Origin of the sequence: Flavobacterium ajazii, from assembly GCF_010614725.1 — a bacterium.
In the GTDB taxonomy this organism is placed as follows: Bacteria; Bacteroidota; Bacteroidia; order Flavobacteriales; family Flavobacteriaceae; genus Flavobacterium; species Flavobacterium ajazii.
This window is the reverse complement of sequence record NZ_JAAEHL010000001.1, coordinates 1-57,671: the sequence shown is the minus strand read 5'-3', so window position 1 is coordinate 57,671 and position 57,671 is coordinate 1. Positions and strand designations below refer to the sequence as shown.

At 35.9% G+C, this 57,671-nt stretch carries 33 protein-coding genes (1 of these 33 running past the window's edge); 13 read left to right on the top strand and 20 right to left on the bottom strand.

Annotation, left to right across the window (positions count from 1 at the left end):
* The 11 genes from GWR14_RS00165 to GWR14_RS00115 all read right to left on the bottom strand — a co-directional run.
* Positions 1-193: the 5' portion of an alpha-L-arabinofuranosidase C-terminal domain-containing protein gene (locus GWR14_RS00165; RefSeq protein WP_163406925.1), read on the bottom strand. 2,381 nt of this gene lie to the left of the window's left edge; the window shows 193 of its 2,574 coding nt (coding positions 1-193); its start codon is at positions 191-193; its stop codon lies off the left edge, out of view.
* 2 nt (positions 194-195) lie between these two features.
* A complete protein-coding gene (locus GWR14_RS00160; RefSeq protein WP_163406924.1) occupies positions 196-1,563 on the bottom strand; it encodes a glycoside hydrolase family 27 protein in 1,368 nt (455 codons plus the stop codon).
* 128 nt (positions 1,564-1,691) lie between these two features.
* A complete protein-coding gene (locus tag GWR14_RS00155) occupies positions 1,692-4,112 on the bottom strand; it encodes a sugar-binding domain-containing protein (protein ID WP_163406923.1) in 2,421 nt (806 codons plus the stop codon).
* Positions 4,113-4,195: 83 nt separating this feature from the next.
* Positions 4,196-5,782, bottom strand: a complete 1,587-nt coding sequence (locus GWR14_RS00150) for a glycoside hydrolase (protein WP_163406922.1) — start codon at positions 5,780-5,782, stop codon at positions 4,196-4,198.
* Between the two features lie 153 nt (positions 5,783-5,935).
* Positions 5,936-7,573 (bottom strand): glycoside hydrolase, encoded by a 1,638-nt coding sequence (locus GWR14_RS00145; RefSeq protein ID WP_163406921.1) that lies wholly within the window; start codon positions 7,571-7,573, stop codon positions 5,936-5,938.
* Between the two features lies 1 nt (position 7,574).
* Entirely contained in the window at positions 7,575-9,176 is a 1,602-nt protein-coding gene (locus tag GWR14_RS00140; protein ID WP_163406920.1) for a RagB/SusD family nutrient uptake outer membrane protein, read from the bottom strand.
* A gap of 12 nt (positions 9,177-9,188) precedes the next feature.
* On the bottom strand, positions 9,189-12,221 hold the full coding sequence (locus tag GWR14_RS00135) for a SusC/RagA family TonB-linked outer membrane protein (protein WP_163406919.1): 3,033 nt from the start codon (positions 12,219-12,221) through the stop codon (positions 9,189-9,191).
* A gap of 34 nt (positions 12,222-12,255) precedes the next feature.
* On the bottom strand, positions 12,256-13,653 hold the full coding sequence (locus GWR14_RS00130) for a hypothetical protein (protein ID WP_163406918.1): 1,398 nt from the start codon (positions 13,651-13,653) through the stop codon (positions 12,256-12,258).
* Positions 13,654-14,245: 592 nt separating this feature from the next.
* A complete protein-coding gene (locus GWR14_RS00125) occupies positions 14,246-17,038 on the bottom strand; it encodes a sugar-binding domain-containing protein (RefSeq protein WP_246236248.1) in 2,793 nt (930 codons plus the stop codon).
* A 207-nt stretch (positions 17,039-17,245) separates the two neighbouring features.
* Positions 17,246-20,629: a tetratricopeptide repeat protein gene (locus GWR14_RS00120; protein WP_163406917.1), complete on the bottom strand. Its 3,384-nt coding sequence runs from the start codon at positions 20,627-20,629 to the stop codon at positions 17,246-17,248.
* Positions 20,630-20,643: 14 nt separating this feature from the next.
* A complete protein-coding gene (locus GWR14_RS00115) occupies positions 20,644-22,020 on the bottom strand; it encodes a sugar porter family MFS transporter (RefSeq protein ID WP_163406916.1) in 1,377 nt (458 codons plus the stop codon).
* Positions 22,021-22,466: 446 nt separating this feature from the next.
* Here GWR14_RS00115 and GWR14_RS00110 point away from each other — a divergent pair, with 446 nt between their 5' ends.
* Positions 22,467-23,351, top strand: a complete 885-nt coding sequence (locus GWR14_RS00110) for an AraC family transcriptional regulator (RefSeq protein WP_163406915.1) — start codon at positions 22,467-22,469, stop codon at positions 23,349-23,351.
* Between the two features lie 11 nt (positions 23,352-23,362).
* Here the strand turns inward: GWR14_RS00110 and GWR14_RS00105 are convergent, their stop codons facing one another.
* Positions 23,363-27,367: a hybrid sensor histidine kinase/response regulator transcription factor gene (locus GWR14_RS00105; protein WP_246236247.1), complete on the bottom strand. Its 4,005-nt coding sequence runs from the start codon at positions 27,365-27,367 to the stop codon at positions 23,363-23,365.
* A 240-nt stretch (positions 27,368-27,607) separates the two neighbouring features.
* On the opposite strand from GWR14_RS00105, the gene GWR14_RS00100 reads away from it, so the two are divergent.
* Positions 27,608-28,525 (top strand): phytanoyl-CoA dioxygenase family protein, encoded by a 918-nt coding sequence (locus tag GWR14_RS00100; RefSeq protein WP_163406913.1) that lies wholly within the window; start codon positions 27,608-27,610, stop codon positions 28,523-28,525.
* A gap of 58 nt (positions 28,526-28,583) precedes the next feature.
* Positions 28,584-28,940: a hypothetical protein gene (locus GWR14_RS00095; protein WP_163406912.1), complete on the top strand. Its 357-nt coding sequence runs from the start codon at positions 28,584-28,586 to the stop codon at positions 28,938-28,940.
* 56 nt (positions 28,941-28,996) lie between these two features.
* On the opposite strand, the gene GWR14_RS00090 is transcribed toward GWR14_RS00095, so the two are convergent.
* From GWR14_RS00090 to GWR14_RS00070, 5 genes are all read right to left on the bottom strand, one after another.
* A complete protein-coding gene (locus GWR14_RS00090) occupies positions 28,997-30,415 on the bottom strand; it encodes a TolC family protein (RefSeq protein ID WP_163406911.1) in 1,419 nt (472 codons plus the stop codon).
* Positions 30,396-31,751, bottom strand: a complete 1,356-nt coding sequence (locus tag GWR14_RS00085) for an HlyD family secretion protein (RefSeq protein WP_163406910.1) — start codon at positions 31,749-31,751, stop codon at positions 30,396-30,398. Before GWR14_RS00085 ends, GWR14_RS00090 begins: the two co-directional genes overlap by 20 nt.
* Before the next feature lie 2 nt (positions 31,752-31,753).
* Positions 31,754-33,409, bottom strand: coding sequence for a peptidase domain-containing ABC transporter (locus tag GWR14_RS00080; protein WP_163406909.1), 1,656 nt, complete (start codon positions 33,407-33,409; stop codon positions 31,754-31,756).
* A 104-nt stretch (positions 33,410-33,513) separates the two neighbouring features.
* A complete protein-coding gene (locus tag GWR14_RS00075; protein WP_246236246.1) occupies positions 33,514-33,969 on the bottom strand; it encodes a hypothetical protein in 456 nt (151 codons plus the stop codon).
* 106 nt (positions 33,970-34,075) lie between these two features.
* Positions 34,076-34,477 carry a DoxX family protein gene (locus GWR14_RS00070; RefSeq protein WP_163406908.1) on the bottom strand — a complete coding sequence of 134 codons (402 nt, stop codon included), beginning with the start codon at positions 34,475-34,477 and terminating at the stop codon, positions 34,076-34,078.
* 445 nt (positions 34,478-34,922) lie between these two features.
* Here GWR14_RS00070 and GWR14_RS00065 point away from each other — a divergent pair, with 445 nt between their 5' ends.
* The 6 genes from GWR14_RS00065 (at position 34,923) to GWR14_RS00040 (ending at position 47,942) form a co-directional block, all read left to right on the top strand.
* Positions 34,923-35,939 (top strand): GntR family transcriptional regulator, encoded by a 1,017-nt coding sequence (locus tag GWR14_RS00065; protein ID WP_246236245.1) that lies wholly within the window; start codon positions 34,923-34,925, stop codon positions 35,937-35,939.
* A gap of 203 nt (positions 35,940-36,142) precedes the next feature.
* Positions 36,143-37,390 (top strand): hypothetical protein, encoded by a 1,248-nt coding sequence (locus tag GWR14_RS00060; RefSeq protein ID WP_163406906.1) that lies wholly within the window; start codon positions 36,143-36,145, stop codon positions 37,388-37,390.
* A gap of 304 nt (positions 37,391-37,694) precedes the next feature.
* Positions 37,695-40,700 (top strand): glycoside hydrolase family 2 TIM barrel-domain containing protein, encoded by a 3,006-nt coding sequence (locus GWR14_RS00055; RefSeq protein ID WP_163406905.1) that lies wholly within the window; start codon positions 37,695-37,697, stop codon positions 40,698-40,700.
* 220 nt (positions 40,701-40,920) lie between these two features.
* Positions 40,921-43,521 (top strand): glycosyl hydrolase 115 family protein, encoded by a 2,601-nt coding sequence (locus tag GWR14_RS00050; protein ID WP_163406904.1) that lies wholly within the window; start codon positions 40,921-40,923, stop codon positions 43,519-43,521.
* Positions 43,522-43,630: 109 nt separating this feature from the next.
* A complete protein-coding gene (locus GWR14_RS00045; RefSeq protein ID WP_223150945.1) occupies positions 43,631-45,061 on the top strand; it encodes a glycoside hydrolase family 28 protein in 1,431 nt (476 codons plus the stop codon).
* Positions 45,062-45,089: 28 nt separating this feature from the next.
* A complete protein-coding gene (locus GWR14_RS00040) occupies positions 45,090-47,942 on the top strand; it encodes a glycoside hydrolase family 2 protein (RefSeq protein ID WP_163406903.1) in 2,853 nt (950 codons plus the stop codon).
* A gap of 419 nt (positions 47,943-48,361) precedes the next feature.
* Here GWR14_RS00040 and GWR14_RS00035 read toward each other — a convergent pair whose 3' ends face one another.
* On the bottom strand, positions 48,362-49,591 hold the full coding sequence (locus tag GWR14_RS00035; protein WP_163406902.1) for a PQQ-dependent sugar dehydrogenase: 1,230 nt from the start codon (positions 49,589-49,591) through the stop codon (positions 48,362-48,364).
* Positions 49,592-49,845: 254 nt separating this feature from the next.
* Between GWR14_RS00035 and GWR14_RS00030 the strand changes: the two genes are divergently transcribed.
* On the top strand, positions 49,846-50,199 hold the full coding sequence (locus GWR14_RS00030) for a hypothetical protein (protein WP_163406901.1): 354 nt from the start codon (positions 49,846-49,848) through the stop codon (positions 50,197-50,199).
* A 27-nt stretch (positions 50,200-50,226) separates the two neighbouring features.
* Positions 50,227-50,697, top strand: a complete 471-nt coding sequence (locus GWR14_RS00025) for a hypothetical protein (protein ID WP_163406900.1) — start codon at positions 50,227-50,229, stop codon at positions 50,695-50,697.
* A 145-nt stretch (positions 50,698-50,842) separates the two neighbouring features.
* Here the strand turns inward: GWR14_RS00025 and GWR14_RS00020 are convergent, their stop codons facing one another.
* Positions 50,843-51,415 carry a pentapeptide repeat-containing protein gene (locus GWR14_RS00020; protein WP_163406899.1) on the bottom strand — a complete coding sequence of 191 codons (573 nt, stop codon included), beginning with the start codon at positions 51,413-51,415 and terminating at the stop codon, positions 50,843-50,845.
* Positions 51,416-51,717: 302 nt separating this feature from the next.
* A complete protein-coding gene (locus GWR14_RS00015) occupies positions 51,718-52,644 on the bottom strand; it encodes a helix-turn-helix domain-containing protein (protein ID WP_163406898.1) in 927 nt (308 codons plus the stop codon).
* Between the two features lie 334 nt (positions 52,645-52,978).
* Between GWR14_RS00015 and GWR14_RS00010 the strand changes: the two genes are divergently transcribed.
* Together GWR14_RS00010 and GWR14_RS00005 are read left to right on the top strand one after the other, a co-directional pair.
* Complete coding sequence (locus GWR14_RS00010) at positions 52,979-56,362, top strand: RHS repeat protein (protein WP_163406897.1); 3,384 nt, start codon at positions 52,979-52,981, stop codon at positions 56,360-56,362.
* A gap of 11 nt (positions 56,363-56,373) precedes the next feature.
* Positions 56,374-57,671 (top strand): DUF6443 domain-containing protein (locus GWR14_RS00005; protein WP_223150944.1); only part of this gene is annotated, 1,298 nt, incomplete at its 3' end.

Here is a 57,671-nt window from a genome sequence, read left to right as displayed (position 1 = left end):
ACCAGTTTTTCCGATCTGCGCTCCAGGCAAAATGAAGTCCGTTTCTTCCGTTGCTTTTTAATGTTGAATACGCAAAAAGATAGACCTTATCCGGTTTTTCATCTTTAATCTTTAAAGTAAAAGCAGATGAAAACAAAACAATAACTAAAAGCGACAGCTGAACCAGAAGGTTTTTCGGTAGAAAGTGCTTCATTATTATTTGGTTTTTAATTTATAAAGCACAGAACTGTGAGGTTTTAATGTTGCAGAAATTTCTTTAGACGAAATTTTCAGATTTTCACCCGTCCACATATTTATAGCTCCTTTAAAACCGGGAATATTAAGGTCTGAAAGATTTACCGATACCTTTTCTTCTGCCGAATCTGAAATATTGAATAAAGCCAGATATACGCTACCATCTTTAGGATTTTCTGAAGTCACTGCAATTTTTCCGTCTTTATGAAAAAGCTGTTTTACATTAGTACTTTCATTATGCATTTTTACCACTTCTTTATTCGTCAATAATGACAAGGTAAAAGCATCGTTGCTTGGTAAATCTCCTCCAAAGAATAAAGGGGATTTAAAAATATTGAAAAAAGTAATTAAGGTATATTGTTCGTCTTTTGTCAAACGGGTCATTCTGTCTTTACCACGTTCCCCACGAATAGAAATACGGCCAAGCGGAATCATATCGCAATCGGGCCATGTGCCCGGAGCGATGTACGGATACCATTTTTGAGCAACATCCATCAGGTGTGTAATGTGCGGCCAGGTATCCCAAACGTCATCCACCATACGCCACATATTGGCATGTGTACTTACGTGTGCAGCAGCTGAAATTGGTGTTTCTCCAGGTGAAGTACTCAATACAATTTTGCGTCCGCATTTATCGATCGCATTTCTGATTAGGTTGATTTCACCTTCGTGATACGGTCTTGACAAATCATCAATTTTAATGAAGTCTACTCCCCATTGTGCATATAATTCAAAAATAGAATCATAATATTCCTGTGCTCCCGGTTTATCGGCGACAATGGTATAATTGTCTTTTAGCCATTCGCACTGCAAGGCTGTAGTGTAAATCTGATCGGCTGTAACACCGTTTGCACCTTTAATCGGCATTTTATCTTCAACCGCTTTTTTAGGAATTCCACGCATGATATGAATTCCAAATTTCAATCCTTTTTTATGAATGTAATCTGCCAAAGGTTTAAAACCCTGTCCGTCTTTTGCAGAAGGAAAACGATTTACTGCCGACAGATATCTTCCGTACTTATCTATTACATAACGTGGGTCTGTCTGGTTATATCCTCCCGCCTTATCATTTTCTACAAACCATCTGATGTCTACTACCACATATTCCCAACCATATTTTTTTAGCTCTTTTGCCATATAATCGGCATTGGCTTTTACCTCGTGTTCTTCTACTGTCGGACCATAACAATCCCAGCTGTTCCAGCCCATTGGAGGAGTTTTTGCCCATTGCTTAAATTCATCTTTCTTAAAAACTGCTTTTTGAGCATTTGAAAAAAATGTAACTAAAAAAAAACTTAAACCAAATATAAATATGCTTTTTATTTTCATATTACTAAAATAAGTGTTAATACTACACTTCAAATATAATAAACTTTTCGTCATTACAACAATTAACCTGCTTACTTAACAAAAAAGCAAACAGGTTAATCAAAAAGTTTTAGAAAAAACTTACTAAACTATTTTACATTCACAATAACCTCTACCGGTTTTAACCACTGACTTGTAAAAGTGACTTTTATTGGCTGTGCATCACCAGTTGCCTGAATGTAAGCGGCGATATGACCGTGAAAAACTCGCTGAACATTATCTGTATAATCTGTCATGTCGCTGTTGTTTCCGGCTTCAAGGCCTAATAAAACTCCGGGACCGCTAATAGTACAAGTCACTTCATTATCTGAAAGCATTACCGGAAGTCCGTTTTGATCTTTAACCTGAACCATGATTTTGGCAACTCCTTTATCTTTGCTGATTGTGATGTTCTTCTCTGCAATCGTCAATTCAACTGGCTGTTGTGTCGAATTGATTGCATAACGGCTGACTTCTTTATCACTCTTATCTAGACCAATGGCTTCTAATTTCCCTGAAGCAAACGGAATATCCCAGTAAATAATTCCAGTTTTTTCGTCGTATAATTTAGTTTCACCTACTATTTTTCCGTTTAATTCCAAACGTGCTTTCGCAGCATTCGTATAACAAACCACACGAATTTTTTGACCCGCTTCGTAATTCCAGATAGCCCATGCATCTTTAGAAACGTCTTTATCATTTGTCAACGGATAAGTTCCTAAATATGCCATTGGTTTGTCTGACCATAATGACTGGCGGAAATACCCTCTTGGTTTGATTACTCCGGCAAAATCAACCAGTCCTGAGTAAAATCCTCTTGAAGGCCATCTTCCTGATTCACCTAAATAATCAATTCCTGTCCATAAAAACTGGCCGAAGATGTGTTTGTTGTTTTTTACAGCCAGCCAGGGTTCCATATCATGCACATTTTCGCTTCCGAAAATCACTCTTTTTGGATATTTTTCGTGATCCGACTGGTATTTGCTTTCTGTATAATTGTATCCTGTAATATCCAAAGCCCCAGGATATTCTGTTTCGTTAGACATCGCTACACCTGCTAAACCTGCTGTTGTCGGACGGGATTTGTCGTATTTTTTAACTGCTGCAACCAGACGTTTTGCAATTGCCCCAAGACGCATAGCATCAGGAGCGTCTTTTTTGTAACCTCCGTAAGCTGCTTGTCCAAATCCATTTTTTCCCTGATCTAAAACAGGATGCGAATACGGATCGTTTGGATAATCTACTTCATTACCTATACTCCACGCAAATACAGAAAGATGATTTCTATCACGACGTACAAAATCTTCAAGGTCTTTTTCGGCATAATCGGCAAAAATATCAAACGAACCTTCAAAGCCCGGAGTCCCATAATTCCAGCCTTCTAACCATTTACGTTTTGGGAATTCCCATTCGTCATAAGCTTCATTTAAAACTAACAATCCTAATTCGTCACAAAGCTCATAAAAATCCGGTGCCTGCGGATTATGACTTGTTCTGATAGCGTTTACACCAATATCCTTCAATGTTTGTAATCTTGTTTTCCAAACTTCTCTTGGAACTGCTGAACCTAAAACTCCTGCATCGTGATGTAAACAAACACCTTTCACTTTCATCCATTTTCCGTTAAGGGCAAAACCATTGTTTGGATCAAATGTAAAGTTTCTGAAACCTGTTTGTGTTACCGTTTTATCAATTTGTTTTCCGTCTTGTAAAACAGTAGTTTTCAGCTCATATAAATTTGGATTATCTAAGTCCCATAACTGTGGATTTTTGACATTTAATTTAATTGAAATCTTTCCATTATGGTTCGCTGCCACTTCTACTTTAGAAGAAGATTTAGCAACCGATTTTCCGTCTTTTGAAATCAATTCATTAATTACCGTAAGAGATGATTTTGATGCGGAACCATTTTCAACCTCAACCTCAACATTCAAAGTCCCTGCTCCTTTTTTTAACTCAGGATACGCATAAACACCCCATTGTGCAATATGAACCGGATTTGCATATACCACCCATACGTCTCTGTAAATCCCTGAACCTGTGTACCATCTTGAATCGGCACTTTGACTGTGATCCACACGAACTGAAATCGTATTTTCTCCTCCGTATTTTACGAATGGTGTCGCATCATAAGCAAAAGAAATATAACCGTTTGGACGTTTCCCTAAAGAATGTCCGTTGATAAAAACTTCACTTCTGTTGTAAACTCCTTCAAAATATAAGTATACTTTTTCACCACTTTTGCTTTGGGGAATATTGATTGATTTTCTGTACCAAGCAATGCCTCCCGGTAAATATCCGGTACAGCTTGCCAGTGTTGGGCTCAATTGTCCTTTTACGCTCCAGTCGTGAGGCACATTTATTTTTTGCCATTTACTATCGTCAAAAGCTGTGTTTTTTGCCTCCGGGGTTTCCTGAAGATTGAATTTCCAGTTGTCATTAATTTTTTTAGAATCTCCAAACGAAATCTGACTGCTCGCTGACAGACACGAAAAGAGCAATACGGGTAATAAGATCTTTTTTGTAAACATGTTTTTTTAGTTGAATTTTGTTTCAGGTTTCAGGTTTCAAGTTTCAGGTTTTGGCTCAAACGTGAAACCTGAAACTTATTTTTTTAATATTGTAATTCTCCCACAAACGTCACTACAGATCTTGCCGGAATTTCCAGATTATCTGTTTTCTGAACTGTTCCTCTTTTTAAATTAGAAGTTTCAGAAGTTGTGTAAGGTGTAAATTCATTGTTTTTTACAGTTCCTTTTGACAAATCGAACTTGTATTGCTGAGCTGATTTTCCGCAATTTACTGCTACTACAATCAGTTTTTTATTTTGAACATCTTTGTAAGCTGTCAGCATCACATCATTTGCAGCATCCAGTTCATTTTGATTCGGAACATCAATTCGAAGCATTCCCGGACGCACAAAAAGCGAATAATTTCCTAAAGCCCAAAGCAGTTTTGAATCATGAAACTCTCCGTCATTTCGAACATAATCCGGTGCTGTTCCTCCGTTGCTTTTTCCGTCATCCAGATAGATTAACCCATCTTTGTAATCTACACGGGTAATGGAAGTCCACCACTGCCATGAAGCTGCATTTGCAACAGCGATATCATTATGAATCAGACGCGCTACAAATAAAGCTGTCTGCATTCCTAAATCTCTTCCTCCTCCTGAACCTCCCGGAATTTCAGCTTCTCCCGGATTTTCTAAAATACAATATTCAGACTGCCAATATTTTAAGCCCGGTTTTTGCTTTACTTCTGCAGCAATTAATTTTCGGCTTAAAACCTGTCTTTCAACAGGCCAGGTTGTAAAATAACTGTGTCCTAAAATCACATTTTTGACATTTGGAAGCTTTGAAACATTTGTTTTTGTTTTTCCAAAAAAATAATCAATCTGCTTGTCACGATTTTCGGCATTTACATTATCGTATAAATAATCGATTTGTGCAGCTTCGGCAATTACAATTTCTGTACTCATTTTGTTTGCTTTGAGTTTTTCAGAAAGTGCTTTGGTTACCTCGTATATCTCCTGATTTGTTGCCGGAGTACCTTCCTGGCTATTTCTGTCACCATTATTAGCCATCCATTCCCATTGTGGTTCATTTAACGGACTTACATAATCGAATTTTATTCCTTCTTTTTTTTCCAGTCCCTGAATACTTTGAACTAAAAAATCGGCAAATTTTGGAATTGCGCCATCTTTTAGATTCAGTTTATTCTTTTGAGAAGAAAAAGACAATCCGTTGTTTGTCATATGAACCGGCGGACTGTTGGTGAAAATCAGGAATTTTTCGACTCCTCTTTTTTTGGCAGCCTGTAAAAACCATCTCTGACCTTCCTGTTTAGAAAAATCGTAGGTTCCATCAGCATTTAGGAAACATTCGCTTCTTCTCCATTCGTCAGAAACTTTACTGTTTTCGCCTTGTTCTGTGCTTCCTGCCCCTAAATTAAAACGCCAGATCGAAAGCCCAATTCCTTTTGGATTTCCCTGTGCATCAATTTCTTTGCTGAACAACAGATCTGCAATGGCATTTTTTTTCTGTTCAGGCCAGTTTTTACCAACGAACTGTGTCCTCCATGCATCCGAACCTCCAAAACCATCCATGGTTTGTACAACATTATCTGTGCTGATGATAACAGTTCGCTGTGCAAATGACAGCGAACTTGTTATCAATAAAAGCGAGATATATATTTTTCTCATTAAATTTCATTTTGTTAAACACATAGTTACATAGATTTACATCATCTAAAAGACATTTCATTTTTCATAAAGAAACATAGCTATGTGTCAAATTATAATTTGCTATTAACTTCTTTTTGAACCTTTGACTTCTATGTCTCTATGTGTTTAATTTTACTTATACGTCCCTACATACGTTACAACTGATCTTGCAGGAATTTCTAAATTCGTAGCGTCAACAGCTGTTCCTTTTTTCAGACTCAGCGTTTCAGAAGTGGTGTAAGGTGTTAATTTATTATCTGTTAAAGCACCTCCGGTAAGGCTAAATTTGTATGTTTTTGCCACTTTACTGATGTTAACTGCAACAATTATAAGTTTTTTGGCTGCAACATCTTTGTAAGCTGTCACCATAACATCGTTTACTGCTTTTGCACTATCAACACTTGGAACCTGAACCCGTACCATTCCCGGTTTTACAAAGAAAGAAAAGTTTCCTAAAGCCCAAAGTGTTTTTGAGTCTCTGATGAATCCATCGTTTTTACAATAGTTCGCATCACCAGCACCATTACTTGAACCGTTGTCTACGTGAATTAATCCGTCTTTGTAATCGCCTCGGCTAATTGCTGTCCACCATTGCCATGAAGTTACACCTCCAACAGCAATATCTGTGCTGATGATACGGGCTGTCCAAAGTGCCAAAGACATTCCTAAATCTCTTCCCGCACCGGCACCGCCCGGAAGTTCAGCTGTTCCGGGGCTTTCTAAAACACAATATTCCGTAGACCAAAGACTTAATCCTCCAATAGATTGTGCTCTTACAGCAGCTAATTCTCTTGAATTTACAAGTTCTCTTAAAGGCCACGCCTGCCAGTAACTGTGTGCTGAAATGGTTTTCTTAACGTTGCTTAAACCTGCAATATTTTTAGATGAATTGGAAGCAAAAAAATAATCGATTTGGTTTGATCTGCTTTCTTTTCCAGAGATGGTTTTATACAAAGGTTCATAAGATCCTCCTTCTCCCACTACAATCTGAGAACTCAATCCTTTTGATTGTAATTTTGGAGATAAAACATTCACAAAACTGTAAATATTTCCATTTGTAGCCGGAGAACCTTCCTGACCAGAACCATCCCACTCGTATTGCGGTTCGTTGAAAGGACTCACATAATCAATTGTCAATCCGTGTTCTGATTTTAATTTATCTAATGAAGTTACCCAGAAATCAGCCAGTTCAGGCATTTTTCCATCTTTCAGATTGTAATATTCTTTTATACTAGCATGGGCTTTTCCGTTTTGAGTCAAATAAACCGGTGCACTGTTTGCAAACGCTAATAATTTATCAACACCACGTTCTCTTGCCGCTTTCATGAACCAAACCTGACCTGCTTGTTTGGTCATATCATAATTAATTCCGTCTGTCGTAAAACATTCAGAACGTCTCCATTCATCAGTAATATCGCTGGCATCACCCTGCTCTGCGCTACCTGCACCCAGATTAAAACGCCATAATGACAAACCGATACCTTTTGGATTTCCTTCAGTATCAAATTCTTTACTGAAAAGCAAATCAGCCATTTTATTTCTTTTATCCAAAGGCCAGTTTTTTCCAATAAAATTACACTGCCAGGCATCTGATGCTCCGAAACTTTCCATAGTCTGAAGGTTTGCATCCAGATTCACTTTCAATTCTGCGACAGCATTATCAGAATCAGAATTATCGTTTTTATCAGAATCACAGCTTATGAATAATGAACTTGTGAAAAGCAAGCCTGCACACAGCAGACTTACTTTATTTTTATTATTGAATCTCATCTTAATAATTAGGGTTTTGAGTAATTATACCTCCACTTAAATCTCTCTCAATTTGCGGTATTGGCCAAAGCAAGTGTTTTGAAGGATCAAAATTAATCCCCTTGTCCTGAGATTCTCTTGTATTTGTTGTTTCGTAAGGATCAGTTGAGCTCAAATTGTACTTTACAAAAGTTCCGTTTGGTCCCATCAAAGTTTCAATTACCCTTTTTCCGGTAGTCGGATCTTTTTCACGACGAATATCGAATAAACGCAATCCTTCAAAAGCTAATTCCAAACGACGCTCTTTGTAAATTTGATTTAAAAGCGTTGGTCCTGAGATTCCTGTTTTAGGCAGTAAATCTACACGGTCTCTGATGATGTTGATATCAGCCAAAGCATCTCCGCTTGTATGGTAACTTGCTTCTGCCCTTGTCAGGTACATTTCAGCGAGACGAATCAACGGAACATTTAATGGTAAATGACCATCTTTTTTATCCAATGTACGGCGTGTAGCGATTGGAATGTAATATTTACGGCAGATACGTCCTGATTTATTATCATTTAAACTGAATTTGTGAGTTGGGTTTAAAACCTCATCTCCGTAAGCCGCCTCTCCCCATTTGGTAATGGTACTTTTGCGACGGATTTCGTCATTTTCAGAAAGATAAGCATTCTCTAAGTCACTGGTTGGCATACACCATCCCCATCCGTCAATAACATCTTTCGCATCATTACTAGGGAAGTTTTTCTTGTCTTCACCTCTTGCTCCTGAAAAAGTTGGCAGCATAGAACCTAAATTTTCGTTTTGTACAGAGGATGACTGAGCTTCCAAAATAGATTCTTTACCATTATGATTGTCTACATTCCAGATGTTCAGGAAATTTTCTTCCAATGAATATGGTCCTTCTGTGATTACTTTGTTAGAATATGTTTTTGCTTCAGCCCATTTTTCCTGAAATAAAGAAACACGAGCTAATAAAGCATAAGCAGCCCATTTGTTTATTCTACCGTTTCTTGCTACCGGAATTCCTTCCAGCTTTGCAGCAGATTCTTTTAAGTCGGCTTCAATTTGTGCATAAACCTCTGTTGCCGGACTGCGCTCTAGTTTTAAATCACCAGTCCCCAAAGATTTTGTATACAAAGGTACTGCTCCGAAAAAGTTTACCAATTCATAATAGCAATAGGCACGAACAAACAGAGATTCTCCCATATATTGGTTTTTCTGAGTATCCGTAATTGGCGAAACAGCCATTTTTTCCAAACCAATATTTGCCGATTGAATGGTGTAATAGTGAGCGGTATAAAGACTGTTTAAAGCCCCCATATTATCCGGTGTAATAACATACTGAGCCCCAGGTCTAAATGCACTGTTGTCCTGCCCTGTGTTTCCCATCCAGGCATCATCAGTGGCTGTTTCATTGACTAATCTTGGAGCAAGCAATGTGTACCAGTCTTTAGAAAGCAATAATCGCTGCGTTAATTCATTAGTATAGTTTTCACATTCCTGCGCCGTCTGAAAGTAGTTATCCAGCGTCTGTGTTCCTCTTTGTTCTTTTTCAATAAAATCCTCACATGAAACTGCAAACATTGAAAAAGCTAGTATAGATAAAATTATTTTTTTCATGTCTTTCTATTATTAAAATGCTACATTAAGACCCATCAAAATGGTTGGCTGAACCGGATAGTTCCATCCTCCAAAACCTGATCCTTTAACTCTGTCATCTTTATCCGGGTCTCCTCCTGCAACTTCAGGATCAACACCCGTATATTTTGTCCATGTCCATATATTCTGACCTGACAAAGACAATCTCAATTTATCTAAACCAAATTTATTCTCGAAAGTATACCCTATCTGAAGGTTTTTCAGACGTACAAATGATCCGTCTTCTACATAAAAAGAAGAGAATTTGGTAAAGTTTTCGTTATTATCATCTTTAGACAAACGAGGAACATAATTAGAAGTTCCTTCTCCATGCCACGCCATCTGCTCTAATCCGCTTACTTTGTTTGTTAAACTTGCACCATTATATAAATCTGAAATATTCTGGTTTACGATATCATTTCCAATACTTGAATAGAAATTAGCCACCAGATCAAACTGTTTGTAAGCGAAGTTTAAATTTAAACCCACATTGTAATCAGCCCAAGGTGAACCGATTTTTGTTCTGTCCTTATCATCAAGTTTTCCGTCTCCATTAATGTCTTTGAAACGAATATCACCCGCTTTTGCGTAAGGCTGTAATTTAGTTCCGTGTTCGTCAGTATGAGCATTCAGTTCGGTTTGATTCTGAAATAATCCATCTGCTACATAACCGTAGAAATATCCAGGTTCTTCACCTTTAGCAGTTAAAGTTCTGTTACCTGCTCCGTAAAGTCTTTCTCCTTCAGCTGATAAAGAAAGCATCTCTACATTTACTGTTGTAAAAGTCAAATCTACACCGTATGAGAAATCCCCTTTTTTATCTTTATATGAAAGCAATAAATCAATTCCGCTTGACTGCATAGCACCTACGTTTGTCCAGATTGTTGAATACCCAGGAAAACCACTGTAAGTTGGAAATTGTTTCTTGAATAACATATCATTTGTTTTCTTTTGATAGTATTCTAATGATCCCGAAAGTTTATTTTTCCATAATCCGAAGTCAAGTCCAAAACTCATATCTTCAACAGTTTCCCATTTGATATCTTTGTTAGCCATAGATGAAGGATAAGAAGTATCTACCATTTCACCTCCGATTACGTAGTAACCTTGTCCAATATTTGATTGATAAACGGAATCCGGCAAGCCCTGATTACCAACTTTACCCCAACCAGCTCTTAATCTAAGGTCATTTATAACTTCTTTAGTACTCTCCATAAAACCTTCATTCGAAATTCTCCATGAAGCAGAAGCAGAAGGGAAATTGGCCCATTTATTATTTGCCATGAATTTTGACGAACCATCACGTCTAAAAGTTCCCGTGATATAATATTTACTGTCGTAGTTATAAGAAAAACGAGAAAGATAAGACATTACTGAACTTGACCAGCTATTTCCTCCGCTATCACGATTTTTAGTAGCTGCATTTACCTCTCTCATCGATTCTGAATTGTTAGGTACACCTTCTCCATAGGCCCATGTATCATTACCGTTATATTCTTCCATAGTACTACCAATCATCAACGAAGCATTATGTTTCTCTGCAAATGTTCTGGAATAAGTTGCCGTAGTTTGCCATGTCCAGTCATGATTTGTAGTCGCTTTTCGCTCAACGCTGTTAATTTCTGCCTTTTCATGAGCAGCGTCAATAACAAAATCTGGTCTGAAAATACTTTGTACTTTATTTCCCACTTCAATAGAAGCCTGAGTACGAATCACAAGTCCTTTTATAGGTGTATATTGGAGGTATCCATTTGTATTTAAGTTATACTGGTCTGTATAGTCATCATATCTTTTTACAGCAGCAACCGGATTCCACACATACGAAGGAGAACGCGCGTAAATGCTGTATTCATTTTCTAAACCTGTCAACTGGTCTGCGGGTTTGTAAATTGGTGTAATAGGATCGATTTTAACAAAATCAGCCCAGTTTCCGGGACCTCCCCAGCTTTCATAACGAGGGTTTAAAGTAATCCCTGCAGAGAATTTATCTGAGAATTTAAAATCATTATTAATTCTCATGGTGATTCTTTCCCATCCTCCTATTTCATACATCGATTCTGAATCGTAATAGTTTAAACTAGCAGCATAAGTGTATTTGTCTGAACCTCCCGAAACTCCTAAAGAAGCATTTGTTACAGGAGACGCTTTTCTGATTCCCGCACCCCACCAGTCGGTAGTTTTTCCTCTGTACTGAGAAGCATTTGGCAAATAATCTGAATAACCCGAATTATTATAAGCTGTATTTAAAATATTAGCATAGCCTTCAGCACTTGCCATATCGTATGGATTTTCCATCATCTGCATACCTGAACTCAGATCAAAAGTAAATCTTGTTTTTCCAACTTTTCCTTTTTTGGTTGTAATAAGAATCACCCCGTTTGAAGCTCTCGAACCATAAATGGCACTTGCAGAAGCATCTTTTAAAACCTCCATAGACTCAATTTCGTTATTACTTAAGAAATTGATGCTCGTTCCCATCGGAATACCATCCACTACATAAAGCGGATCTGTACTAAGATTTATTGTAGAAATACCACGAATCAAAACCCTTGGCTGAGCTCCGGGACCACCTTGTCCCGTAACCTGAACCCCGGAAACTTTTCCCTGCAGAGATTCTGTTACGTTACCCACAGTCATAGTCTGAAGCTCTTTTCCTTTTACAGAAGAAATAGAACTCGTTACATCACTCTTTTTAACTGCTGCATAACCAACTACTACAATCTCATCCAAAACCTGACTAGACTCTTCCAAAATCACATCAATAGTTGTTTTATCTCCTGCGTCTACCACTTTAGTTGTAAACCCTATGAAAGAAAATTCGATCTGAGTATTTTTATTAGGAACAGAAATCGAAAAATTTCCATCAAAATCAGTTGCTGTTGAATTAGAAGTTCCTTTAGCAATTACATTAACACCAGGAATCGGCACATTGGCTTTATCCTTTACAGTTCCTTTGATTGTTATTTGCGCAAATGATGCAGTACTGCATAATAAGGCAATAAAAAACCATATATATTTAAATTTCATATTTAGCTGTTTTATTTATTAATGTTATAACAAACTATTTTTTTGTTATGAATACCCTTTCTAACTCAGTATCAAGAACTACTTTGTAAACTCCGGCAGCTGCTGGATATTTGGCATTTCCGTTTTCCCCAGGTGACATGGTTGCAATACCGTTTTTAATCAGTCGCCATGATGGATCCCACCATTGTCCTGTAAAAGTAGCTTCCATTGTTCCTGTCAATGTATATTCTCCTACTAACTGATAAGGGTTATTTGGATTATTGGCCAAATGCAGTCCGGTTTGAGTCCAGGCTGTCCAGGTGTCCCAGTTAGCCCCCTGTATTCCTCCTCCGCAAACACTTACGAAAGGTCTTCTCTGGGCTGCATCATCATGCCATAAACCGTTGGCAACATCTGCCCACACTTTACTTGTCGGAGTATATTTTTCTGCAGTATATTTTAATGTATTTGGATTAACTTTTATTACGTAATATCCTTTTGTCGGTAAAATAATTGGAGATGAAGTCACATCATCTGCTAATTCCCCTGAAGTATTTAATCCGAAACAGTGTGGGGCAAAATCAGATTCCTGACCTAAGAAAAATACTTCCTTATTGTCTTTATCTGCATAATATTTGAATTCGAAATCCTGTCCGGTTTTATTGTGGAAATACATCGGAACACCAACAGCATCAGTCGTAAGGTTTGTTCCTTTTGGCTGATCAACCAGATAAATAGCAGGATACTCATTGGTAGCTACAATATTTACATTTAAAGATCCTGTATTTGGAATAGCAAATTTATCTTTTGCCGTAATGGTTAAAACATAATCAGCTGCAGTTACCGGCAAAGTATAGGTTTTATTGAAAGTATAAGACTGAGGCGAACCTGTCAGCTGAATCATTTCATTAATTCCTAAAGCCTCACACTTTACCTGAACATAATCGATTCCTGAGTCATCATTTACCACAAAATTTACCGGCATTATATTACTTGTTGATAGTAAAATAACCGCTCCTTCTTTTGGGGTAACCATACTTATTGACGGGGCAGCAAATTCACCGTCTAAACGTAAATTAATATCCTGATTAACAACATTACCGGAAACATCTGTTATAGTCAGTTTTATTTTAAAAGTTTCTGAGGTTCCTCTATCCGCAGGTACTTCGAAAAAATAACTTAAGTTGTAAGTTTCAAGCAAGGGATCCGTTGCAAACGTAATCATTTTATCAAGGGATAATTCAGGAATCTGAATTTGAACACTCTTTAATCCTAAATCATCTGCCAGAGCGGCCTTGATTTCAAATTTTCTGGTAGGTGCACCGTAAATTTCATTTGTAGCGACTACAATTGTAGGATCGTCTGAGCTCGGAAAACCCGATTCGTTATTTTGGCATCCGGTAAAAAGGACGGCAAAAAGGGCAAGAAAAAATAAAAATACATTTTTTTTCATTTCTTTAATTTTAAAGTTAGGTTAGTTAGTTTTTTTTATTTCAAATAGTGATTTTATTATGTGTAGGTTACTTTACCACTATTTTTTGAGGCATACAGAATAAAGAGTTTTAAAAGGTTGTTTTCATATAATATCTATAGTATTTAGGATTAATTATTTTTATTTTTTTTGAATTCATTTTTAATTAAACCCGCAGCTTTTAAACTGCGGGCCGGATAAGTAATATGACAAACCAACTCATACTATCTGTTTATAAAAAATGCTCAGTTCTTTAAACAGATCAAAAACTTATCGTAAAACAAACACTTATAACATACCGGTAACATAACTAACAATCATTACCTATAGGTGCAAAGTAATGCGTAGTTTGAAATTTCAATGAGGGGTAAAATGGAAAAAAAAGGAGGGTAAATTCGCAATCAGCTATTATTTTGTACTAAAAATTATTGACTACAAAAAAATAACTACACATTTTTAAACAATACATAATTAATAATCTAAATAAAAACTCATCTCACAATATCCTGAACTTCAAAAAAATTGGCAGCTTTCAACCTGATTACTATTTTTAATTTTAACAAATGGTTAAATTCTAATAAATACTTGTCGCTCCTTCTTTAACTTTCTCTTTTTGAACTTCAAGAATAGATTTCAGGATTTCAGGATTTTCAATCGCCTTTGGATTGAATGACGAACTGTTCATGTATTTTAAGATCGAAACAAGCATCTGTTTTGCAACTGGGCGTTTATCTAAATCGGTTGCTAAATCAAAGGATGCAATAACTAATTTTCCTGATTTTACGCTTCCTTCAAAAAGAGAAGCCAATCGACGGTTGTTTGCAAAATTGTCAACCATTTCTACAATCGGATTTCCGCCTTCTATTCCGTCCATGATAAGCGTTGTAGAGTTTACATTCAAATCCCACCATTGCCAGTCGGTATTCATGTCTGTTGGAAAATCAGCCAAAGCTTTATGGGCAGGATTACAAAGTACTCCCATCGTACCAGCCTGCTTAGGAAAATGAACCGGACTCCAGAATACCGGTACAAATTTCCCTTCGATACCTTTAATCTTTTTCCATTCCGGATTTAATAATACATTTTTGCCTGCATTTAGCAATTTATAAGCTTCATCCAGATTTCGCGTATAGACAACCTGTCCGTAATCAATAGTTTGTTTTTCTGGATAAACCCAAATATTCCAATGGTTTTTATAATTTGTTCCTTTCAGGTTTACAGTAGCTGTTAATTTGGTTGCTTTCGTTATTTTCGAAAGACTTTCGTTTATATCCAAAATCTTATGATTGTATCCAATAGACACTTCTGTCTTCATGCTTCCCGAAGCAACTACCCTATTTCCATCATTAATACTCCATTCAATTTCCTGATCTTTCAAAGCCACATCTGAAAAATTACTGATATCCAATGAAGCTGTAAAAGATTCGTTGTTTGTGTAAGTCGCTTTAGGAAAACGCAAAAGCGGTACAACCGGAGCTGAAAACTGTCTGAATTCTTCTGCTGAAATCAAACCTTTGCTATCCCAAAAAGCATCTAAAAGTCCAACTAAAGCCGTTCCCTGCCCCGGAAAATCATGCAAATCCAATAATTGAAAACCACTGATTCCTGCTGTTTTTAACGCTCTTTCGATTTCTTCTTTATACAAAATAGCGGCTAATTTCCCTGAAGCTTTTGTATAATCAACAGCTTTGTTTATTAATCCCTTACGTTCCAGATCTTCTTTAACCGATTTAAAATTGATGGGTTCCAAAACTCCGGTATATTTCGAAATTTCATCAATTTTTGGATAAAGGGCATATTGCCCGATTTCACGCGTAACCAAAGGCACCGTCATTCCTTCAACTGAAGCAGCGTAATCTTTGTTGAAAGTTGGAGATTCACTGTTAAAAACACCTTGTCCGCGAACCCAGCCTTTTTTTGTCCATTGTGTAATAAAGAAATCATCTTCCGGTTCCGGCCAGTCGCCATGTCCTTTTTCGAAAGTAAATGAAGTTGTAGTATAAAGATGTCTACTATCTTTAGTTTTTAAACTGTTCATCAATTTTGTCAAAACAGTCATATCGCCTTGTAACTCATTCCCCATCGACCACATACAAAAAGACGGATGATTTCCATATTCATCAATCATACGCTGTGCTTCGGCATATAAAAAATCCGTTGTTTTTTGATCCTGACCGATTTTTAAAACCCAGACCGGCAATTCTACCTGCAGGTAAAAACCCATTTCATCAGCCACTTCAAACGCTGCCTTAGGCGGACACCAGGAGTGAAAACGCAGGTGGTTCAATCCCCAGTCCTTAGCTGTTGCGAAAACTTTTCTCCATCCTTCCTTATCCATTGGCGGATGCCCGGTAAGCGGAAAAATATTGCATTCTAAAGTTCCTCTTAAAAAAACGGGCTGTTCATTAATTGTCAATACAGAGCCTTTTCTGGAAAAACTTCTCATTCCAAAATCAACAGAAGCATTCGAATAGTTTTTACCGGCTTTTAATTCGGCTTTCAATTCGTATAACTCAGGCGAAAATTCACTCCAAAGCTTTACGTCTTTTCCCAGATTATAATTTGCCTCAACGATTGATTCTCCCGTTTTTATCTGGATTTCCTTTTGAAGCGTTGCTGCTGAAATCTTAGTTTTTTTATTGACTGCCGTAATGCTTAAAATTCCTTTTGTGTTTTTTGTACTGTTTTTAAGGGTTACTTTTACTTTTGCAATTCCGGTATTTATCTCCGGTTTCACCTGAAGATTTGCAATTCGGACAGCATCAACTGCTTCAATTTCCATTTTGCCAATAATACCATTCCAGATAATCTGTGTTTGATTCGTATAAGCATGAGCCATATTATCGACACTGATATCAAACAGTTTACGATTGTCTACACGAATAGTTATACGATGTATTTTTCCGGCAATAAGATATTTTGAAAGGTCAAAATAATGCGGGGCAATCAGACTGTTTTGTTCTCCAAGAACTTCTTTTCCGTCAATCCATACATTGGTTTTCCAGATTACACGTTCCAGTTTCAGTATAAATTCTTTCTTCTTCCAGTTTTTTGGAATTGTAATCTCACGTGTATACCAGGCTGCCCCCAAATAACTGTTTTTACGGGTTAAATGACTCATCTGGAGTTTTTCTAAAGCTGGTTTTAGTTTATTCGGAACTCCCAGACGAGCATCATCGGTTGTTCCGGGAAGTTTTATTAATTGCTTAAAACTCATGTTCTGCCAACCGTTTTTCAGTCCTATATCGCTGCTGTCGAGCTGTACAGTCCAATCACCGGCAATATTCATAATCAGCTTCTCTTCTGAATCCCATGAAGATAGAAACAGTAATAGCAGAACTGATATTATGATATGTTTGATTTGCATTCTTTTTAAATTTTACTAATTAAATAATTTGTTGATTTTTAACACATAGAATCATAGATTTTGAAAACTTAAAAAAGACGTTTCACTTATCCAAAAAACACATAGCAGTGTGTTGATAAATGAGTTTCTCTTTTATATACTTTTTCAAAAGACAGAAATCTATGTTTTCTATGTGTTAAATCATTATAAACTCCCTAAGGAAATTCTCTATTTACGAAAGGTCTGTTTGTTGATATCTAATTCTTTCACTTTCTGATAATACTTCTCAGACTCATTTTCATTTCCTAATCCGCTGTGGCCTAATGCCATTACATAATAGCAGTGTACCTGATTTCTAACATTCAGATCATCATCCCAAATCGCAAGATCCGGAAGCGAAACCGCAAAGTAATCGATTCTTGATTTTTCGAACAGATATTTCTCTCCGTGCGCCAGCAGTTTATTGAAACGGCTGCGGGCTTTGTCCCCATCGCCAAGTTCCCGCCAGGCAAGTCCCTGATAGAAAATCTTATCCGGCTGCTGATCGTTGTAGAAAAAGGCCTGAACCGGTTCTGATGATCCAAGTGTTGCCTCTACAAAATTTGCTGTTGCATTTTCTAAATCTCCCAAGCCTTTATACGCTAATCCTTTATAATAAAAAACTTCATTTTCTTCAGCATTTTTCAGTTTTCCTTCGCCTAAATCATACGGATAAACTTCTGTTTCTTTCAGTAATTGTATCGCATCTGCAAACCGGTTTTCTGCAATTGCAATTTTGGCCAATTCTACTCTGCATAACGTATACTGCCCAGTTACCTTTCCCTCTCCGCCTTCCCAGGGATGGAATTTTCGCTGTGCAATCAATTCTTTTGCAACAGTATATTTTCCTGTCTGATTATAAAGTGTAATTCGTTCAATACACAAATCATCACGCTCTTCAACCAAATTTGGATATTGATTTAAAACTTCTAACCTATATTCCGGTGATTTTCCAATTTTCTTATGCAGCTGATCCAGTTCCATAAAAATCCTTGAATCTGTTGTATCTAATGCAAATGCTTTTTCCAGCATTTCCTGAGCCTTAACTTTATTATTTGTTTTATTGAAATAAGCCAGAGCAAGATTTCGTAATAAAGTCGGAAACTTATCATCTATGCTATATGACAGTTCCCAGCATTTTACAGCCTCATCATACTGGCGGAAAGCATACCAAAAGTTTCCTAAATAATAAGGCGCTTTTGCATCTTCAGGAGTTAATTTAATAGCATCCTGCAAAATATTTACTTCTTCAATTCGGTTAGGAAAACATTTTTCAGGTGACAGCAGTGAAGCTTTTTTATACCATTCTAAAGCTTCGTCTTTGTTTCCATTCATTGAAGCAAAATACCCCAAAGCATAATACACCATTGGATAAACTTCCTCGGTATCACTAATCGATTCCTTCAATAATTGAGAAGCTTCCTCATATAATCCAGCTCCTGCAAAATCCAATGCATATTCAATATAACCATGTGACCACTGACGCATGATGGTATTCATTTCGTTCAATACAGTCTGGTCATTTGTAAGCAGATATTTCTCAAAACGGCATCCCATATTGAAACGGTCAATTTTGATTGATTCTTCAATCCATGCCAGAGCTTCCTGATTTCTGTTTAACTTTCTCAAAATAGAAGCTTTCAGCTGGCGTGCTTTGTGATTGTGCCAGTTTCTGATCAATGACGATTCCACTCTCTCCAGTGCTTCTGACCATTCGCCTTTTATACTGTCAATTTGTGCCAAAGCATAAAATCCGGCGTCCTGCCAAGCTGCATTCCATGTCGATTTAAAAAGCGAATTATAAGCGTCATCAAATTTCCCTTGCAATTTCAGGCAATACCCCAGATTGTATAAAGGTTCGCCGTCAATCGGATTTGGGTTTCGTTCTGTTAAAACTTCAACCGCGGTTCTGAAATACGTTTCCGCTTTTTCAAACTGCCCTCTGCGCAACATTAAAAGTCCGACAGCATTGTTACAACGAACATCTTTAGAATCCCTGCTCAACGCTTCAAAATAATAATCCAGCGGATTGTAAGTCGCATGTCTGTATTGTTCTAAATGCAATCCTGTCAGGTATAATTGCTCCATTGAAGCGATATCTTTTGGATCCAAAGCGGCTTTTGCAGGATCCGGAACTGGTTTAATCTCAGCTTTTTCTTCCTGATACTGCACCAGAATTTTACCATTTGAAGTATAAACTGTAAAAATCAAATCTTCAGAGGGTGTTTCTCCAATCAAAACCCTTTTTTTATACGGATTTACAGGAGAAATCGTAATTTGATCGTGAAACAATATCTTGTTTTTATTATCTTTTAATTCAATTTTTAAGTTCTCATACAAACCTGTGGTATATAAAATCAGATCAGCTTCGTTTCCTTCAATTTCTATATTGATGATTGCGTCTTTAGTGGCATTTTTCACATAACCTACTTCGGCATAGGGCATAAAATACTGTGTCCATGATTTTTCTTCATACGCCTGAAGCCAGGAGAAATCAGGCTGATTATCTGTAAAAACACCCGTCATTAATTCGATATACGGACCGTCTTTATCGGTTAGATTTCTGTCCCACGCTAAACCGAAATCTCCGTTACCCCATGTCCATTGTTTTTTTCCCGGAGATACATGGTGATTGGCAACGTGAAGCAATCCTGCCTGCACATCGTCTTCATAACCGCCCACAAAATTATATTTGGACTGAACCGCCATATACGAAGTTGGTACCGGAATGTTTTTATATTTTGAAATATCGACTCCGGCAGAATAATCTTGTTTGTAATATTCTCCTGTTGCAATCGGAAATTTTGAAACGTCTCTTTTTCCGTGGTCAAATACCGCATTCACATCCGGAGGAAAAACCGATTTATAACCATCATTTACTACTACAGCTGGATTTGCCCACCAAAGAAAGGTCTGTGGAAAAGCAGTACGATTGTAGATTTTTACCTTAATTTCGATGTAAGCTTTATCAGGATGAAGCGTAAATCCCTGCATTCCTTTGGTTCTGAACATTCTTTCTACCTCATTACACCAGATTGTTTTACTGCCATCTTCATTTTCTTCAATACTGAAATCGGTTGGTAAGAAAGTACTCGGACGGTGGTGCTGCGGCCAGTTGAACTCAATTCCACCGGAAATCCACGGTCCTGTAAGTCCCACAAGGGCGGGTTTGATTACCTGATTGTAATACACAAAATGGCGCTGTTTTACTTTGTCATATGCCATGTGAACACGTCCTCCCAGCTCAGGAAGGATCATGATTTTGATGTATTTATTTTCTAAAAATATGGCATGATAAGATTTGTCGAACTTTTCATCTGATAGTTTTTCGACAACAGGATAAGGATAAACAGCTCCTGAACTTCCCTGATATACTCGTTTTTCAAGAAAAATCGGATTCTTTTCTTCTTCTCCAATTTGGTACGTAGGCAGTAAAATATCTTCTTCCCAAACACGTACCACGCCATCTTCGTTAACGGTAGACTGAATTAAATACGCTGTTATCTTTTCGTCCTGACCGATTTCGTTTATTGATTGTGTTGCATTTAAATTATTTGCAATTGTATTTTCCATTTTATGATATGCTATTATTTTGTCAATTCATTTTCAATTTCCTCTAAAGATTTTCCTTTGGTTTCCAGTAATGAAATGCGAAGGAAGAAATATCCGGCTAAGCAGATAACTCCATAAAGCCAGAATGTTCCGTAAGATCCAAGACTGCTATTTAGGATTGGAAAAGTATAAGTAAGTACGAAACAGGCTGTCCAAAGGGCGAAAGTGGAAACTGCCATTGCCATGGCACGTATTTTTGTCGGGAATATTTCAGATAAAACGACCCAGGTAATCGGCGTCAATGTCATAGCGTAGCAGGAAATAGCTGCAATGACCAATGCTAAAACCGCAATTCCGGTGATTTCAAAATAATAGCAGGCGCCCAATATGGCATAGATAAAGAATAAACCTATTGAACCAATTAACATTAAGGTTCTGCGTCCCCATCGATCCACAAAATACATTCCCACAAACGTGAAAATTACATTGGTTAAACCTGTAATTACGATATTGAATAAGATATCAGAAACGCCATAACCAGCAGCTGAAAAGATTTCCTGAGCATAATTAAAAATCACGTTGATACCACACCATTGCTGAAAAGCTGCTATCACAATTCCCAGCACCAGAATCTTTGGCATTTTGCCTTCAAAAAGCATTTTATAATTGGCTTCCTCTTTGACATCCCCAAATCCTGATTTAAGCTGTTCAATTTGTTCTTTTGCAAAGGCAAGTCCGCCGATTTTAGTAAAAACAGATTCGGCTTTATCGTATTTACGCTGACTCGCAAGCCATCTTGGACTTTCGGGGATAATCAGTATCAAAATAAAAAAAGCTACTGACGGTATGGCTCCTGCCCAAAACATGTATCTCCAGCCCCATTGCCCGTTCCATGAGTTCAAAATATCCTCTCCTTCTATAATTGGGTCTGCAATTAACCAGTTTACAATTTGGGCTGCCAAAATTCCTATTACGACTGTCAATTGATTTATTGAGACAAATTTTCCTCTGGATTCACTTGGCGCAATTTCGGCTATGTACATGGGTGAGAGATTCGAAGCGATTCCGATACCAATGCCTCCAACAACTCTCCAGACGATGAACCATTCGATGGTATTGACTATTCCGGTACCAACTGCTGCCAGCGTAAAAAATATTGAAGCGACAATCATGAGTGGTTTTCTTCCGTATTTATCGGATAAACTTCCGGAAATCATTACACCCAGCAAACAGCCCAAAATGGCGCTTCCCATAACCCAGCCCTGCATAGAAGGTGAATTGGTGATATTAAAGAAAACTTCATAAAAAGGCTTTGCGCCTCCAATTACAACCCAGTCATAACCAAATAGTAAACCACCCATTGCTGAAACCAGTGCTATAAAAAGCAGGTAGGAAGAATTATACTTACTCATATATTTTAATTTTTTAATTTATTTATCATTACAAATATCGTTACATGCCATACATTCAGAAATGTAATATTTATATAAAACATGTATAAAACATCGATTTTTACATCCAATTTACTATTTTAAAAACAATTAAACCTGTTTTTATAACAACTGAATTTATTTGAACTCAATTCTGGTGATTCTACACTTCATGGTCGATATAATATCTTACTAAATATATTTTGGAGTATCGCTCACTCCATTTTTTAGTACTATTATTTCAGAATATGTAAATTACCATGATTTTATATATTTTATTTATCTTTAACACATTAATGTCATCCTGAGCGGAGTCGAAGGCTTATGCCCCAAAAGGGCTTCGACTCCGCTCAGCCTGACACATATTCTTAATTTTACTCAACAGATTTACCTTTAATTTTTAATTTAAAAACACTCATAATCTTATTATGGATCAGATAGCAGATGGTTTTAAAGGAGAAAGAGCAATCGTTGTTCCTTACAGTGTTCGCAATTTTCAGTCTGAAAATGAACTGACAAAAAATCTGTTCATTACCCACATTGGCTACTATCCCAATGCAAAATATCATTTCAGGAAAAGATCAAAAGGTGCACTGGAACATATCCTTATTTATTGTGAGAACGGAAAAGGCTTTATAACCCTGGAAAATGAACAGTTTTCGCTTATCAAAGATCAGGCTTTTATCATTCCGGCGCACAAAGCACATAGTTATGAGGCCGAAATCTCTAAACCCTGGAGTATCTACTGGCTGCACTTTAAAGGAATAGCAAACTCTTTACATGCTTCTGTTTCCGGAAAAATTTTAAATCTCAACGATAGCAGGTCGTCTGACAGGCTGAATTTGTTTGAAGAAATTTACCAGAATCTCGAAATGGGTTTTAATCCTGATAATCTTGAATATTCGAGTATATGTCTGCAGCATTTTTTAGCCAGCATAAAATACACTGATCAGTTTCTAAAAATAAAAACAGCTGATACAGAAGTTTTAGATGTGATTCCGATGAGCATCATTTTCATGAAAAACAATCTGACAAGCAAAATCACACTTCATGATATTGCTCAGTATATTGGATATTCGAGTTCTTATTTTGGCGCTTTATTTTTAGAGAAAACTTCATTTACTCCAATGGAATATTACAATCAGTTAAAAATTCAGAAATCGTGTTCCCTTTTGCAATTCAGCAACCTTAAAATAAAAGAAATCGCATATGAACTGGGGTATTATGACCCGTTTCATTTTTCAAAATCATTCAGGCTGGTTATGGAAATATCACCGAGGGAGTATCGGTCTAGATATAAAACCAAAACTTAAGCAATCATAATTTATTTAATAACATTCAAATCCGAATTAAAAGAACTTTTGTACTTTTTAATATATTCAGAAGGTGTCATTCCGAATAACTTCACAAATTGTTGTCTGAAGTATTTCGGGTCTTCAAAACCAACCTCCGCACTCGCCTGTGCAATATTAATGTCTTCGGTAAGCATCAGCATGGCGGCTCTTCTGATTCGTAGTGAACGGATAAAAGCATTTAAAGTCTGCCCCGAAATGATTTTGATTTTAGTATAAAGCGTTCTGTGGCTCATACCCATTTCAAGTGCAAAAGTTTTAATCGTAAAATCTCTTTTATGAATGTTCGCCTCTACAATGTCAATACACTTTTTCAAAATTTCCTGATATTCGACCGGGACTTTCTGTGTATTCTCTTTTAAAGTGATACTGTCTAAGAAATACGTTCGTAAATTACTTCGGTTACGCAATAACGATTCAACCCGGGCCACCAAAAGATCATCATCAAATGGTTTTGTAATATAGTCATCGGCACCCTCATTGATTCCCTGCAGGTGCGTTTCGGGATTTTTAGTTGCTGTTAATAAAATTACCGGAATATGAGACAAATCGTTGCTTTCTTTAATTTTTCGACATAACTCAAGACCATCCATTTCTTCCATCGTAATATCACTGATAACCAGATCCGGCATGTGTTTTTTGGTCAGTTTTAAGCCTTCTTCACCATTTTCGGCACTGTACACTATATGTTTTTCAGAAAATAATTTGATTAAATACCCCCTAATTTCAGCATTGTCATCTACAATTAAAACGGTGCGTTTTTCAGTAAGCATCACTTTTTGCAAATCAGTTTCAGAAAGGGTATTTACATCTGCATTTTCTTCAGAATCATCAATAATTAATTCATCAAACAGCTGGCTTCTTTTCTGAACGTCATTGGTAATTTCTGCATTTTCAAAATGCCTGTCTCCTTTTAAAAAAGTCAGTTTAAATGTACTTCCCTTACCCGGTTCACTGGTACAACTTACAGTTCCTTTGTGTTTGTCTGTAAAATATTTTACAATGTAAAGTCCGATTCCAAAACCGGTTCCAATTGAAACTTTAGAATTAATTTGTTTAAATTTTTCGAAAATTACCTCAATATCTTTTTTCTCGATTCCGTCGCCGTTATCCGTAATTTCAAGCTGAACCTCATCATCTGTCTCAGTCAGTTTAAGATCAATCTGTCCACCAACTGATGTATATTTAAAAGCATTGGACATCAGATTAAACAACGAAATTTCAATTTTTTCATAGTCACCGATAATCACAATTTCATGATCGGGAATATTAAAATTGTACTGAATATTTTTATCTTTTGCCTGATTTACAAAACACTGATATACTTCATTACAAAGATTGTTTACATTTATAGGAGATAGTCGAAGGGAATCCGCATCATTTTCGGCCTTTCTAAAAAGCAAAAGCTGATCGACCAGACTTAAAAGCCTACGGGCATTTCGATGTGCAATTGCCAAATCGCTTCCGGAAGAACCATTTTGAACACTTTCCTTTTGAACCGCTTTTTTCAAAGGATTTATAATCAGCGAAAGCGGGGTTCTGAATTCATGTGATATATAAGTAAACATCGATGACTGTTTCTCTGCAATTTCTTTTTCCTTTTTACTTTCCAGTTCAGCAATTTTGACTTTATATTTTAATTTTTCTTTATTTTTTTGATAATTCAGATAAACAAAAAGAGCTCCGGCTACAGCTGATAAATACAATAAATAAGCCCACCAGGTTCTGTACCATGGTGGTAAAACCTGTATAGAAACCAGACTGATTTCTTTGTTCCAGCCTCCTTTAAAATTGGTAGTTTTTACTTTAAAAGTATATTTCCCTTCAGGCAATTTTGAATAATTGGCTTTTCTGCTTTGACCAACATAATTCCATTGATCGTCCCAGCCATCTAATAAATATGCATAATTTATTTTGTCGGTATTGTTATAATCCAAAGCAACAAATTCGAGTGATAAGGTGGTCTGATCGTAATCTAAACTGACTTCTTTTATTTTATCTGAATCAATATCAATCTCTGCCTTGCTTTCCTCAATTGGCTGATTATTTACGTAAAAATCTGTGAGCAACAGATTGTTTTCCTGATTGAAACTTTTAATGGCTCCCGGAAAAAAGCTGTTAAACCCATTTATCCCTCCAAACAGAAACTCTCCTGTAGATAATTTAATTCCGGCATTAAAACTAAACTGATTACTCTGAAGTCCATCATTTACTGAGAAATTTCTAAAGGTTTTTCTTTTCTTATCAAACCTGCAAATACCATTATACGTACTCATCCAGAGATTTCCTTCCTTGTCTTCAAGCAGTCTTAAAATAGTGTTCGAAGGAAGTCCGTCATCAGTTGTGAGCCTTTTAAAGGTATTTGTTTTTCGGTCAAACAACAGCAATCCTCCCTCCTGTGTTCCCAGCCATAGTTTTTTGTCTTTATCTTCATGAATACAGCGAACAGGGTTTCCGATGGTCACTTTATTAATTTTCCTGCTTTCTTTTTCGATAGAATATAATACCGAATAATTTCCACCCCAGAGTTTTCCGTCTGAGGTTTCTGTCATACACTGCAAATTATTAATCGATTTATCAAAAAGCACAAAACTATTTTTAGCGCGTTCAAAAAGATACAAAGAACCTTCATTTGTTGTGCTTGCCCAAATGTTTGATTTTGAATCTTTATAGACAAACCAAACATTTTTCTCCACTTGCTTCGTAACAGAATTATAGCATGAAAACTGGGTAACTGAGTTGTTCTTCGGATTAATTTTGTTGACACCGCCGGCCCAGGTAGAAAGCCAGATTTCGTTGTTATCATCCCTAACGATACCCGTGATAAATTTGCTCGAAAGTTTATTGACGTAATTAATATAGGTATTGGTTTTGCGGTTCCAGTATTTCAAACCTGCACCGTCTGTTCCTACCCATAAATTGTTTTTTTCGTCTTCGCAGAATGACAGGATAAAATTTTCGGCTGGATCATTGGCATTGTATCGGACTGTTTTAAAATAACGCGCCGTATTACTCAGCATACTGATTCCGCCCCGCAAAGTTCCAACCCATTTATTGCCTGCTTTATCTTCGTACAAGCTCCAGATAGAATTACTTTTTAGTAGTTTGTTTTCTTTTACAGAACTGTATGGGGCCGCTTTTTTTTCTTTTCCGATAACTTTATAAATCCCGTTGCCATCTGTGGTCACCCACATTTCTTTCTTCTTATCAATAAGAATATCGGCAACTGTGCATCTGCTGGAGAAATAATTCTCAGAGAATGCCCCTGATTTTGTATTAAAGAGAAAAAGACCTTCATCTGTCCCAAACCAAAGGTTTCCATCTAAAGCCAGTTCCAGGGTTTTTACTTCTATAGCAAACGGAAAAATAACCTTTAACCTTTTTGAGCTATTATCATAAGTGCAAAGACCCACATTTCGCACATATACCCAGCAGCGATTATTTTTTGTATCCTTTTGAATAGCGACAGCATCATAATCATGAACAACATTTCTGTTTCCGGACATCAGAAGCGGAACTCTCCTTCCTGTAAAAGAACCATTTTCAAAAATAAGCAAACCCAAATTTTGTGAGGCAACTAAAACCTTGTTTTCAGAAACAGCCTTTACCTGATGGATAATATCTTTAACAATTTCAGCCTTTTTATTCAGGGAAATATATTTCACAGGATGAAAGGCAGCACTGGTTTTGTTATAAACGCAGACACCATTAGCCCCGCCAATCCAGATATTATTCCTGGAATCGCCTTCGATATTATAAATAGTATTAAAAGGCAAAGACTTTTTATCATTAATACGGTTTCGGAATACCTTAAAATTATATCCGTCGTATCTGTTTAGTCCGTCATATGTCCCAAACCACATATAACCATCTTTATCCTGAAATATGGTTACGACTGAATTATTGGATAACCCGTCTGATATATCAAGAAATTTGACCTGGGTTTCCTGCGAAGAAACCGGTACGTAAAATCCCATGAATAAAATCAGAGTTATAAAAAAATTCTTCAAGATTTATTTATATTAAATTAGAAAGCATAATTAAGCACTAAAATTATCAATAATTTAAAAAATCACAACAAAAAACAAATAAAATCACATTTTATCTTTATTATTTTAAAGTTTAATTACAGAGTAAAAAAGGAATAAATTTGGTAATTTTAATAAAGTCTTTTTAGATTAAAATTAAAAAAGCAAACTAAAGAAAATATCTAAACTATGCCATGGACTATTCTTGAAAATTTATGGAAAAGATCTGCAAACCCTGCCGACAATTCTACAGAAAATACTGAAACCTGGGATAACGAAATAAAAACCTTATTTCAGTTAGGTATCAGTATGGAAGACACTTTACAGTTTTTATACTTTAAAAAACCTGATTTTGAAACTTTCAAGTCCTGGGTTAATGACAGAAAAAAAGATGTTCACACAGAAACTGAAGACTTGACAGAAAATGTACTTTCAGAAGAAGATCTTGAATTTTGGAACAAGAATGGCTATGTGATTGTAAAAAATGCCATTTCAAAAAAAGACTGCGAAGCTACACAAAAGGCCATCTGGGAATATTTACAAATGGATCCGAACAAAAAAGAGACCTGGTATATAAGACACGAGGATCAAAAAGGATTAATGCTCAATTTTTCTGATCATGAAACCCTGAATAAAAACCGATTTTCTCCAAGAATAAAAAAAGCCTACGAACAGCTTTATAAAACAACGAGCATCTATAAAACCATTGACAAGGTGAGTTTTAATCCTCCTAAAAACGAAAATTTTGTTTTTTTAGGAAGCCCACTTCATTGGGATATCAGTCTAAAACAGCCACTTACATTTGGATTTCAGGGTCTGCTCTACTTAACGGACTGTGGACCGGATGATGGAGCTTTTCACTGCGTTCCGGGATTTCATCATCAAATAAATAAATGGTTAGACGATCTTGGTCCTAATGAAAACCCAAGAGAAAAAGCTATTAAAACCTTAGAACCAAAACCCATAACCGGCAATGCAGGCGATTTTATAATCTGGAACAACACTTTGCCTCATTGTGCAACGCCAAACAATGGAAAATCTCCACGAATGGTTCAATACCTTACCTATTTACCTAATGATTATGATGCCTCCGGAGAATGGCTGTAACCGGACTCAAATATTATTTTTATATTTACCCTCTTTCTTTTAACCCTTCAAAAAAATAATGACAATACAAGATTTAGCAGGCACTTATTCCGTTTCAGGAAGCAATCAGGATGGTTCTGGTGAAATGACCTATAGCGGTACTTTAACGCTCTCTCTTGATGAAAACAACCGAATTAAAGCCCAATGGATCATTAATAATCATGAACAAAAAGGTTCGGGATTTTTTAAAGATAATATTTTGGTAATCAATTTCAGTTATAAAGGGGAAGACAAAAAAACATATAAAGGTGTAGCCGTTTACCGCTGCCTTACCAAAGATCTTCTGGAAGGATTTTGGTCTGAAAAACACGGAAACCCACTCTATCTGGGCACAGAACACTGCCTTCGAACAGAAACTTCTGAACGATTGAACTAAAATAAAAAACCACTTATTTTCCTGATAAATAAGTGGCTTGAAAAAGAAAAAAAATATCAATCAGGATTTGCTAGTATTTTGAACAATTCGGCATTTGAAATGTAAAACTGATTCTCGATGCTGATTTGGGATAGTTTGGCACTCACCAGATTATTTTCCCTTGAATTAATCAGGAATATAGAACTTTCGCCAAAAGAGAACAGTTTCTCTTCTGAATTCAGCATTGTCATATAATCTTTTACCAGATTATCAATGACTTCCTTTTGCCTTTTCAAAGAAGCAATTTCGGTCTGCTGAGCTTTGATTTTATTTTTAAGTTCCAGTCGCTGCTGATCAATGTCGTACTTTAAATCCTGGATCTTAAGTTTCGCCAGTTTTAAACTTCCACGCTCTTTTCTCAAAAAAATCGGAATACTAAAATCGACGTTAAACTTATAATCATCTGTGTTAAAAGAGTCAAAGTAGGAAGGTTCTGAAATATAATTGTATCCCACATTCAGTTTTGGAAGCAATGAATTCGCTTTCAGTTCCCTGCTAATTTCCAGCATACCCATTTTGGTCTCAAGAGCCTGAATCTTCGGATGAGAATCCAAACCTTGAACATCCACCATCATAGCATCTGTTCTGAGTGTTTCTTCAAGTGTTTTGCTCAGGTTTTCTTCCGGTTTAACTGTCTCTCCAAGTTCAACAGGAACATTTTCGATCCATAAATAATTTGACAGGTACAATTTTGCTTTCGCTAATTTCAGGTTTCCGTTTTCTACGTTTAATTCACGGTTACGAACGGTAATTCCGGCTTCTACACTGTCAATTGAAGGAGCATCACCCAATTCAATCAGTTTTTTTACACCCTGAAAACGAGTGCTTGCAAAACCTAGATATCTTTTATAAAGTTCAGCTTCATTGTAGCTTTTTCTCCATTCAAAATACGCTTCACTGGCTTTGTACAAAACCTCGATAGCTTTTAGTTTTCGTTGTGCGTCACTCAGTTTTACCTGCAGTTTCCCTTCCCTGACATCAGCCATTCTCTGGTTGATGAACATTCCCTGGCCTAAGGCTACATTGATACCCAAAGAGGTCAGACCGGCTTCCGGAGTTTTGTTCTGTGGATTGTAATATTGCCCGTCTGTCTGATCAAAACCTGCTTTGATTTCGATTCCGTACCAGGTCGGAATTTTAAAACTGCTGTTTAAAAGCGAATAATATTCTGTTCCTTTAAATTCTTTTTTATTATAATCAACTTCAATTTTAGGATCAAAACCTCCACGTGCCAGCATCAGGGCTGCCTGAGCATTACTTATCTCAAGATTAGCCTGTTTTACCAGCGGATGGTACTTTTTTACATATCCTAAAAACTCACTATAACTTAATTCTTCTTTATTAAAATCCTGACTGTATAAATTAGAAAAGCCAAATAAAAATAAAAGAGAAAACAGCGTTACAGCGTATTTCAATTTATTTTTTGTCCTTACCATCCTTTGCTTCTTTTTCGTCTGACTTATAATAATTTGGCGGGAAACCATTCAGGTTACGCCATATTTCATACCATACCGAAACCGTTTCAAGTAGAGCAATACTTTGCGCACCTGCTCCAATACTCAGTTCCTTTGGCCATTTATTATCCGGACCGTCCGGAGATACAAGAATTCTGTATTTTCCATTGGAACTGATAAAATTTTCGATTGCTACAACTCTTCCTCCATATGTTCCATAGGACAATCCCGGCCATCCTGAAAATACGATTCTTGGCCATCCGTCAAACCAGACACGCACTTTTGCACCACGGTGTACCAACGGAAGATCGATAGGATCGACATAGGTTTCTACAGCAATATCATAACTTGCGGGCATAATACTGACGATTGGAGTCCCTTCTTTGATTGTTTCTCCCAAACCTGCAAGTAAAGCACGATTTACATAACCACTCTGTGGTGCTGTAATATAGTACAGACCATTTCTAAGTCTATAATTTACATATTGATTCTCCAGTTTATTTACCTGGGCTTCTGTATCGTATTGTGTACTTAAAGCCGTAAATTTATCACTATTTGATTTCGAAATTTTCTCTGTATACTCAGCTGTAATTCGGCTGATTTCCACTTTTGCATTAATCAATTCGTTTTTACTGCTCAGCAATTTATTCTCCTGTGTAATTACATAAGCTTCCGATTCCTGCAACTTTAATCTTTTCTGCTCGACATCGGTAAGCGGTTTAAGACCTTCTTTATTTAGGGCAGTCGAACGGTCAAATTGTGTCTTTGCAATTCGAAGCTGTGTTTTTACCGCTACAAGATCTATACTATCGCTTTTTATTTTCAGCTGTGACTGTCTTATTTTATTTCGGGCCTGCTGTAATTTCAATTCCCTTTCGGCATTAAGTGATTGTGCCTGAACTTCAAGTGAATTTACTTTATCTCCATACGATTCTACCGCCATTTTTTTTGCATCGACCTGTTGTTTTGTATTTCCAACAAGATTAGGATCTAAGTAATCTTCTTTTACCTCAGAAATAAAAACGATTGTATCTCCCTTTTTTACGTAGTCTCCTTCCTGCACATACCATTTTTCGATTCTTCCGGCAATAGCGTTATGCACTGTTTGCGGTCTCTGATCCGGTTTTAAGGTCGTTACCGAGCCGCTTCCTGAAATATTTTGTGTCCACGGCAGAAAAAGACAGGCTACACAAAAAATCAGGAAACCGATTATAACCCTGTTTAAAATTTTATAATGCGGTCTGCGGGCAACGCTGGTAATAGATTTGTATTTGCCCGGAGTGATAAGTACATTATTATCTTTAGATATATTGAGCATGATTAAAGCTTTATGTCATTAATAATTTTTCCGTCATCGATCGTTATCATACGGTCACATTTGTTCTTCCATATATCGTTTTTAGAAGTAACAATTACCGTCCAGTCATTTTCTTCAGAAAGTAAAAAATCTACAATTTTAGCTGAAGTCAGTTCATCCATTTTATCAACAGGATCTTCAAGAAATAATATATTAGGTTTATGGACAATACTTCGTGCCAGAAGAATCTTCTGAATATCTGAAGCCGAAAGCTCATGACCACCCGGATGTACCTGATGTTCCAGACCGTTCGGAAATGTTTTGATATCCGGTGTCAGGCCAACATTATCTAAAGCCCATTTAAGATCTTCATTATTCAATGCTTCATTTCCAAAAAGAATATTTTCTCTAATGGTTCCGGCAAAAAGCGTATCGCCCTGTAAAAAAGTTCCTGCCTGTGCTCTGTAAGTATCTTCGTTTAAACGATTCATATAATTATCAGTCACATACATTGCTCCGCTTTCAGGTTCAAGCAGACCTGACAATAAACGTAACAAAGTACTTTTTCCTGCTCCGTTTGTTCCTCTTAAAATTATTTTCTCGCCCTGATTTATTTTCAGATTGATGTTTTTAAGTGATTTTTTATTGTGATCCGGATAATTGTAACCTACACTTTCAGTTTCAATGTTGATTCCCGTTTCACTTACAGCAGACGTTTCCGGAATACATGACGTTTCCATATCAGTCACCTGCCCTATTTTTTCCAATGAAGTCAATACATCGTAAAAAGATTCCAGTCCGAAAATGATTTTCTCAACCGAATTAATCAGCAAAACAATCACAATTTCAGCTGCCACAAACTGCCCGATGTTCATTTGATGGTGAATTACCAGGAAACCACCAATAGACAATAAGGCAGCTGTAACAATAACTTTAAAAATAGTCAGCTGAATATATTGTTTTTTCATTACCTGAAAGTGTTTTTCACGGTAATTCACATATTTGCTTACATAGCCGTCATTTCTTTCCAGTGCATATTCGAAGCCTCCTTTTTTGCGGAAGCTATCACGATTACGTGCAATTTCCTGAAGCCAGGCTGCCACTTTGTATTTGAATTTTGATTCGTTAAGGCTTGTTTCCAGTCCGTCTTTATACGAAAATTTAAAAATGATGTATAAAATTAAGATAAACAAAAGACCAATTACTGTAAAGAAAGAATGATATAAAACCAATAATATAATCCCAAGACCTACCTGCAAAAAAGCGGTACAGAAATCCAGTAAAAGTTTTGCCGTCCCTTTTTGTACTGTCAAAGTATCAAAAAAACGATTGGCTTTTTCCGGAGCATACTCAGAATACATTTCCTTGAATTTGATTAAAGGCATTCTGTAAGCAAATTCAAATGAAGAACGTACAAAAATTCGCTGCTGCAGATTTTCAACGATCCTCAGCTGTAAAATGGTTAGAATTCCACCAAAACCAACTCCTATTGTAACCAAAATTACAAGTACAATCCAGGAGACACTAAGCTGTCCGCTCTGAATAAAATTAATAATAGCCTGGATTCCTAAAGGCAGTGAAAGGTTTACTAAACCGGCAAATGCTGCATAAAAAATGATTTGATATACATCGCGTTTATCCAGATGAAGTAAATTGTAAAAACGTTTTAATGGTGTCATGAATTTATATATAAATACAAGATTAACAGATAGATACTAATATACGACAAAAACCGTATACAGGATGTAAGAATTCTTCCTACTCCACAAAAATGATTAAGTATTTATGCTATAAATTCAGGAGGCGGTAAATGAATTTTACCATGAAAACCAAATGAGAATATTTGATTATCAACATAGTTTTTTCTTTTTGCACTAATCTGAAAGTACAAAACAGGTAATGAAGTATTTAAAGGTACCAGATAGTCTAATGAAGGAACTCCTTTTGCAAGTTTGGCTGTTTTCGATTCTTTTGTTTCATAGTCATCCAGTTCTTCCGGAATCCCGTCACATTTGAATATTTTTTTCAGGAAATTACAAGTAATCCCTTTAACTGTATTTGTTTCGGCATTATCGGCTATAATGCGCCCAAAACTATTTGAAACATTCATACTGCTGATTAGAAAGTACCCGATCAGCAATACCTGAAGGCATTTACACAAGATACTATTTTTAATTCTGCTCAGCATTTGTTCGTTCTTAGAGTGGCGCAAGTTAGGACGAAATTTTATGGCCAACATTAAAATAACATTAGAATTGGGTTTCGCTCTGTTATTTTTTTCTTAATATAAAAAACGAAAAAAGAAGCCCTAAAGCTTCTTTTTAGTATAAAATATGTATCTAAGTTTAATCCCAGCTGTTGTTTTTTGAAACTGCCAGTTTTCCGCCATCGGTAAAAAACAAAGCAAGGGCAGTAAAGAAATACAGTCCTAAAAGCTCTAGAGCCCAGCCTCCATGTTCACTTAATTTGAAAATATCGGCACTGTGAGCCATTAATACGGCAACTAAACAATTGAATGCATAAACAAGTGCTGCAAGTCTGGTTCTAAAACCAATTAAAATGGCAATAGGAGCCAAAATTTCGCCAACTAAGACACCATAAGCAAAGAACCCCGGAAGTCCTTTTTCTACAAGCATCCCACTTATAAATTCCAATCCTCCTCCAAATTTTGCCAAACCGTGCAAAAGCATCAGTAATCCAATTGTAATACGAAGTATCAACAAACCTAAATCATTGTTTTTTCTCATTTTTTAATAATTAAATTTTAGTAAAACAAATCAGTATTTCATTCCAGCTTTTTGTGCTGTATGATTAGCTGCTATATGTAAAAATAATAAAAAAATGTAAGTACAAAAATTGCTTCTTTCTAAAGGTTAAATAAAGAATCTAATCATCTGAAAATGTGATATTTTATAAAAAATAATTTTCATTAAAATTTCAGCACAGAACAGGACACATTGAAAATTCAATTTCTATACATTTGAAAACATATTAACATTTTACACCATAACCTCATTAAACCAAAATATAACGTAAAATATTTGTTAAATTTTTATTTTTCATCAACAATTTAAATAGTATTAATTGTAAAATATTTAAAACAGCAGGTTAAAAATTGACATTTTTTTTACAGAAAATACAGACCACTTTACTATGCCATCCAAAAGAAACCAAATCACTATTAACCTTAAAATGGATTCCGGATCACCAAAATTTATACAGGTAGCCGATTTCCTTGCAACAGAAATCCTGAACGGAAAAATAAAGAACGGACAGCAGATGCCTTCTATAAATGAATTAAGTACTCAAAATTCGATTTCACGGGATACTGCTGAGAAAGCTTACAAGATATTAAGAGACCAAAAACTAATTGTTTCGGTTATGGGATCCGGAAATTTTGTTTCTTACGCAGGTCCAAAAGCTAAATTTGATGTTTTTTTTCTTATTAACAAACCGTGTACTTATAAAATGGAAGCTTACAATGCTTTTGTTGATACCGTGGGAAGCAAAGGGCACGTCAATATGTATATCTACTATTGTGATGAGCAGCTTTTTATTAATGCCCTGAAAAAAAACATTCATAATTACAATTATTTTGTAATCATGCCCCACTTCAGAAATAGCAGAAAAACTCATATCAATTATACCAACAGGGTTCTGAAAGCCATTGAAACCATTCCAAAAGATAAACTTCTGATTCTTGACAATTCGTATTCTGAAATTTCGGGGAATTTTACCGCCGTTTATCAGGATTTTAAAGAGGATATCATTTATGCACTGACAAAAGCTTTCGCTAAATTAAAGAAATACAAAAAGATCATTTTGGTGTTTTCAACCCAGACCTTATTCCCTATTCCGGTTGGTTTATTGCATGGTTTTAAAGAATTCTGCCAAAAGCATTCTCTTGATTTTGAAATTATAGAAGAAGTTACTAATAATCTCGAATTTAAAACAAAAGAAGCTTATATAGTTATCGACGACAACGATCTTGTACATCTGGTGCAGCAGATAAAAGAAAAGAAACTCCGGATAGGTACTGATGTAGGAGTGATTTCTTATAATGAAACCCCGCTCAAAGCACTGCTTGATATTTGTGTATTGAGCAGTGATTTTAAGGCAATGGGACAAAAAGCCGCCGAATTAATTTTGAGCAATAAGAAAGAATTTTTCAAAAATCCGTTTGGATATATTGAGCGCAGTTCTTTATAATTGTTTTTTTTACATTCAAATAATATCTGCAAAACGTTTTTAATCTTCTTAAAATAGAAATCACTCTAAATTTTAAAACTTAAACAAGCTCTTAGAATTAATTTCAAAAAATCTTTTAGACGATATAATTACGTGAGTATATTTGCTAATAGAATAAATTGGCAGGTCATGATTAATAAAATTAATTGGTTTGTTTAAAAAAAATGGATAAGCGATTACAACTTAAAGATATAATTAAACAATGTGAGCAAAAGTTTGGTCGTGGTAATTCTGAAAACTGGAAACACAATGACTACCTTGATTTCAGTCGATCTATTTTTGAAGAGACCAAAATAAACATTAGCCATAATACCCTGAAACGCATCTTCGGGAAAATAGCAACTGACAAATATTACCTTCCGCAACAAGCTACTTTTGATGCATTGACAGAATATTGTGGTTTTGATGTGACAGAGCATTCTGGTGAAAATTTGACTCCCGAAAAACCACTTTTTGATTATGTGAAATCAAAATCCAAAAGCAAATATAGAATTGGACTTATTGCGATTATAATATTAGCTCTTGCAACTTTTAGCTATTTGTTTTTTTCTGATTCTTCATTTAATGAAGCTAATAATGGTTTAAAATTGACTTCTTCGGAAGGGACACTGCCCAAAACCTGTTTTTTTACGGTAAATGTTCCCAATGTTTCCGACAGTATTTTTGTAGACTTTGGAGATAAATCGGATTTGGTATATCTGCAACCCAGCCAAAAAACGGTTTCGCATACTTATTTTCTTCCCGGAATGTTTGATGTTGCGATTACAGACCGCATTAAAAAAATAGTGAAATCTAAAGTATTTATTTCTACAAATAAAAAATGGTACGCTCTGGGTTTTCAAAGGCAACGCTTTATCCCAAAAAACTATTATGCATATCCGGCCAAAAAAAGTTCAGACAGTTTGTTTTACATTACAAACAGTCAGTTACTGAAAAACGGTATTGATACGATACAGCCATTTTTTACCCGTTTATGCAATTATAGTGCGATTAAGTATAAAGCCGACAGTTTTATTTTTGAGACTACTTTCAAAAAAGACTATAAAAAAGAAGGTATTTCATGTAATGGCTTGGTTTTTAAAATTTCTGGCACAGATAAAAGTTTGCGTTTTAATTTTGTTGACCCTGGCTGTAGTTCCAGAATCACCAATATCATTAGCGAAAAAACGATAAATGGCCTGTCTCATAATTTGTCCCCTTTTGTAATGGATTTTCAAAAATGGAATACCATCAAACTCATTAATAATGATAAAAAGCTTTCCCTTTTTGCCAACGGTGCTTTAATTTATAAAACAACTTATAAGGTTTCTTTGGGTGAGCTGAGAGGACTTTTTGCCGAATTTGAACGCAATGGATATTTTAAGAAATGTAGTTTGAAATCGCTGACCGGGGAAGAATTATATGTTTTTTAATTCTCAGATTCCGCATTAGAATTTTTCTCACGCAGATTACTTCGTGTGTTCGCTAATTGCCCGTGCAATGTCATTAAGTTAAGAGTTTTTTTCTTGGAATTCTTAAAATCCAAATCTAAGCTTATCAGTTTGATCCTTGCCATCCCTGGCCCATTACGCAATCTTGAGTTTAATTCTCAACAGATTTATAATAAACCAATTAGTCTGTCCATAATTTTGGACAAAGTTTGGTCAGCGCAAATGATTCACAGGTAGTTTTGATTCGGCTATTTTTGGTTTGAATAATTAACTAACCTTTTGAATTATGAATTTTAAACACACAGTATTACATGCACTTTTGGGATTGTTCCTTGTGAGTTACAATCTTTCGGCTCAAGTGCAATTACCTTCTTTTAAAGATTCCAAACAGATTAAATCTTTAAACGGAACATGGCAGTTTAAATACATTCCTTCTTCCGATTTGGGTTCCGATGCTTCTTTTTACAATACCGTTTTTGATGTAAGCCAATGGTCAACTATCAAAGTTCCCGGTAACTGGGAACTACAGGGCTTTGCCGAACCTGTTTATGGGAAAAAGTTAAAGAATGGAACAGGACTGTATTCTACTAATTTTACTGTTCCGGCCGATTGGAACAAAAATCCGGTTTACATCTCTTTTGATGGAGTACAATCCGGTTACAGCCTATGGATTAACGGAAATTTTGCAGGTGAATTTGCGAGTGCTTTCAACAGACAGACATTTGATATTTCCAAATTTGTTAAACCGGGACAACCAAATATATTAGCAGTAAAAGTAATAACTCAGCCCAAAGGATGGGAATTTGACACTAACGATGATTGGTCATTGGCGGGAATTTTCAGGGATGTTACTTTGTTCAGTTTACCTCAGACACATTTGAATGATGTGACTATAAAAACTTTTGTAAACACAAACAGTGCCACTGTGGCTGTTGAAGCTATAGTCGGAAAAACGATTAAAAGATTTTCTAAAAACCTGACATTATCAGCCGAATTGATTGATGCCAAAGGGAAGCTTGTCAAAACCGTTTCTATTATGGCTGATGCGCAACAACTGCAAAATGATTTGTTGAGTTTTAATCAAAAAATAACGGTTGATACCCCACAATTATGGTCGGCCGAGAATCCGTATCTCTATACTTTGCGACTGACTTTGAAAGATAAGAATACAGAAATTCAACAACGTACCGAAAAAGTTGGTATCCGTGAAATCAGTTGGACTGATGGGGTTTTAAAATTAAATGGTATTCCAATAAAATTAAAAGGTGTCAATCACCACGATTTATCTCCAAAAAATGGACGCGCTATTACGGAATCAGAACTGAAAGAAGACCTTGACCTGATGCGCAAAGCCAATGTGAATTTCATCCGCCTTTGTCATTATCCACCTCAACCGAGATTACTGGAATTGTGTGATTCTTTAGGTTTTTATTTAATGGATGAAGTGCCGTTTGGTTATGGCGATGAATTGCTTACCGATTTTTCGTATTTGCCAATATTGAAACAGCGTGCCAAATCTACCATCTGGAGAGATAAAAATCATCCATCGGTAATCGTATGGAGTGTTGGTAATGAAAATCCCGTGACTGAAATCGGGTTGCTGACTGGCCGTTATGTGAAAAAACTTGACAATACGCGTCCGTATTGTTTTCCGCAAACACCAACGGTTATAAAAAACATGATGAAAGCCATGCCGGATTCTTTAGATGTTTTGGATTTTCATTATCCAAAGGTTTCCGAATTAAAAGAGTTTGCAAAAACCGTTGACCGTCCGCTAATTGCAGGCGAGTATGCACATGCGTTGGGACTTGATTTTGGCACTTTTGAAGCGAGTTACGAAGTGATGTATCAAAATCCTAAGTTGGCCGGAGGCGCAATATGGGGTTTTCTTGATCAGGGAATTTTGCGCAAAACAGATAAAAAAGTGTCAAACGATAAATCTACTATTTATACCTGGCCCAATAAAGATACTATTTATGATACCGGCGATATTCAGGGGACTGACGGCGTGCTTTACGCCAATAGAGTTCCGCAAGTGGATTATTGGCAATTACGAAAAGTGTACAGTCCGGTAATTGTATTTGATGATTCATTGTATTATCAGGGTGGGAAATCAGAATTGAGAGTCAGATTACAAAATCGTTTTGATTTTACCAATTTATCGAATATAAAATGCAAATGGGAGCTTATAGGAGATACTACAGTACTGAGTTCAGGTGAATTACCATTAAAAGGAAATCCACGCGAAATTGTCACCGAAATTATTAATGTGACTTTGCCTGAAAAGCCAACACTTAGTGTTTATTATCTGAAAATACTATTTGAAGACCAACAGCAATATCAATTTTATGAAAAATCATTCCGTCTTCAAACTAAAGAACCTCATTCTATTTTAAACAGTATTGCTGTTGAGAAAGCTTCAAAAACAGTCAAAAGAGACAATGTGTTGCAATCAGACCGTTATCATTTTGAACTTAGAAAAGATTTTGGCGGAATTCAACTTAAAAATAAAAACGGTGTTACCCTTATTTCTGAAGGAGTTTTTGCTAGAGTAGGCCGAAAAGAATCGATTGCGCAAGGTGCTACATTGACTTCAAAAAGGTCAAAAGAAAGACATACAATCTCAACTCAGTTTTTGTTATCAAAACCGGAAACAGAAGTTAAAAGTTTCAATTCAAAAGAATTAATTGTGAATTATAAATTTAGTCTGGATTCTCTAAAACAAGAACCCCTTGCCGGCGAAGTTGCTTATGATTTTTCTAATAACGGACAAATTAAAGTCGATTATCGTTTTGTTGCCGAAAGCAAAAAAGAAGCAGTAGAAACAGGCTTGTCATTTATAATTCCTGCTTCTTTTACGCAGTTCAGATGGGCAGGAAAAGGGCCTTATGCTTCGTATCCAGGAAAAGAAAAATTAAGCGAGTTCGGAATTTATCAGTTAAACACAAATGATCTTTATTTAGCTGGAAACCGGCAGAATGTAGAATGCGCGGTTTTTACAAACGAAAACGGTGATGGTTTTGCGCTAATTGCCGATAATGCAAATATTGCCGTAGAAAGAACGGCGAACGGAATTGTGGTGAGTCATAACGCACACGTTTCTGGAGTTTTCAATAAATATGAATGGCCGGAGAATTTGTTTTCTTTTGCCAATGGAAAAGAGATAAAAGGGAATTTCACCATCGTGCCTTTTACAGCTGAGAGTTATCCAAAAGTATTAAAAGAACTTTTTGGAGAGAGTCAAAAAACAGTGAAAGCTTTCCAACCTTTTTATAACAGCTACGATCAATAATTTTTTGCAGAAATAATTTAGAGCAGGGGATTTTTAGTCCCCTGTTTTGTTTTGTAAAGCACTCTGAATAAGCTACGTCCAAAGTCCAAAATTATGGACAAGCTTTGATTAATGCTAAAAGGAGGAAAAAAAATAAAAGCTTTCTACATTTGAATAGCCGAAGAGCAAAAGCTATTGCTATTTCTTTTTTTCATCACCAAATTATTCAAATAAATGAGCTATGAATTTTAACCAATCATTCATTATTTTAAGAAAACAAAACCTTAAGTCTGTTGCTGTTTCCTATTTGGCAATCTTTCTTTATATCAGTTTTGGATGCGATGAAATATTGGCCCAGTCAAAAGAAAATAAATTAAAGACTGCTGTCAAAGCAAGTTCAACAGCTTTCCCATTAATCCAAAACGGAGGCGTTCCCTCAATCCTTACCGATAAAGCTGATGCCGAAGCTGTAACCATTGTAGCAAATGCTCTTTCTGGAGATTTGGAATTGGTCAGCGGAACAAAACCCGCCGTTCTTCACGACCTGAAAAAGAACGAAGACTATCTGATTATTGCCGGAACAATCGGTCATTCCAAATACATTGACCAATTGATCAAATCCAAAAAAATAGATGTCACCGCTGTTCAAAACAAATGGGAAACCTATGCTATATCTACGGTTAGCGCTCCAATACAAGGCGTTAAACAAGCACTTGTAATTGCCGGAAGCGACCGCAGAGGAACAGCTTATGGTTTGTTTGAAATATCAAAATTAGCCGGAGTTTCTCCTTGGGTCTGGTGGGCTGATGTGAAACCAAAACCCAAAAAATCATTTTATGTTTTGGCTGGAAATGTAGTATCAAAAGAGCCATCCGTAAAATATCGTGGAATTTTTATAAATGACGAAGATTGGGGTTTACATCCCTGGGCGGCCAAAAATATGGACACGGATATCAAAGACATTGGTCCTAAAACGTATGCCAAAGTATTCGAATTATTGCTTCGCCTGAAAGCCAATTTAATCTGGCCTGCCATGCACGACAGCACCAAAGCTTTTTGGTATTATTCCCAAAATCCAGTAGTTGCCGATAAATATGCCATCTTAATCGGTTCTACACATTGCGACATGATGTTACGAAGTAACACCTTCGAATGGCAGGTGGGTTACGAACAGGAATACGGACATAAACCCGGAATTTACCGTTACGACACTAATAAGGAAGAAGTATATAAATATTGGGAAGACCGTGTCAATGCGGCCAAAAATTATGAATCCATGTACACCATGGGTATGCGCGGAATTCGAGATGGAGGGATTACGGGACCAGAGACCAAAGAAGGCAAAATAGCCTTGGTGGAAAACATCATCGGTGACCAAAGAAATATTTTCAAGAAGTATTTTGGAGCTCCTTCAAATGCGCTTCAAATTTTCTGCCCTTACAAAGAGGTTTTAGATTTATACACCGGAGGCTTAAAAGTCCCTGACGATGTTACTTTGGTCTGGACAGACGACAATTTTGGTTATTTACGCCAATTGTCAAATACAGTTGAGCAGAAAAGAAGCGGTGCCAGCGGAATTTACTACCATTTATCATACTTAGGCGGGCCTCACGATTATACCTGGCTTTCGTCCAATTCACTTTCGTTAATCGCTTACGAAATGACCAAAGCCTATCAATTCGGAGCTAATAAATTTTGGGTGGTAAATGTGGGCGATATCAAACCTGCTGAACTGGAAACGCAATTCTTCCTCGATATGGCCTGGGATATCAAAAAATGGACTCCCGAAAATGCCCATTTATATGTTAAAGATTGGGCTGAGGAAACCTTTGGCAGTGAATTTGCGGTTGAAATTTCGGCCATCAAAAAACAATATTATCAATTGGCACAAAACGGAAAACCGGAACACATGGGGATGTTGAAATTTGATAGTGAAACTAAAAGCAACAGACTGAAAGCCTATTCGGAATTGGTTAAAAAAGTGGACAAGCTGAAAACCCGTATTCCGGTTTCACTCAAAGATGCGTATTTTCAGCTGATAGAATATCCTGCAAAAGGATCGGCTTTGATGAACCAAAAGTTCTTGTATGCGCAAATGAGTCTTGAAGTGGCCGAAACCGATAAAAAAATGGCTTTGGACTATTCACAAAAAGCAAAAAATGCTTTGGAACAAATTATTAGCCTAACCCAACATTATAATAAAGAAATTGAAAACGGAAAATGGGACGGCATTATCACCCACGCGCCAAGGAATCTGGAAACCTATGCGATGCCTAAAATTGCTAACCCTGAAATCTTAACCGAAGAAATGCGTAACCCTCCGGTATTTGACAAAAGATATCTGGAAAAAGTACTGACTTCTATAGATGGAGCAAGTTCGTTGAATCTCGTTTCACTGAATGCTTCGGATTTCAAAATAAAAAAGGAAATTGCATCAGAAAAAATTATCACTGTAAATGGTTTGGGATTGGATGGCAAGAGTATTTCCCGTTATCCTTTTACCGGAAAATCTTTTAAAAATGATGACTATTCTCATGCCCCTTATGTTGAATATGCCATCAATTTGAACGCCGGAGAATACCAATTATGTCTCAAAAGCCTTCCGACAGATGCCATTAACAACGAACGCAATCTGAATCTGGCGGTGGTTATCAATCAACAGGCCCCGGAATTTGTAGATACCGATAATTCCAAAAAAGGCAAAAACTGGACAATGAGTGTAGTTAGAGGATTTTATGAAAAAGTGCTCCCTTTTAAAGTTGATAAGGATGGCCAAACCAAGATTCAAATTTATCTGCTGGATACAGGTCTGGCTTTGAGCCGAATTGATATTGTTAAGTAATTTAGATTTTAGAATATAGAATTTAGATTTTTCAGACTTTGGAATTTGGAATTTCGGATTTGGAATTTCGGATTTGGAATTTTATATAAAACTTAAAAATAGTTATAGAATGAAACTAAAAAACAATGTATTGAAAACCACCCTGATCGTTTGCTGTTTCTCGATTTTTATGGCTTTCGGCCAAAACAAACAAACTAAATTCTGGTCTTCGTCTGAAGAAGCCTTAAAGGAAATGGCTCAAATCAAGAAATCGATTATCGCACCTACTTTCAAAAATAAAGAATATCCCGTTACAGCTTTTGGTGCCAAAGGAGACGGAACAACCAAAAATACCGAGGCTTTTAAGAAAGCCATCGAAGCCTGTAACGCCGGCGGTGGCGGTAAAGTTGTCGTTCCGGCAGGAAACTTCCTCACCGGGCCAATCTATCTGAAAAGCAATGTCAACCTGCATGTAAGCGAAGGAGCTACCATCACTTTTTCTCGTGATACCAAAGATTATCCGCTGGTACTTACGCGTTGGGAAGGTATGGATTGTATGAATTATTCGCCTCAAATTTATGCTTACAACGAAAAAAATATAGCCGTAACGGGTAAAGGAATACTAAACGGAAATGCTAATGATACTTTTTGGTGGCCTTGGAAAGGGAGTAAAAATCACGGCTGGAAAGAGGGGACGCCTAATCAGTTCAAAGCAAGAGAACGCCTTCATTTGATGATGAAAGAAAAGGTAGATCCCCGCAAACGAATCTTTGGCGACGGCCATTATTTGAGACCGTATATGATTCAGCCCTATAACTGCCAGAACCTATTGATTTCCGGAGTGAAACTAATCGATTCTCCAATGTGGTTCATCAGTCCGGTGATGTGCGAAAATGTTATTGTCGAAAAAGTTCACATAGAAGCCCACGGCCCAAACACCGATGGATGTGATCCTGAAGCCTGCAAGAATGTATTAATTAAAGACTCTTATTTTGATACCGGCGATGATTGTATAGCCATAAAATCTGGGCGTGATGAAGACGGACGAGACAATAAAAAACCGGCCGAGAATCACATCATCGAAGGTTGCACTATGAAAGACGGACATGGCGGAGTAGTGATTGGGAGCGAAATTGCAGGAGGAGCGAGAAATATTTATGCCGTCAATTGTAAAATGGACAGTAAAAATCTCGACCGTGTATTACGCGTTAAAACCTCATCTTCCAGAGGCGGAACCATCGAAAATATTTTCCTTAAAGATATCGAGGTAGGAAGTTTTGGAGAATCGGCTATACATTTTAATATGTTTTATGAGAAACCAGGTAATTTCATGCCGACTATTCGCAATATCTGGGTCGAAAACCTGAATGTCGAAAAAGGAGGCGAATATGCCATCTGGGTCAAAGCCTACAAAGAATCCCCGATTGAAAACCTCAGGGTCGTGAACTGTAAACTAAACGGCATCAAAACCCCGCTGAAAATTGACAATGTCAAAAACATGCAATTAGAAAATGTGATTATCAACGGCGAACTTTTTAAATACGATAACACTCAGAAATAATAAAAAACGTATTATAAATAAAATTTTGATGAAACAATTTTTAGAAATTAAGTATTTCCATTTTGCTTTATTACTGCTTGGAACTCTGCATTTATTTGGTCAATCAAATACAAAAAAAGAAATCCTTTACCTTTCCGGGACAGATGTAATGCATACCAAAACATGGGATTTTTGGATTACAGCCGGACAAAAAAACGGTTTCTGGTCAACAATACAGGTTCCCTCCCACTGGGAACAACAGGGCTTCGGAAGTTACGATTACGGCAGGGATAATATTACAAACGGGAAAAATTTCGAATTCCATGACGAGAAAGGTTTTTACAGATACAATTTCGAAGTTCCTTCCAACTGGCAGGGCAAAGATATCTATATCGTTTTTGAAGGTTCAATGACCGATACCGAAGTAAAAATAAACGGTAAATCGGCCGGAGCTATTCACCAAGGAGCTTTTTACCGATTCAAATACAATATTGGCGATAAAATACGATTTGGCGTTCAAAATCTATTGGAAGTCAAAGTCAGTAAAATGTCAGCAGACAACTCAGTCAATAATGCCGAACGACTTGCTGATTATTGGATTTTTGGTGGGATATACCGTCCTGTTTATTTAGAAGCGCTGCCAAAAGAAAACATTGCCTGGACCGCTATCGATGCCAAAGCCAATGGTTCTTTCAATATAAATATTCATTTAAATCGTGCCGTTGCTAACCGAAGCGTTCAGGCACAGATTTTTGATAATAAAGGAACATTGGTAAAAACAGCAACCATCAAAACTTTGGCTACAGATAGTATTGTTAACCTGCAGACATCAGTCAAAAAACCACTTTTATGGACAGCTGAAACACCAAATTTATATACTGTAAAAATTGCTTTGAAAGAGGCTGATAATACGATTTATGAAACCTCCGATAAATTTGGTTTCAGAACTATTGAAGTAAAAAAAGGAGACGGCATTTACCTCAACGGCTCCAAAATAAAGATGAAGGGAGTTAACCGTCATGTTTTTTGGCCGGAATACGGCAGGGCTACTTTTCCTGAAGCTGATTTGCTGGACGTAAAACTCATGAAGGAAATGAACATGAATGCCGTGCGCTGTTCCCATTATCCTCCAGACAAAAATTTTCTCAGGGTTTGCGATTCTTTGGGTCTTTATGTAATCGACGAATTGGCAGGCTGGCAAAAAGCTTACAGTACCAAATCCGGAACCTCATTATTGAAAGAAATGGTTATCAGGGATGCAAACCACCCTTCGATAATTTTCTGGAGTAATGGTAACGAGGGTGGACATAATTTTGACTTCGATGATGATTTTGAAAAATACGATTTGTCAAAACGAACCGTAATCCATGCACATCACAAACCCGGAAATGCTATTAATGGTATTGATTGCAATCATTATGAAGATTATTACAGTTCTGAAAAGATTATTGCAGATACCAATCTGTATATGCCAACCGAATTCCTGCACGCCATGCATGACGGAGGTGCCGGTGCAGGCTTGGCTGATATGTGGGAACTGCATTGGAATTCTAAACACGGAGCAGGCGGCTTCATTTGGGATTTTGCCGATGAAGGAATAGTACGCACCGATTTAAAGGGTATGATTGATGTAAACGGATTAAATGCAGCAGACGGAATTGTTGGACCTCATCGTGAAAAAGAAGGCAGTTTCAATGCGATTAAAGAAATTTATTCTCCTGTTAGAATTACTCTGAAAGAATTACCGGAGAATTTCAAAGGCGAAATTCCGATTGAAAACCGCTATCATTTCACCAATCTTAATCAATGCAGTTTTCAATGGGAACTAATTAATTTCAGTAAAAAGAATAGCGATAAGGCTGCTCATTCAATAGTTAATAAAGGCATGACAGTTTCACCAAATATTCTTCCAACAGCTAAAGGTTCTATAAAACTGAACCTTCCGGAAGACTGGCGCAGTAACGATGCTTTGACTCTGAAAGCGATTGATCCATATAACAACGAAATTTACAGATGGGTTTGGAAAGTCAAATCCAATAAGCAATTAGTCGAAAAATTAATAAACGAGGAAATCGTAAAAGAAAAAGTAATTTTTACAGAAACCGACAGTCTGATTACGTTAAAAGCAAACGCTATAAATGTAACATTCAGTAAAAAATCAGGAAAATTGACTGCTTTGAAAAATGATAAAGGTGCTGCTATTTCTTTCAAAAATGGGCCAGTCATGGTAAGTGGCAATGCTGTTTTTTCAGGGCTGAAACATTTTGCAGAAGGAGATTCATATATTGTCGAAGCTAACTATACAGGAGATTTACAAAATGTACGCTGGAAAATGAATCCAAACGGATGGCTCGAAATGACGTATGAATACAGTCTTAATGGCAAATTTTCTTTTACAGGAATCAGTTTTGATTATCCCGAGGGTCTGGTAACAGGCGTAAAATGGTTGGGAAAAGGTCCTTATCGTGTATGGAAAAACCGCTTGCAGGGAGTCACTCTCGATGTTTACGAAAACCGGCACAATGATGCTCAAACCGGTAGAGCACCGTGGAGCTATCCCGAATTTAAAGGTTATTTTTCTGAGATTGTCTGGATGGAATTGAGCACTATGGAAGGTAAATTTACCATTGCCAGCCCGGATAATGATTTGTTTGTCCGACTCTTTGATTTTTATGCTATAAACGGCGTAAAACCACATCCTGCTTTGCCTTCCGGCGATATTTCGTTTCTGGATGCTATTCCGGCAGTAGGCTCAAAAATGGGTATCAGTCCTGCAAATGTTCGGAGTTTTGGCCCTCAAAGTGATTTAACCGAAGTAAAAAGTCCAGCCAAAAGAACGATTTACTTCTACTTTGGTACACCCAAAAAATCGAAGGATAAAACGGAAAAGCTTCCGGATTAAGCATCTATAGAATTTGTATCGTATAAAGAGTAACTCCATTATTTAATTTTCAAAACAAAAAGATAAATATTAACCCGTTGGGTGAAATTGATTAAAAAAATTGATTTGATTATAAAAAGTATAAAAATAAGTAGTGAAATATCATTTATAACTCAGGGAATTGATGTCATCCTGAGCGGAGTCGAAGGCTTTTGAATACGAAAGGACTTCGACTTCGCTCAGCCTGACACTTATTTATAATTTCACCCAACGGGTAAATATTAATCATCTTTTTGTTTTGAAAATTTAGCTTTTAAATATTATCCCAAAAGTTAAACCACCATTGCATGTAAAATCGAAGGTTCTATAATCAAAAAGAGCCTCGACTCCGCTCAGACTGACACGTCTTTTCAATTCTCCAAACAAGTGGGTTAATATATTTATTTCTTATCAATCCTATAAAGCCTTCCCTGATCAGTAACAGCATACAAAGCTCCATCGTTGCCCTGAGTAATATCCCTGAATCTTTGACCTTCCTGAGCCAAAAGTCGCTCTTCACCCACAACACGGTTGTTTTCTATAGCCAAACGTACAATATGTTCCCCGCTTAATGCTCCTATAAAAAGATTGTGGTGCCACTCCGGAACGCGATTTCCGGTATAAAAAGTCATACCGCTTGGCGATACTACAGGATCCCAGTAATAAACCGGCTGCTCAAGACCATCTTTTTTCTGGATAGCATCACCTATTGGCTGTCCGCTGTATTCTATTCCATAAGTAATAACTGGCCATCCGTAATTTGAACCTGCTTTTAGACGATTAATTTCATCTCCTCCACGTGGCCCATGTTCACTAAGCCAGATTTCACCTGTGGTTGGATGAAGTGCCAGACCCTGCGGATTTCTGTGTCCAATAGTATATAATTCTGCTAATGCTCCTGTTCCGCTGAATGTTGGATTACCTGTTGCTGCCTGACCATCTTTGGTTATACGGATAACTTTCCCAAGGGCCGCAGAAACCGACTGAGCCAATGGTCTTGTTTCCAAAACAGAACGTTCTCCGGTACTAACGATAAGATTTCCCGTTTTATCAAAAAGAATACGTCCTCCATAATGAAGCGTACTGGCATTTGCAGGATTTGCACGATAAATTACAGTAGCTCCTTCGATTGTTTTTTCGTCATTTGATAATTTCCCTTTGGCAACTGCTGTTAGGTTTCCTCCTGCACCTGCTTCAGAAAATACCCAATAAATCATTCTGTTAGAGGCAAATTCAGGGTCAAGGCATAAACCTAACAAACCTCCCTGATTTGCCGAATTTACAGCCGGCAAGCCTGTTATTGCAGCACTCACTTCACCAGTCACTTTCACAATGCGTAAAGTTCCTGTTGTTTTCTCTGTAATCAAGAGCCTGCCATCCGGAAGGCTTTTTACTCCCCATGGACTAGTCAGTGCTGAAGTGATAATTTTTGCTTCATAATCTGTATTGGTAATCAGTCCTCCTATTCTCGTTTGCCCTTCAAATGCCGGAGTATAAGCTGTATTGGCTGCATCACTTTCAACCGGATTTGTTGGTGTACCCGGATCATTAGAGTTTTTATCATCATTCGAACAGCTCAATAGTGTAAATATTGCTATCGAAAGACTTGTAATGTAGATTGTGGTTTTCATTGTATTTGGGATTTAAATTTTTAATCATTTGAATATCAAAAATCTAAAATTATATCCAGAAAAAATTATACAATTTATCTTATTACTTATATAATTCAATTATATTTAAAAAGTATTTTAATTAATTCAAAAAAATGAGGATTTACAAATTTTCATATATCCATTATGTTTCATCTAACTTCATCTTATATTTAATTTTTTTTTGTTTTCCGTATTTCTTAAAAGTACCAGGCATATTGATCTATCTTTTCTTTTTGTCAATATCAATCTTTATTTTTTCATTAAACTCTAAAGAGCTAATAATAAAAAATGAAGGTTTGATTTTCAATTATAAAAAATCAAAAAAAAATAAAGACTTCAATTTTCAGGAAATACAATCTATTAATGTTATTCATAAAGATTACTATATTTTTCAAACAAAATCTATAGAACTAAAATTTTACAGTAATGAAAAAACATATAAAATTAACTGTAATGGTATTATTGAAAAAGATGAATATGAAGATGAAATATACCTTTTATATATATTTCTGAAAGAAAAATTTCAAAATACTTATTTTATAGAATTTGATCTTTTAAGATTTTCATTAGGTAATTTCAAACGTTGAACCTAAATAATCTTTAAAAAATAATAGATGAAAAAAATATTATATTTATTTTTAATTCTTTGCATTAACTGCAAATCATACCAAACCGAATTCATAGAATATGAAAATCATTTGCCAAGACATACTGTCGATAAAATCTTAAAAAGTTTTAATGCAGAAAAAGAACAATATTCATTACTTATTTTTACTCAATTTTTTAATGGTGAAGAATTTATAGTCCAAAATGATAAAAGAATATTGCTAAAAGAGTCGATACATACAATTAAAAATTTTGGGTTTGCGAAGACAGTTAGAATCAACAACAATTATGATGTAATAGCTAAAGATACTGATATGCATACAAAAGTTTTAATTAAAAGCAGCCTGGCTAAAAAATATAAATTTATTTATATAGAAAAAGATAAATATTTAAAAGATGTGGTTGGAAATGACAGCATTCTAAACACAAAAAAAGCTTATAAAATTATTTATAGTAATACCTTACTTGGTTCTATGTAGGCATCAATGATTTTTAGCCTCTTAACCCTGTAATCTTTTTAAGTCTAAAATAACAAGAAAGCAACTCGAAAATGAATTGCTTTATTTATATTAAAAATTGTCTGGCTTTGCCCTTAGCTTTGATAAGAAACTTTAAATTTTTTCATCAATCAATATCCAAATCAAATTTTTCTAATAAGCCCGAAAGATGTAAGTGAGATACTTTTGCTTTTTTTACTTTGTTTTCTGACGGGTCAAAAGCATATTTTTTTGACGTGCGAAAGTCTGTCTTTTCAAGATTTGTTTGTTGAAAAACTGCATTAGACAAATCACAATTCTTAAAAACAGACATTGATAAATCTGTTTCTGAAAAATCAACCTCTCTGACTGAACAATCTATAAAATTAGTCTTCTTCATTTTTTTATAAATAAAAGTCGAATAGTCCAGAATACAATCATAAAAATTCATTGAGAACAAAAAGGAATTGCTTGAACTAAAATCCAAACCCATCAGTTTACACTCCATAAATTTGATGTTTTTTAATCCTGTATTTTTTAAAATGGCCAATGAAAAATTGCAGTTCTTAAAATTACAATCTAAAAAATCGCTATGACTTAAGTCTGCTTTTGAAAATTCACAATTCAAAAATTCACAATTCAAAAATTCCTCATGGGTTATTTTTTCTTCTGAATAGTCGATATTCTCAAATGTTTTATGCTGGTGAAGTATGTTTTCCATAAATGCTGGTTATTTAAAAAAAGAAAGATTATCAATTCAATTCAACGCATTCAAAAACACCGTTTTGAATTATGATATCACATATATCTGTATCACTGTCAATTCTCAAGATATTATCACAATCTTCAAGGTCAAAATTCCATTTAACCATAGGCAGCAATTGGTTAATACGTGCCGTTGCCAGCTCTAATTTTAATTTTGTGTCTACTGATGTTTTAAAAATATAGATCATAATTTGCTTTTTTAGGTCTGCAAATATCAATCCTTTAACGTCATAATTGATAGGATTTCTTAATCAAAAATTAGGACTTTTCAATCAATTTTCTGTATTGAACTGGTGTAATCCCTTCTTGTTTTTTAAAGATTCTGCTAAAATAGGATTGATCATAATACCCAACCTGTAAAGCGATTTCTGATACTGAAAGGTTCGTTTGATATAATAAATACTTAGCTTCCAATAAAATGGTTTCATCAATCCATTTTGCCGGTGATTTACCGGTAACATTTTTCAAAGATTTGTTTAAATGATTGGGAGTAACGTTTAATAACGACGCATAAAATCCAACGCCGTGTTCTTTTTTTATGTGGGTATAAAGAAGTTCTTTAAATTTAGTGGTGAGTACCATCGCTGCAGTAAGATTTTTATTTTCTTTTACTGTCTTTTTACCAGTTTCATTAATTTCACAAAGCAGTGTAATGAGGTAAGACTGAATAATATCCAAACTTGCCATACCTGATTCTCTGTACTGTATCTCTAATCGACTTAGCAGCTGCAGAATAAAATGCGCCTCTTTTTCATTAAAACTAATGTTGGGTTTTCCCCAGAGTTTCAGAAAATCAAAATCGTTTATAATTTCACGATTTCCATATTTTCCAATCAAAATATCGGGGTGAAACTGACAAATAAAACCTGTTTTTTTGGTATTTTCTGTATCAATAGAAAAAACCTGATTTGCAGCAACAATTATAGCTTCGTTGGCTTTAGTGACGTATTCCTCAAATCCTATCTTTATTATATTCTCTCCTGAAGTAATCAATAATAATGTATGGCAAATATGCTTTGATGGTGGCACAGAATACTCGAAATAATCATTCACGTCTTCAAGTTTCAGACAAAAAAAATGATCTGAGTTAAATTTAAAAAGATCATCTACAATCGCCTCATTTACAAGAAACTTATCCCTAAAATCCTTTGATTCGTAAGTCTTTATCTTCTGATTTGTTTTCAATTTCTTAGTTTATTTAAAAATACAAATATTAACATTTTAAAATTAAAACAAAGTGCCTGAAAACATTGAATATCATCATAAAATTTGGTCTTTTCATTTTTAGGAAGAAAGTATATTTCAATGGATTTATCAATAAAAAACTAATAAAATTACATTCTTTTGTTAAATTAAATAATCAGCCGTTCATATCTTTTTTGTAAGATTGTACGATTCAAACCAAAAAGTTAACAAATATTTTCTATCAAAAAACATCCCATTTAAAATGCATCAAAAAAAAAACCGAGCAAAAAATGAAATTCATTTTAGTTCCTTGCTAAAGACCAAAAGAAACAAATTGCGAATAATTTTCTTCTTTTTATTAATTAATTCTGCTGGATTTAGCCAAAGCAGCACAATTACAAATTTACCAAATATAGCCCCGCCATCTCCAAATGCTGCAGCATTAGCACAATATGCAGACATACCTGTAAGTAATTATACTGGAGTTCCAAATATATCTGTCCCTTTATTTAGTGTTAAATCAGGAAAAATTGAATTACCGATAACTTTAAGTTATCACGCATCAGGTATAAAAGTAGCACAAGAAGCTAGCTGGGTTGGTTTAGGATGGGCGTTAAATGCCGGAGGAACAATAACAAGACAGGTAAGAGGAAAAGATGACTTAAAGAATATTAATGGTTATGGATATGTCAATGCTCCTCTTCCTGGTTCTACTGCAAATAATTTGCCTGAATGGTCAAATTTGTCAGAGATAGACACTTATTTGGGTATCAAAGGAGGTGCTTATGACGGCGAACCTGATATTTTTTATTATAATTTTTTTGGTCTTTCTGGTAAACTTGTTTTCCAAAAGCAATCCGGAGATGAAATTAAGGCAGTTTCTATTGATCAAAATAATTTAATTTTTTCATATAATAAAAATACTGAAGAATGGACAGTAACGGATGGTAATGGATGGAAATATTATTTAGGAAATTCCAATAGCAGTGTTGAAATAACTACTAACTATGCCCTATCAAGAAATTATCAATTTGCAGGAGAAGATGATGTTAATTATGACATCGCTCATAATATGCCTGGTCCGCCTGATGATCCACAACCAATGATTTCTTCATGGTATATAACCAAAGCCATTACTCCTGAAGGAGATCAAATTGAGTTTGTTTACAGTAAGAGAGGCAGGATAATAAGCCAAATTAGTTACGGGGAAGAAATACATCAAATGATGCAGTCTAAATTAGTGAGTCAAACCGGATCATATTATTCTACTCCACAACAAACATCAAATCTTTATTCTGCAAGTCGTCAAGTTACAGAAGAATGCTATCTGAGTAAAATTAAATTTAAAAATGGATCTGTTGATTTTACTCTTGAAGACAGAAATGATTTAATCCCGTATCCCACAAATTCCATTAAACCAGCAAGACTTAAAACGGCATTATTAAAAGATTTAAACGGAAAAACCATAAAACAATTTGATTTTACATACAGTTACTTTTATGACAGGTTACGTTTAGATTCTGTTCAAGAATTAAATGGATTAGCAAAAATACCGCCTTATATCTTTTCATATAACACAAATTCATTGCCAGAAAAAACTTCATATGCTATTGATTATTGGGGATACTATAATGATAAAGACAATTCAAATATACAGACTCAGGTTATTCGTGGTGAACAATTCAATAGACAAAATCCTTTGGAAATTTATGAAGAAAATATCGGTTTTGGTTCAACAACTAAAATGCTATCTCCTGCTTATGAAAACATTTTTATTGATAAAGTTTATATAAATGGTGCAAATCGAGAAGTTAATAAAGAAACAATACAGGCTGGTATCTTAGAAAGTATACAATACCCTACTGGTGCGATAGTAAATTTTATTTATGAGCCAAACGATTATTCTAATCCTAACGAAGTTCTTTATGACTATGCAGATACTATTACTTTTGGTGCCGGAGATAGTACATTTGACCCTTCTCCTGCTGGAGAAGAAACCATATTTACATTAGATAATTATACTTTAGTAAATCTCTCTTTTTTTATCTATGGAGGTACTTCAAGTGCCTTTGATTTTTCCACATTAGAACTACAAGATTCAAATGGATGGCCAATTATTTCTGTATTTAATGATGTTTCTTTTAATTCCGATAGGAATTTTACGAATATCTCCAATTATATTTTGGCTCCGGGAACATACAAATTGAAAGCACATATCCCTTTTAACCCTACTATATATGCCTACATCGGAGTAAAATATAAAAATTTAGTGGTAGTTCCTAAAAAACTAGGAGCAGGACTTCGAATTAAGTCTATAATTACGAAGGAAGGTACAAAGGTTTTAAAACATAAAAAATATTCATACGAAAATAATGGGATTTCAACAGGCAGGATCATAAGTCCCAGCCAATTCTTTTTTTCTGAATCTTGGTATTCAGCAAATATTTATATTCAGCCAGGTAATATAAGTAAACTCATATGGCAAAACAATAAAATTGTTCGTTCTTCAAGTAGTGTCGTCCCTTTAGGAAATTCCGCACAAGGCTCTGTTATAGGTTATAACGAAGTAGCTGTTTCTGATGTAGACACTCTAGATAATAATATAGGCGTTTCAAAATTCTATTACAAAAATATTGAGGAAGTGCCTATAGCATATTTTATACCAGGAGTGCCAAATGCCATTAACGAGAGCAACGGTCAATTGCTTAAAGAAGTACACTACAATAAAACAGGAAAAAAAATAAAGGAAAAAGAAATAACGTACACAACTGAAAATACCAAAATAAATGTACAAGGAGTTAAAATTTATAATTCTCCTGAAGATCCAGATATGACTTCAACTGAAGTTAGGTTTTATGACACGATTTCAGAATGGTGGCATCCTGAAAATACAATAGAAACAGTTTATGATCTAAACGGTCTAAACCCTATTACTACAACAACCAGTTTTAAATATGATAACCCTTTGCATAAGAATATAACAGAAACCCAGACAACAAATAGTAAAGGGCAGCAAATTATAACAACAAACCAATATCCCTCCGATCAGCCTACAGGAACGGGTATGACAACCGGTGATTTCAATTCGATGATCGCTCAGAATATCCTTAATCCTGTCATTAAGCAGCAGACAAAAATAAATACTAATTTACTTTCAACTCAGGTTAACACGTATAAAAACTGGAATCTGGATGTAAACGGTGACAATACTCCCGATACTATTTTTCTTCCCGAAAATACAAAAACGGCAAAAGGGACAAATGCATTAGAGACCCAAAACCAAATCCACAGTTATTATCCGGACGGTAATGTTCAGGAGGTTTCAAAGGCAGACGGTACCCATATCGTTTATATCTGGGGATATAAAACCGAATTTCCTATAGCCATGATCGAAAATGCAACCTACAGCGAAGTATTATCATATGTAGCTGGTTTGCAGAATAAATCCAACTTAGATACGGACCACTGCCTGGATACCGAAACTTGTAAAGAAAAAGAATTAAGAGATGCCTTAACCAGCCTGCGTAATGATGCAACTTACAAAAATAAATGGCAGGTAACAGCTTATACCTACGACCCTTTGATTGGAGTAACAAGTATAACAGACCCTAAAGGTTATACCATCTATTATCTATATGATTCTTTTGGACGATTAGAATTCACAAAAGATGCGTTGGGCAATATCCTTTCTGAAAACAAATACAATTATAAACAATAACCAAAAGTAATATGAAAAAAATACTAAACCTGCTTTTGGTTTCATTTCCAATTATAGCAGCAAGCCAGACCCAAACCGAAAATTACATCAAAACAACAACTTACAAAGAGCCTACAGCCAGCAGTATTACAAATCCTACAGCTTTGGAAGCCAGCCAGAGTATCACTTATTTCGATGGCTTGGGACGCCCTATTCAGCAAGTAGCTCACCAACAATCGCCAGCGGGAAAAGATATCGTAACGCCCATTGAATATGATGCTTTTGGACGTCAGGAGAAAGAATATCTGCCATATGTGCCAAACACAGCTGCTTCCCTCAATTATAAAACGACCGCACTAACTGATATTGGCACATTTTATAATACAGCAACATACGAGAGCACACTTAACCCTTATTCTCAAAAAGAATTTGAGGCCTCACCTCTTAACAGGATTTTAAAACAGGCCGCTCCCGGAAATGACTGGAAGCTTGGAAACGGACACGAAATAAGATTGGATTACCAAACCAATACCAATACAGATCAGGTAAAGCGATTTGAAGTTTCTTTTATAGGTGGAAACACAGAAAACCCTTATTTGGAAGACAAAGGTATTTATGATCCTTCAGAATTATACAAAACCATTACCAAAGATGAGAACTGGCAGTCAAATCAAGCTTACCCTAATGATCATACCACCGAAGAATTTAAGGACAAGGAAGGGCGTGTAGTTCTAAAACGAACTTTTGATGCAGGAAAATGGCTTGATACTTATTATGTGTATGATGATTACGGAAACCTTACTTATGTACTGCCTCCAAAAGTTTTTACCTATAATTCCATTACACAAGCTTACTTAGGGCAGTCTTCTTACAGTGACAGCTATGTTGACGGCATTTCTTTTTTTATTGATGATCAATATGCTGAACTAAATATAACACAACAAGGTCAAGGCAATCTTAGTTATTATTTTTATGCATATGGTTTTACTCCGGGGTCTCCGTTAAAATCAGGAAAAATTGCAAGTTTGGATTTTTCTCCTAATTTGCCCGACATCTCCCTGGGAAATATTACAAGCTTAGATATAAATGGAAATTCGATAGTAGTGGGTACGGCCTACATTCAAAATGGTGATTTATATTTTTCTTCAACGGGAGCCGGTGTTTATCCGGAAAATGAAGAGTTTTGGTTTAGTAGTTCTTTAAATATAGCTGATTTTCAATCTTCTTATACTGCTCCTGGATTGAATAGAAGTACTCTAAATGATTTGATCTATCAATACCGTTATGACAAACGCAACAGGCTTATAGAAAAAAAGCTTCCGGGCAAAGA

Excerpts from the sequence above, each read along its gene's own strand:
- GWR14_RS00045 (WP_223150945.1), top strand. The coding sequence starts at position 43,631 with ATGAAACTAAAAAACAATGTATTGAAAACCACCCTGATCGTTTGCTGT.
- GWR14_RS00160 (WP_163406924.1), bottom strand. The coding sequence starts at position 1,563 with ATGAAAATAAAAAGCATATTTATATTTGGTTTAAGTTTTTTTTTAGTT.
- GWR14_RS00050 (WP_163406904.1), top strand. The coding sequence starts at position 40,921 with ATGAATTTTAACCAATCATTCATTATTTTAAGAAAACAAAACCTTAAG.
- GWR14_RS00110 (WP_163406915.1), top strand. The coding sequence starts at position 22,467 with ATGGATCAGATAGCAGATGGTTTTAAAGGAGAAAGAGCAATCGTTGTT.
- GWR14_RS00145 (WP_163406921.1), bottom strand. The coding sequence starts at position 7,573 with ATGAGATTCAATAATAAAAATAAAGTAAGTCTGCTGTGTGCAGGCTTG.
- GWR14_RS00075 (WP_246236246.1), bottom strand. The coding sequence starts at position 33,969 with ATGTTGGCCATAAAATTTCGTCCTAACTTGCGCCACTCTAAGAACGAA.
- GWR14_RS00105 (WP_246236247.1), bottom strand. The coding sequence starts at position 27,367 with ATGGGATTTTACGTACCGGTTTCTTCGCAGGAAACCCAGGTCAAATTT.
- GWR14_RS00125 (WP_246236248.1), bottom strand. The coding sequence starts at position 17,038 with ATGCAAATCAAACATATCATAATATCAGTTCTGCTATTACTGTTTCTA.
- GWR14_RS00060 (WP_163406906.1), top strand. The coding sequence starts at position 36,143 with ATGGATAAGCGATTACAACTTAAAGATATAATTAAACAATGTGAGCAA.
- GWR14_RS00080 (WP_163406909.1), bottom strand. The coding sequence starts at position 33,409 with ATGACACCATTAAAACGTTTTTACAATTTACTTCATCTGGATAAACGC.
- GWR14_RS00130 (WP_163406918.1), bottom strand. The coding sequence starts at position 13,653 with ATGAAAAAAAATGTATTTTTATTTTTTCTTGCCCTTTTTGCCGTCCTT.
- GWR14_RS00135 (WP_163406919.1), bottom strand. The coding sequence starts at position 12,221 with ATGAAATTTAAATATATATGGTTTTTTATTGCCTTATTATGCAGTACT.
- GWR14_RS00040 (WP_163406903.1), top strand. The coding sequence starts at position 45,090 with ATGAAACAATTTTTAGAAATTAAGTATTTCCATTTTGCTTTATTACTG.
- GWR14_RS00035 (WP_163406902.1), bottom strand. The coding sequence starts at position 49,591 with ATGAAAACCACAATCTACATTACAAGTCTTTCGATAGCAATATTTACA.
- GWR14_RS00070 (WP_163406908.1), bottom strand. The coding sequence starts at position 34,477 with ATGAGAAAAAACAATGATTTAGGTTTGTTGATACTTCGTATTACAATT.
- GWR14_RS00055 (WP_163406905.1), top strand. The coding sequence starts at position 37,695 with ATGAATTTTAAACACACAGTATTACATGCACTTTTGGGATTGTTCCTT.
- GWR14_RS00140 (WP_163406920.1), bottom strand. The coding sequence starts at position 9,176 with ATGAAAAAAATAATTTTATCTATACTAGCTTTTTCAATGTTTGCAGTT.
- GWR14_RS00090 (WP_163406911.1), bottom strand. The coding sequence starts at position 30,415 with ATGGTAAGGACAAAAAATAAATTGAAATACGCTGTAACGCTGTTTTCT.
- GWR14_RS00155 (WP_163406923.1), bottom strand. The coding sequence starts at position 4,112 with ATGTTTACAAAAAAGATCTTATTACCCGTATTGCTCTTTTCGTGTCTG.
- GWR14_RS00115 (WP_163406916.1), bottom strand. The coding sequence starts at position 22,020 with ATGAGTAAGTATAATTCTTCCTACCTGCTTTTTATAGCACTGGTTTCA.
- GWR14_RS00025 (WP_163406900.1), top strand. The coding sequence starts at position 50,227 with ATGAAAAAAATATTATATTTATTTTTAATTCTTTGCATTAACTGCAAA.
- GWR14_RS00095 (WP_163406912.1), top strand. The coding sequence starts at position 28,584 with ATGACAATACAAGATTTAGCAGGCACTTATTCCGTTTCAGGAAGCAAT.
- GWR14_RS00150 (WP_163406922.1), bottom strand. The coding sequence starts at position 5,782 with ATGAGAAAAATATATATCTCGCTTTTATTGATAACAAGTTCGCTGTCA.
- GWR14_RS00085 (WP_163406910.1), bottom strand. The coding sequence starts at position 31,751 with ATGCTCAATATATCTAAAGATAATAATGTACTTATCACTCCGGGCAAA.
- GWR14_RS00100 (WP_163406913.1), top strand. The coding sequence starts at position 27,608 with ATGCCATGGACTATTCTTGAAAATTTATGGAAAAGATCTGCAAACCCT.
- GWR14_RS00120 (WP_163406917.1), bottom strand. The coding sequence starts at position 20,629 with ATGGAAAATACAATTGCAAATAATTTAAATGCAACACAATCAATAAAC.
- GWR14_RS00020 (WP_163406899.1), bottom strand. The coding sequence starts at position 51,415 with ATGGAAAACATACTTCACCAGCATAAAACATTTGAGAATATCGACTAT.
- GWR14_RS00065 (WP_246236245.1), top strand. The coding sequence starts at position 34,923 with ATGGATTCCGGATCACCAAAATTTATACAGGTAGCCGATTTCCTTGCA.